The sequence below is a fragment of the Stenotrophomonas sp. 10N36 genome, from assembly GCF_056395005.1.
On sequence record NZ_JBFTIS010000023.1, the window covers coordinates 57,672 to 113,404 of the forward strand.

Genomic DNA, 55,733 nt, shown 5'->3' on the forward strand with positions numbered 1-55,733 from the left:
GCGTAGCTGAGGTTGCGGTTGGCCAGCAGCTGCAGCTTGAAGAACGGCAGCGGGTGCGACCATTCGTTGTAGAAAAACAGCACGAGCAGGCCACTGCCGCCGCCGAGCAGCGTGCAGATCAACGGCGAGGCGAACCAGTCCAGCCGTGGCCCCTGCACCAGGCCCAGCACCAGCATCACCAGCGCCGGCAGGCCCAACGCCAGGCCCAACCCGTTGAACTGTGCAAAGCGCTCCAGCCGCAGCGGATCCTGCGGCAGGCCCCAGCCGACCATGGCGATGGCCGCGATGCACCACGGCACGATCTGCCAGAAGGCCCAGTGCCAGCCCACGTATTCCACCCACAGCGCCGCCATCGGCGTGCCCAGGCTGGGCCCGAAGGTGGCGGTGAGGGCGTAGCCGGCCAGCCCGTACAACTTGATGCCCGGCGGCAGGAAGCGCAGCGCCACGCTCATCAGCAGCGGCGGCAACGCGCCACCGGCCAGGCCCTGCAGCGCGCGCAGGATCAGGAAAGAAGGCAGGTCCGGGGCCAGCGGGCAGAGCACGCCCAGCAGCATGAACGCACCGATCATGCACATCGCAAAGCGCCGCAGCGAGAACGTCACCGCGCACCACGGCGCGAACGCCATCGCACTGACCGACATCGCCGTGTACACCGCCACGATCCAGCTGCCCGCATCGACGCTGAAGCCCATCGCACCGCGAATGTCGGCCAGCGCGACCTTGGTGACGTTTTCGTTGATGCCCGAGATCAGCACCGCCAGCAGCACGCCGCACAGGCCGACCGCCAGGCGTGGGCTAAGCACGGCCTGCGGCGGCGACGTCGGTGCGGCAGGTGCGGCGGCGGCCGGCACCGGTGCGCTCAGCGCATTCATCGCGCACCACCGCTAACGGCACGGTGCACGGCATACAGCAGGAACATGGCAACCACTCCACGACGGGGAGCGGCAGTCTAGGCAGTGCGCATGCTGCGAAAAATGCTGTGCCGGCCAATCCTGGAATGCATCAGGCGCACGCCTCGCGCGTCACCCTGCACGCCCCGCCCGCGTCCCCAACTCAGGCCAGGCCTGACTGTGCGTCACACAGGGCTTTGATGCTGCGGCGCAGCCAACGATGCGCCAGATCGCTGTCCAGGCGTGGGTGCCATGCCTGCACCACAACGGCGGTGCTGACCGGGATCGGCAGTTCGAACAGGCGCAGCGGCACGCCCAGGCGTTCCAGCCGCCCCAGCATCACGCTCGGCATCTGCGGCAGGATCAGGTCCGAATCGGCCGCGGCGAAGATCGCCGAATGGAAGGTGGGCATGATCTGCGCCACCCGCCGCTGCAGGCCCTGCGTGGTCAGGTAATCGTCGATCGGCCCATGCGCGCGCCCGCGCCGCGACACCGCGATGTGGTCGTAGGCAACGAACCGCTGCACGGTGATCTCCTCGGCGAACAGCGGGTGGTCCTCGCGCGCGGCCCCGAAGAAGGAGGTACTGAACAGGTTCTGCACCTTGGTATCGGCGCCGTGCTTGCCGGCGGTGCTGATGTGCAGGTCGATGCGGCCCTGCTGCATGGCATCGTCATCGCCATCGCCTTCGGGCACGAAGCGCAGCACTGCGCGCGGTGCCTGGAACTGGAACAACTCGCGCATGCGGCCGCCATAGGTACCCACGAACACATCGTTGGCGCGGATGCTGAAGGTGCGCTCCAGGGTCAGCATGTCGACCTCGCGGCCGGCGTTGAACACCAGGTGCGCCTGTTCGATCACCTCCCGCACCTGCTCGCGCAGTTGCAGCGCGCGCGGGGTGGGCGCCAGCCCCCGGCCCGAGCGCACCAGCACCGGGTCGCCCACCGCCTCGCGGATGCGCCCCAGGGTGCGGCTCATCGCCGGCGCGCTCAGGTTCATTCGCCGCGCAGCACCGACCACGCTGCCCTCCTCGATCAGCACGTCCAGGGCAAGCAGCAGGTTCAGGTCAGGCATGGCGGTGGCGCACAGGGAGGATGGCAGTCACTTTACGGCATGCCAATTCGACGATTCATGCGTTTGGCGCAATCCATGCCTGCGGCGCACGGCATGGGTGCGCGGGGTGCTTTGCGCGACCATCCCCGTCCCCCCTGCGAGATGCCGCATGTTCACCTCCATCCTGGTCGCCATCGACGGCGGCCCCCAGCACGCCCAGGTGCTGGCACTGGCCGGGTCGCTGGCCACCCCGCACACCCGCCTGCACCTGCTGTGCGTACTGGACCCGGCCTTTGCGCTGGCCGACAATGCCCCGCGCGCCGATCGCACCGAGTACGCGGCCGCCGACGCCCAGCGCCAGCAGGCCGTGCACCTGCTGACCACCGCGCTGGACCAGCTGCGCGAGCGCGGCATCGATGGCGTGGCCAGCCACCCGGCCGGGGAACCGGCGCAGGTCCTGTGCGATTACGCCCGCCAGCACGACTGCGACCTGATTGTCATCGGCCACCGGCATCTTTCCCGGATGGAGCGCTTGTTTGAACGCTCCGTCGGCCAATGGACCATCGACCACGCCCCGTGCCCGGTGCTGGTCGAGGTCCGCGACGCCGGTCCCTGACCCCCTCGCAGGCCGCCCATGCCCTATCGCACCCCCATGTCCCCCACCCGCGTCAGCTACCAGTCGATCGGCAGGCGATGCAATGCCGTCGAGCAGCGCCTGCTGTGCGCGCTGCGCCGGGTGGCCGACCCCGCGACCCGCGATGACGCCGTCGCATTGCTGGGCGGCCTTGGCCTGGATGCCGACGGCGTCGGCGCCTTCACTGCGTTGGTGCCACTGCTGCGCACCGGCCACGCGCCGATCGAACTGCTGCAACCCGGCTCGCCGTTCATTGGCGCCACCGAACTGGACCTGCTGGCCTGCGTGCGCCGGCTGTCGCAATGGCGCCATCCGCGCCCGCGTGCACACCACGACGGCGATGCCATGGTGGCGCTGCGCGACCAGCTGGCCCAGTGCGCCCACGCCGCACGCCAGGCCGACCTTGGCCTGCGCCTGACCACGCTGTCACCGGTGGGCCTGCGCCTGCTCGATCCGGCTGCCTGGGTACGCAGCTGACTGCCGCGCGGGCTATGGATCTACGCTTGTGCGTGCGCCTCGGGCAGCCGGCCTTCCACCACGCGGTTGCGGCCGGCGCGCTTGGCCTCGTACAACGCGGCATCGGTCGCGGCCAGCAACGCGACGGGGTCGGACGAGGCGACCTGCGCCACGTGCGCCACCCCGATGCTGATGGTGACACCCACGCTGCCGATCAGATCGGCGGTGGCCAGCCGCAACCGCTCCACCGCCAGGCGCATGGTCTCGGCCAGGACCAGCGCGCCGTCGCGGGTGGTGCCTGACACCACCACCGCAAACTCCTCGCCGCCATAGCGGGCCACCACGTCGGTGCCACGGGTAGCGCATCCGGACAGCGCGGTGGCCACGGCACGCAGGCAGGCGTCGCCCAGTGGGTGGCCGAAGCGGTCGTTGAATTCCTTGAAATGATCGATGTCCACCATCAGCAACGCCATGCCCTGGCCGCTGCGTCGCGCGCGGCTCCACTCCGCCTGCAGCACCTGATCGAACTGGCGGCGGTTGGCCACACCGGTCAGTGCATCCACCCGCGCCAGCACGTTCAACTGATCCTGGCGTTCCATCGCGCGCACCTGCATCACCACCCCGCGCAGGCCCGATCCCAGCGTGGCCAGCGCGAAGCCGACCACGGCCAGGTGCGGGTGTGCCTCCACCATCAAGGCCGACACCACCAGCAAGGCCGCCGGCAGGATCAACGGGCTGCCGGCACGCACCGCCAGGGCCAGGCGGCGCCGCGCGTCCATGGCCACCGCGTCGCCACGGCGCAGCGCCAGGCAGGCCAGCAGCAGGAACGGAATGTCGATGATCAGATCGGCCAGGCCGCCGTAGCTGGCCTCGGTGGCGACATGGTTGATGTAGGCCGCCACGCCCATGTACACCCAGGCGAAGGCGGCCAGGGCGCGGAAGAAGATGCGCCGCGACGCGTCCTCGCTGGCCAGGTAGCGCACCAGCGCGAAGGCGGCGATGAACAGGTTTTCGATGTCGAACATCAGGCGCAGGCTGTTGATGCCCTGCTCGGGGGCATCGCTCATCGTGGCGAACGAGAAGGTATGCACGAAGAACAGGTAGCCCAGCAGCAGGGCCAGCGCGCCGTCGATGACCACCAGGTACCACGGCTCGTAACGCGGATGGGCCATCGCAAACGTCAACGGCACCCCGTACAGCACGTACAACAGCATGCTCACCCCGGGGGTTGCATCGGGCGTGCCCAGGCCGATTTCCTGGTACATGTTGAGCGCCATGCCACCGGCCCACAGCAGCATGCCGGCGCTCAAGGCCAGCCACCCCACCCGCGCCTCGCTGTGCAGCATCCGCCACAGGCAGGCCAGCGCCGCCAACAGCGGCGCACCGATCAGGAACGAGAACGACACCGCCTGCGCATGGCCCGGCAACAGCACCAGGGCCAATCCGTGGCACACGATGTACAACGCCGCCAACACAGCTGCCATGCCATCCCCGCCCGGATGCGATGTGGACCCACGATACCGCCTTTGCTGCGCACCCGGTGCAGCGGAGCGCGTCACTTCACAACCCCTGCACGCGCCCGCCGCTGCGCTCAGCTGCGCGTCAGCGTTTTCACGACAGCCGTGCACACCGCTCCGGCATGGTGCAGGTGAGCCCGCCCTGGAGTAGTCAATGCCGTTGCGCCCCACTGCCACCGTTTCGCTGCTGGTGCTGGCCCTTGCCAGCGCCACGCCCGCATTTGCCCAGCAACCGGCTGCCCTGCCGGCACCGGTTGCCGAGAGCAGCACACCCGCCACCGGTCCGCGTTCGGACCTGCACGCGCAGGTGCTGCTGGATCGCGCGCATTTCTCGCCCGGCCAGATCGATGGCCTGACCGGCTCCAACCAGAAGCGCGCGGTGGCCGGTTTCCAGGCGGCGCGCGGCCTCAAGGTCACCGGCGAGCTGGATGACGCCACCTGGCAGGCACTGCAGCCCGACGCAACCCCGGTGCTGGCGCGCTACACGCTCACCGCCGAGGACGTGGCCGGCCCGTTCGCGCCGATTCCGAAGAAACCGGCCGAGCAGGCCAAACTGAAGGCGCTTGGCTACGCATCGGTGGACGAGGCGCTGGGCGAACGCTTCCACGCATCGCCCGAGCTGCTGCGCGCGCTCAACCCGGGCGTGGACCTGGCCAAGGCCGGCAGCGAAATCCAGGTGCCCAACATCGCACCGGCGGCGTTGCCCAAGGCAGCCAAGCTGGTGATCGACAAGTCCGATTCCACGCTGCGCCTGTACGACGCGCAGGGCAAGGTGTACGCACAGTTCCCGGTGTCGTCGGGCAGCAAGCACGACCCGCTGCCGATCGGTAAGTGGAAAATCCTGGGCATCTCGCGCGACCCGACCTTCCACTACAACCCCAAGCTGTTCTGGGATGCCAGCAAGAAGGAAAGCAAGGCGCTGTTGCCGCCGGGCCCGAACAACCCGGTGGGCCGGGTCTGGATCGACATTTCCAAGCCGCACTACGGCCTGCACGGTACGCCCGAACCGGGCCACGTGGGCAAGACCGAATCGCACGGCTGCGTGCGCATGACGAATTGGGACGCGCTGCAGGTGGCCGACGCGGTGGATGCGTCCGTGCCGGTAGTGATGCAGGAGTGACCGGATGAAACTGACCAAGCTGCTGGCGCTGGGATTGGTGGTCGGGATCGCCGGCTGGTGGTGGCTGGGCCCGGTGGTGAACGGCCCGGGTGCGGATCCGGACACTACGCCCGCGGTGCCGGTGCCGGTGCCTGCCCCGTCTGATCCGGCGGCGCTCGTCGCGCCAACCCGGGCGGCGCCGGCGGCCATGGCCAGCAGTGCGGCCCCGGCAGCACCGCTGACGCTTGCTCCGGCCGCGGCACCGGCCCGCCCGGCAGACGGCAACGGGCTGTTGCTGCCGGTGCAGGGCATCACCGCAGCCCAGCTGCAGGACACCTTCACCGATGCCCGCAGCGAAGGCCGCGTGCACGATGCCATCGACATTCTGGCGCCGGCCGGCACCCCCGTGCTGGCGGTGGCCGATGGCACCATCGAGAAGCTGTTCAACAGCGATCGCGGCGGGCTGACGGTGTACCAGTTCGAACCCGGTGGGCGGTATTGCTACTACTACGCCCACCTTGAGCGCTATGCCGATGGCCTGGCCGAGAAACAGACCGTCACCCGCGGCCAGGTCATCGGCTACGTCGGCAGCACCGGCAATGCCAGTCCTGAGGCCCCGCACCTGCATTTCGAGATCCATACCCTGGGCCCGGAAAAGCACTGGTGGGAGGGCGCCTCGCTGAATCCCTACCCGGTGCTGCGCGGCGAGCAGCGGCTGCCCTGAGCCCGCCCCGGGGGTGCGGCGGCCCGCTTGAACAGCCGCCGATGGCCGGCCCGCCCCGAAGATGCGAAAATCCCTCCCCCTTTCAGGCCGGCGCATTGGCGCCGGCCGCATACCCGAGATTCCGTGAAGACCCCCCAAGGCTTGCAGGCGCTGATCGACGACGGCGTGATCGATGAAGTGTTGCGCCCGCTCAAGAGCGGCAAGGAAGCGGCCGTGTACGTGGTCCGCAGCGGTGACGATGTGCGCTGTGCCAAGGTCTACAAGGACATGGCCCAACGCAGCTTCCAGCAGCGCGTGCAGTACCAGGAAGGCCGCAAGGTGCGCGGCAGCCGTGAAGCGCGTGCCGTGGGCAAGGCCAGCAAGTACGGTCGCAAGCAGCAGGAAACGGCCTGGAAGAACACCGAGGTGGACGCGCTGTACCAGCTGCGCGACGCCGGTGTGCGCGTGCCCGAACCGCATGGTTACTACCACGGCGTGCTGGTGATGGAGCTGGTGACCGACGCCGACGGATTTTCCGCCGCGCGCCTGGGCGAAGTGGAGCTGGAGGCCGACCAGGCCCGCGACTTCCACCAGACCCTGGTCCGGCAGGTGGTGCGCATGCTGTGCTGCGGGCTGATCCATGGCGATCTGTCGCCGTACAACGTGCTGGTGGGGCCGGACGGCCCGGTGGTGATCGACTTCCCGCAGGTGGTCAGCGCCGGCGGCAACAATGCCGCGCGCAGCATGCTGCTGCGTGACGTCAACAACCTCACCGCCTACCTGGGGCGTTTTGCGCCGGAGCTGCTGGACAGCTGGTATGGCGAGGAAATGTGGGCGTTGTTCGAGGCCGGCGACCTGCTGCCCGACAGCCCGCTCACCGGTACGTTCGTGCACGACGAAACCACCATCGACCTGGACAGCGTGCGCCACGCCATCAACGATGCGCGCGAAGAAGCGTTGATCCGCCAGCAGGGTCGCGAGGCTGCGGAAGAAGACGAGGATTGAGGCGGCGGTAGAGCCACCCCATGGGTGGCTGTTCTTCGTTCCTGTACCGCGTGCAGCCGACCAACGGTCGGCTCTACCCCTTCGGTACTGCGTGCAGCCGACCAACGGTCGGCTCTACCTCTTCGGTACCGTGTGCAGCCGACCAACGGTCGGCTCTACCTCTTCGGCACCGCGTGCAGCCGACCAACGGTCGGCTCTACCTCTGCGGTACTGCGTGCAGCCGACCAACGGTCGGCTCTACGATCAGGCGTGCAGCGCGTTGGCGTGGTGCGCGATGTGGTCGCCGATGAACGTGCTGATGAAGTAGTAGCTGTGGTCGTACCCCGGCTGCAGGCGCAGCTGCAGCGGGTGGCCGGCGGCAGTGCAGGCCGCCTGCAGCCACTGCGGCTGCAACTGGGTGTCCAGGAATTCATCGCCACCGCCCTGGTCCACCAGCAGCGGCAGCTTTTCTTCGGCGGTGGCCACCAGTTCGGTGGCGTCCCACGCCGCCCAGGCGCTGCGGTCTTCGCCCAGGTACGCAGTGAACGCCTTCTGGCCCCACGGCACGCGGGTGGGTGCCACGATCGGCGAGAACGCCGACACGCTGCGGTAGCGGCCGGGGTTCTTCAGCGCGATCACCAGCGCACCGTGGCCGCCCATCGAATGCCCGCTGATGCTGCGCGCACCGCTTGCCGGCAGATGCGCCTCCACCAGCGCCGGCAGTTCGTCCACGATGTAGTCGTACATGCGGTAGTGCGCCGCCCACGGCTGCTCGGTGGCATTGAGGTAGAAGCCCGCGCCCTTGCCCAGGTCGTAGCCCTCGGCGTCGGCCACGTCGTCACCGCGCGGGCTGGTGTCCGGCGCCACCAGGATCACCCCGTGCTCGGCCGCGTAGCGTTGCGCGCCCGCCTTGGTGATGAAGTTCTGCTCGGTGCAGGTCAGCCCGCTCAACCAATACAGCACCGGCAGTTTGTGCGTAGCCGCCTGCGGTGGCAGGTACACGGCCACCTTCATCTCGCAACCCAGCACCTGCGAGCGGTGCTGGTACACGTCCTGCCAACCGCCGAAGGCGGCGCGATGTTCGATGCGTTCCATGGAAGTTCCTTCAGAGGCGGTCGCGCACAGGCGCGCCGCCGGTGTTGATGTCATGGTCCAGCTGCGCAAGCAGCTGCAGCAAGGGCTCGCATTCGTCCTGACCATCCAGGTTGCGCCGCGCCGCCACCGCGACCTGGCTCTGCGGCGGCCATTGCCCGTCGCGGCGCGCTTCCTGCAGCCGCGGCAGGAACACCTGCACCAGCCACTGTTCGAACGGCATCTCGTCGATGCCGAACGGTGAATCGACGTGACGCGGCGCGCCGACCGGCCCCTGCAACCAGCCGAGCGCGCGCAACGCCTGCTCGATCTGGTCGACCAGCGCATCACGCAGCGGCACGGCCGGACGCTTCCAGAAGTCGGTCAGTCCCATGGGCCGCTCAGTAATGCACCACCGAGCGGATCGACTTGCCTTCGTGCATCAGCTCGAAGGCCTCGTTGATCTGCTCCAGGTCCATGGTGTGGGTGACGAACGGCGCCAGTTCGATGTCGCCCTTCATGGCGTCTTCGACCATGCCCGGCAGCTGGCTGCGGCCCTTCACGCCGCCGAAGGCGGTGCCCTTCCACGAGCGGCCGGTGACCAGCTGGAACGGACGGGTCGAGATTTCCTGACCCGAGCCGGCCACGCCGATGATCACCGACTGGCCCCAGCCACGGTGCGCGCATTCCAGTGCCGCGCGCATCACGTTGACGTTGCCGATGCACTCGAAGGTGTGGTCCACGCCCCAGGTGGTCATCTCCACGATCACCTGCTGGATCGGCTTGTCGAAGTCCTTCGGGTTGACGCAGTCGGTGGCACCGAACTGCTTGGCCAGGTCGAACTTGGACGGGTTGGTGTCGATGGCGAAGATGCGGCCGGCTTTGGCCTGGCGCGCGCCCTGGATCACCGCCAGGCCGATGCCGCCCAGCCCGAACACCGCCACCGAATCGCCTTCCTGCACCTTGGCGGTGTTGTGCACCGCGCCGATGCCGGTGGTGACGCCGCAGCCCAGCAGGCACACGTGTTCCGGGTTCGCCTCGGGGTTGATCTTGGCCAGCGAGACCTCGGCCACCACGGTGTACTCGCTGAAGGTCGAGCAGCCCATGTAGTGGTAGATCGGCTCGCCGTTGTAGCTGAAGCGGGTGGTGCCATCGGGCATCACGCCCTTGCCCTGGGTGGCGCGCACGGCCACGCACAGGTTGGTCTTGCCCGAGGTACAGAACAGGCACTCACCGCATTCGGCGGTATACAGCGGAATGACGTGGTCGCCCGGCGCGACGCTGGTGACGCCCTCGCCCACTTCCACCACGATGCCCGCGCCCTCATGGCCCAGCACGGCCGGGAACAGGCCTTCGGGATCATCGCCGGACAGGGTGAACGCATCGGTATGGCAGACACCGGTATGGGTGATCTTGACCAGCACTTCGCCCTTCTTCGGCGGGGCGACGTCGATCTCGACGATCTTCAACGGCTGGCCGGGACCAAACGCTACAGCGGCACGGGATTTCATCGGGAACTCTCCAAGGCAAGGAACAAGACAGGTGCGCGCGGGTGTCCGCGCGCTTATTTCAGGTAGGAACGGATCAGCGCGCTCATGTCGCGCACACGCTCGGCGCGCTGCGCATCGGACTGCGCCGGCTGGCCGAATTCTTCACGCAGGTGGGCTTCCATCACTTCGGACATCAGCCCGTTGACCGCACCGCGGATCGCCGCGATCTGCTGCAGCACCGGCCCGCACTCGGCCCCGGCGTCCAGCGCCCGGTCCAGCGCATCGCATTGGCCGCGGATGCGGCGCACGCGGGCCAGGACCTTCTTCTTTTCTTCCGGGGAGTGCGGCACGGGCAAATGACCAGAGAACTATACTGGGGGATAGTATACACAACCGCTCGCGCGGGTCACTGCGCGGTTGCTTCGGCGCAGGCCATGGGCTAGAACGGGGCCCCCCCTCGTGAACCGCCCGCATGGACCGCCACGCATTCTGGACCCTCATCGAGCAGGCCCGGCAGGACGCCCCGTCGCCGGACGCCGTGCCCGCGCTGCTGACCCAGCGCCTGGCCGCACAGGACGCCGAGGCCATCCTGCGCTGGTGCGGGTATTTCCAGATTTACCATGCCCTGTCATGCAAGAGCCGGTTGTGGGCGGCGGCCTACATCATCACCGACGGCTGCAGCGACGATGGCTTCGATTACTTCCGCGGCTGGCTGATCGGGCAAGGCCAGGCGTGCTTCCTGGCCGCACTGCGCGACCCCGATTCGCTGGCCAGCCATGCGCTCGGCGCCACGCCGGCCGAGGGTGAAGACATGCTCGTGGTGGGCGCCAATGCCTGGTTCCAGCGCAGGGGCATGGCGCCGGACTACGCGGCCCTCGCCGAGGCGATGCGCGCGCACGCGCCGAGTGCAGCCGACCACGCCGCGCTCATGGCCACGATCCACTACGCCGCCGATATCGATGCGCCGTGGGACGACGTCGATGGCGACGTGGAGGCGCTGGTGCCGCGGTTGGCGGCGCGGTTCGGCTGAGGCAGAAACCTCCTACCCTTCGCTGTCGCCCTCGCCAGACGCCTTGCTACGCAACCAGTCCAGCACGTCCCGGTGCAACTCAAGCGCCTGTGCCTCAGTGGGCGTACTCCACAGGCTGTGCCGCATGCCGGGCACCTCCACGTAGCGGAAGGTAACGCCCGCCCCCTGCATCGCCGTGGCCAGCTTACGTGCCGACGCCACCGGCACCGATCCGTCGCGCTCACCGTGCACCACCAGCAATGGGGCACGCAGATCCCGCAGCACGTTGGCCTCCACCGCATCCAGGCGACCGGCCCAGACCGCGAAGGTGTTGGCCTCGCCCATCCAGTCCTTGCCGGGCACCGGCTCGGCGCGAATGGTGTCCATCCTGGCGCGCAGTTCCTGGCGGCAGGTGGTTGGCGTGCCGTTGGCTCCACACACCATGTCCTGCATCGATTCGGCCATCGGTGTCCCGCCGCCGAAGCCGATCAGCGCCACCGCCGTAGTCTGCGGCGCGTACGCGGCCAGCTGCGCGCCGATGCGCCCCCCATCGGAGAATCCCCAGATCCACAGCGCGCCGTTCCACCACGGTGCGTGGCGGTGCAGATGCTGCAACGCACGCAGGTGGTCGATAACGCGTTGATCCAGGGTGTAGTGCTGGCGGAACGCGTCGCTGCAGCGGAACTCCGGGCCGATGTCGATGCCACCGTCGGCAGTGCGCGGCGGGACGACGGTGCCGGGCTTTTCGATCACGGCCAAGGCGAAAGGATGCGGGCCGTCCACCTGCTGCTGAAGCCACGCCACGCTGTCGTTGAGCGTGGACGGAATGCACAGCGAGCCATCGATGAAGACCAGCAACGGCACCTTTCCCGCCGACGCAGGCCGGTGCACCTGTACATCCAGAAGGGTTCCGTCCACGCGGGGTACGCTCAGCTGCTCATGCAGCGGCGACGCGCTTGCCGCGCCCAGGCACAGCACGCCGACAATTGCCCAGGTGACACGATGAATCGCGTTGATCATGGTGCATCCATTGGCGGTGTCATTCCGCTGCGAACGTCAGCGCGCGCCGCGCACGGAGCGGCGTTTGCGTGCGCGCGGCGTCGGGCGGAAACAGGCTGATGTAACCGGCAGCGATCGCCCGGTCACGCAGGCGCGTGCCCACGCCCTCGGCCGCGACGATGGCCACATGGGTGACGCGCCCCTGCGGGTCCACGTCCATCTGCCATTCCACCCGTCCCACCCAATCCGCGGGCGAAATGTCCGCGTCGTAGTTGGGGCGGCCGTACACATAGGCGATGGCGGGGTCGCGCATGTACGGTGAATCATCCAGCGTGCGATCCACCCGCACGGTAGCGCTGGCATGGCGTCCATCGCCCAGCCACGTGTCCACCGTCCACTGCCCGGGCGCGCCGTCGTGGCCCAGCTCTGCGGGGAAACACTGCTTGCGGCCGCGATAGTCGGCATGGGTGCTGCGGGACACCTCCATGCCAGCCCCGTCGCGGATCGCCAGGGTCAGGCCCTGCACATCGGTATCGTGCGCATTCGCCGCGACGCACACCTGGTGCACCGGACCACCTTCCAGAACGAACTGCCGCGTCTGTTGCCGTGCCAACGCCCCCACCGGTGTCCTGGCCCACAGAAATTCGATGTAGATGGCCTCGGTACTTGCGGCCTGGCTGGCCTGCGCCGCCGGGCTTGCCAGCAGCAGTATCGGCAGCCCGCACCGGATCGTGCTCATCACTGCGTGTGCGCCGCGCATCTCCACTCCCGTCCGTGGTTGGTGGCCCCGATGATGGCCTGCGTGGCACGGCACTGACAACCGATGCCTGCCCGCCCGGCTCAGTCGAACGCACCGGCATCGGCCAGCGTCGCCAGCGCATCCACCACGTAACGCACCTTCGGGCGCAGGTGCCGGGTCTGCGGCCATAGCGCGTGGATCTCCACATGGTGCTGCATGCACTGGCCGAGCACCTGCTGCAGCGCGCCCGTCTGCAGGTGCTGTTTCACCAGGAAGTGCGGCATCTGGCAGATGCCCAGGCCGGCGATCGCCGCTTCGATCACGGCATCGCCATCGTTGAGCTGGTGGGTGCCGCTGGGAATGAAGGGCGCTTGCCCCGCGTCTTCTCCGATCCGCCACGCCACCGGCTGGCCGTACCGATAGCCGACGATGCTGCGATGCGCATGCAGGTCGTCCACGGTGGTGGGCGTGCCGTGCCTGTCCAGGTAGGCCGGCGACGCGCAGGTGATCAACTGCTGGGTGCCCAGCCGTCGCGCAACCAGGTGCTGGGCCTGGTCCAGCCCACCGAAGCGGATCAACAGGTCGATGCCTTCTTCGACCGGGTCCACGAAGTGGTCGGTGAAGGTCATGGTGAGCTGCAGTTCGGGGTGTTCGGCACAGATGCGCAGCAGCACCGGCAGGATCATCAGCCGCCCGAACGAGGACGGCATGTCGATGCGCAGGCGGCCTGCCGGCAGGTGCGAGGCCGAGCCCAGGCATGCCTCGGCCGAGGCGATCTCTTCCAGCGCGGTGGCGCAGGAGGCGAAGTAGGCCTGGCCATCGGCGGTGAGCGAAATGCGCCGCGTGGTGCGATGGAACAGCCGCACGCCCAGGCGCTCCTCCAGCCGCGCGATCGCCTTGCCCACCGCCGAGCGCGAGATGCCCAGGGTCTCGGCCGCTTCGGTGAACGTGGCCGAGCGCGCCGTGGTGACGAAGGTGACCAGCCCGTTCAACGATTCCACTGGCAGCATCACCGCGCTCCATTGGGGACACAATGTCCCACTCGCTGGGAAATTGAAGTCCTTTATGCACCTCCAGGTCAACCCTATCTTGAAGGGGTCGCGCCGGTGGCGCCCCCTTCCCCACGAGTTCCGCCTTATGACCGCCCTGCTCTTCCAGCCCTACGACCTCGCCGGCACCCCCCTGCGCAACCGCATCGCGATGGCGCCGATGACCCGCGCACGCAACCCCGGCACCGTGGCCAACGCCCTCACCGCGCAGTACTACCGGCAGCGCGCCAGTGCCGGGCTGATCATCAGCGAAGGCACCCCGGTGTCGCCGCAGGGCCAGGGCTACATCGACGTGCCGGGCATGTGGTCGGCCGAACAGGTGGACGGCTGGAAGCCGGTCACCGCTGCCGTGCATGCCGAAGGGGGCGTCATCTTCGCCCAGCTCTGGCACGTCGGCCGCATGTCGCACGCCTCGCTGCAGCCCGACGGCGGCCAGCCGGTCAGCGCGGGCACCCGCCCGGTGGCGAGCGACCCGAAGAGCAGCGCATTCGTGTACCGCGAGGACGGCAGCCGTGGGCAGGCCGATCCGACCCCGCCGCGTGCCCTGCGCACCGACGAGCTGCCCGGCATCGTCGACGACTTCGCGCGCGCGGCCGACAACGCGATCGCCGCCGGTTTCGACGGCATCGAACTGCATGCCGCCAACGGCTATCTGTTCGAACAGTTCCTCAACCCGGTCACCAATGACCGCACCGACGGCTACGGCGGCACGCTGCAGAACCGCGCGCGCCTGATCCTGGAGACCGTCGACGCGATGGTCGCGCGGATCGGGGCGCACCGCGTGGGCGTGCGGCTGGCACCGAACAACCTGCAGTTCGACATGCCCGAGTATGTCGGCAACGAAGCGGCGTACCTGTACCTGGCGCAGGAACTGGGCAAGCGCGGCCTGGCCTACGTGCACCTCAACGACAACCATGCCCGGGGCGTGTCGGTCCTGAGCGAGGCGTTCCTGCGCACATTCAAGCAGAGCTACGGCGGCACCCTGATCCTGGCCGGCAGCCTCACCCGCGAGCGCGCGCTGCGACTGGTGGACGAGGGCATCATCGATCTGGCGGCGTTCGGCCAGCCGTTCATCGCCAACCCGGACCTGGTGGCGCGGCTGGAGCGCGATGTGGCGCTGGCGGTGCCGGATCGGGCCACGTATTACGGCGGTGGGGCGGAGGGGTATACCGACTATCCGGTTGCCGGCTGATCATGGGGCCGGCGCGGGCGTGGTGATTCCGTGCGTGCGTGCAGCCACCCATGGGTGGCTGTACCGTCCGCCCGCGCGGGGTCATCGCAACATCAGGCCCCGCCAGGGGTTGGGTACGTCGCCCATCAGGGCCACCACCGCCTGGTCCAGTTGCCCGGCGTCGGCCAGGGTCGCCACCGGGTGCGCGCGCAGGTGCGGCGGCAACAGCGCCGGCAACCGTCCGGCATCCAACGCCAGTAGATGGTCGGCCAGCTGGCGGAAGTCCGTGTCGCTGAGTGCAGCAGGCCCGGGCATGGCCGCCGTCATGCCTGCACGTAGAGAATGCGCTCGTTGATGCGCTCAAACCCGATTACCTCGCGGATCAGCGCATCGGCCTGATCTTCGTGCAGTTCGCCGTTGGCGATGGCCTCGGTTTGCCCGAACCACGTTTCCAATGCCTGCACCTGGTCGGCACGCAGCCACGCGCGGTGCGTGCCCAGCCAACGCTGCAGGTTGTCGGCCAGCGCGCCGTCGTCCAGCAGCGAATCCTCCAGGTCCAGCACCGACTCCACCATCTTGCGGAACAGGAAGTCCTGGTAGTTCGCGGCCAGCAGGTCGGCGCGGTCGTCGTCGTGCCAGACCAGCAGCACCGGCGGTTCGGCAAAGCCCGGTGCGTTGGTCCAGAAACAGTACACATCGCCGGCACCGGTCTCGGCAAACGGCAGCAGCTGCATGTCCGCGCGCAACGGGTTGTAGTGGTCGGCCGCAGTCAGGTCCGCCCACGCCTCGTGCAGCCGCTCGCGCGCGATCGGCTCGTAGTCGTAGGCATACAGCAGCACCGGCGGTGCGGCCTGCAGGGCCGGAAACACGACCTTGAACCACTCCGGGTGCGGGCCACCAAAGCCCAGCCGATCCTCGGCGTCCAGCTGCCGGTAGAGCGGCGGGAAGACTTGGCCGGTGGCCTGTTCGATATCGGAAAGCGTGTGCATGCAGGATCCATGAAGCCGAAGAGAGGCGCGCTCAGCGCGCGGTGTAACGATAGACCACGCTGGACGAAGAAGGGCGTGCAATCGACTGCCCGGACACGGCGACCACCGGCACCCCATGGCCGCCGTCGCGCTTCACACCGGCATGCTCGAAGCGCGCATCGCCTGCCCGCCGCGACGCCAGCATGGCGTGTGGGCGTGGCTCAATGCGTGCGCGTGCGCGACTAGGCGGTGGTGTCGCGCACCATGTCCACGAACGCGCGCAGCGCCGAACTCATCTGCCGTTGCCGCGGGTAATACAGCACGAAGCCGGGGAACGGTTCACTCCAGTCTTCCAGCACTGCCACCAGGCGGCCATCGTCCAGGTACGGGCGCGCGGAGTCTTCCAGCACGTAGGCCAGGCCAAGGCCGTCGAGTACGGCCTGCAGGATGGTGTGCTGATCGCCCAGGGTGAGCCGGCCGGGCACGTCCACTTCCAGCTCCTGGCCGTCGCGTTCGAACTGCCACTTGTACAGATGGCCGCTGGCGAAACGGAAGCGCACGCACTCATGCTGCGCCAGTTCGTGCGGATGCGCTGGAACGCCGCGGCGCTGCAGGTAGGACGGCGCGCCCACGATCAGGCCGCGCAGCGGCGGGCCCAGCGGCACCGCCACCATGTCTTCGGGCACCGACTCGTGCAGGCGCACGCCGGCATCGAATCCCTTGGCGACGATATCCACCAGGCCATCGTCCTGCGCCAGTTCAATACGCACGTCGGGGTGGGCCTGCAGGAACCGCGCCAGGCGCGGGCCGAGCTGGGTCTGCACGGCGGCACGGGTGGCGTTGATACGCAGCAGGCCGGCCGGGGCGGCGCGGAAGTGATTCATTTCCTCCAGCGCGTCATGCACCTGATCCAATGCCGGCTGCAGCCGCTCGAGCAGGCGCTGGCCGGCCTCGGTGAGGGCCACGCTGCGGGTGGTGCGATGGAACAGGCCCACCCCCAGCCGTTCTTCCAGCGCGCGGATCGCGTAGCTCACCGCCGAGGTGGACAGGGCCAGCTCGGCGCCCGCCTTGCGGAAGCTGCGGTGGCGGGCCACGGCCGCGAAGGCGGCCAGATGGGTCAGATTGTCAGTGGCCATGATTATCCCGTTTCACTTGATGAATCATGCCGATATCCTGACTGTTTGTGCACGGGATCGGGGCGTATTGTAAAGCGCCTTTCTACAAACCTGCCAAGGATTCCCCATGTCCCTCGCCCATGGTTATGCGGTGCACGACCAGACCGCCCCGCTGGTGCCGTTCTCCTTCGAACGTCGCCCGGCCGGTCCCGATGACGTCCGCATCGAGATTCTCTTCAGCGGCATCTGCCACTCCGACCTGCACCAGGCCCGCGACGACTGGGGCGGCGCGATGTTCCCGATGGTGCCCGGCCACGAGATCATCGGCCGCGTGACCGAGGTCGGCGCCAATGTCACCCGCTTCAAGGTCGGCGACTTCGCCGGCGTCGGCTGCATGATCGATTCGTGCCGCCACTGCGCGGCCTGCGATGAAGATCTGGAGCAGTACTGCGAGAAGGGTGCCACCTACACCTACAACAGCACCGAGCGTGATGGCGGCCAGCCGACTTTCGGCGGTTACTCCGACCACATCGTGGTCGAGCAGCGCTTCGTGGTGAAGGTGTCCGAGAAGCTCGACCTGAAGGCCGCTGCGCCGCTGCTGTGCGCCGGCATCACCACCTATTCGCCGCTGCGCCATTGGAAGGTCGGCCCCGGCCAGAAGGTCGGCGTGATCGGCCTGGGTGGCCTGGGCCACATGGGCGTGAAGTTCGCCAAGGCGATGGGCGCCACGGTGGTGATGATCACCACCACCCCCGAAAAGGGCGCCGATGCCAAGCGCCTGGGTGCCGATGAAGTACTGGTCTCGCGTGATCCGGCGCAGATGAAGGCGCATGCCGGCAGCTTCGATTTCCTGCTCAACACGATCCCGGTGGGTCACGACACCAACCCGTACATGGCGTTGCTCAAGCGTGATGCCACCATGTGTCTGGTCGGCGTGCTGACCGAGCTGGATCCGCCGCCGACCGGCGTCAGCGTGATCTTCGGCCGCAAGCACATCACCGGTTCGGCGATTGGCGGCATGGCCGAAACGCAGGAAATGATGGACTTCTGTGCCGAGCACAACATCGTCAGCGACGTGGAAGTGATCGACATCAAGACCGTCAACGAAGCCTGGGAACGCATGGCGAAGAATGACGTGCGCTACCGCTTCGTGATCGACATGGCCACGCTGGAAAAGGCGGCCTGATCCTTCCGCACCGGCATGAAAAAACCCCGGCAATGCCGGGGTTTTTTTTCAGCTGTACGCGTGTGGTCGGGCAGTCCAGGCGCCGCATGGATCCTGTTGTGTCTTCGCCCGGGTCTGTCGCGAGCGTGAGGGCCCCGTAGCAGCCGGTAGGCCCCTGGCGCAAATGTCCCCCGGCCGCGGGCGGCCTCCTCCTTTATTTTGCCCAGTAGCCTACCGGCTGCTACGGGGCTCGGCTTGCGGTAAGGAGGGGAAGCCAGGCTTTTCTGGCGCTGTCGGTGGGTCGGGCGCGGGGGGGCCAATCGACGATCTCCTGCAGCACCTCCAGGAACTTGCTTTCGTCCTGGCCATCGGCGTTGCGCGCCGCGCGGCGCTTGAGGCCGGCCACGGCGATCTTCAGGGCTTCGCGCGAGAGGTCCAGCACGGTGCCGTTGCGGAACGGCAGCTTCAGCCCATGCCGCGGCACGCCATCGCGCAGGACATTGCGCTCGACCAGGCTGAAATCACGCACCAGGTCCCAGGCCGCATCCAGTGCGGCATCGTCGTACAGCAGGCCTACCCAGAACGCCGGCAATGCACACAGGCGGCTCCACGGGCCGGCATCGGCACCGCGCATTTCCAGGTACTTCTTCAAGCGCACTTCGGGGAAGGCGGTGGTCATGTGGTCGGACCAGTCGCGCAGCGTGGGCAGCTGGCCCGGCAGCACCGGCAGCTTGCCGACCATGAAATCGCGGAAGCTCTGGCCGCTGGCATCGTGGTACTTGCCGTCGCGGTAAGAGAAGTACATCGGCACATCGAGCAGGTAATCCACGTACCGCTCGTAACCGAAGCCGTCCTCGAACACGAAGTCGAGCATGCCGGTGCGGTCGTTGTCGGTGTCGGTCCAGATGTGCGAGCGGTAGCTCTGGTAGCCGTTCGGCGCGCCTTCGGTGAAGGGCGAATCGGCGAACAGCGCGGTGGCGATCGGCTGCAGCGCCAGCGACACGCGGAACTTCTTCACCATGTCCGCTTCGGTGGCGTAGTCCAGGTTGACCTGCACCGTGCAGGTGCGGGTCATCATGTCCAGGCCGAGCGTGCCGACCTTGGGCATGTACTCGCGCATGATCTTGTAGCGGCCCTTGGGCATCCACGGCATTTCATCGCGGGGCCACTTGGGCTGGAAGCCCATGCCCAGGAAGCCCAGCTGCAGTTCGCCGGCCACCTGCGCCACTTCATTGAGGTGGGTGCCGGTTTCCACGCAGGTCTGGTGGATGGTCTCCACCGCCGCGCCGGACAGTTCCAGCTGGCCGGCCGGTTCCAGTGTCACCGAGGCGTTGTCGCGCAGCAGCGCGATGGTGCGGCCGTCTTCCTGCACCGGATCCCAGCCGAAGCGGGTCAGGCCGTTGAGCAGGGCTTCGATGCCGCGGTCGCCGTCGAAGGTGGGCGGGCGCAGGTCGTCCAGGCGGAAGCCGAACTTCTCGTGCTCGGTGCCGATGCGCCACTGCGCCTGGGGCTTTTCGCCGGAGGCCAACGTGGCGACCAGTTCATTTCGGTCGGTGATCGGCGTCTCGGCGACGTGGCTGGGGCTCGACAAGGGGAGGCTCGCAGTATTCTGGTCAGGGCGGGGATGTGGGGTTGCAGCCCCCGCATCGCAAGGGCGCACTATATCGTGGCGTCCCCCACCGTCGTGTCACCGTGACGGTTTTCAGCATCCTATAGAAAAGGGCTTGACCGGGCCGCAGCGCCGTTGCGACGCATTTCGCCCCGCGCGGCGGGCGCGCCCTACACTGCCCCCATGAGCCGATCCAGACATCCGGAAGTACATCGCTCCGACCGCGCGGGCTGGCTGCGGGCCGCCGTGCTGGGCGCCAATGACGGCATTGTATCGGTGGCCGGGCTGCTGGTCGGCATTGCCGCCAGCGGGGCCAGTGCCACCACGATCCTGGCCACCGGCATCGCCGGCACCGTGGCCGGGGCCATGTCGATGGCGGCCGGCGAGTATGTGTCGGTGCAGTCGCAGGTCGATACCGAGCATGCCGACCTGGCGGTGGAGAAACGCGAGCTGCACGAAGACCCGCACAGCGAGCTGGAAGAACTGGCGGCCATCTACCGGCATCGCGGCCTGACCCCCGATCTGGCCCAGCAGGTGGCGGTGCAGTTGACCGCCCACGATGCCCTGGCCGCACATGCGCGCGACGAGCTGGGCATCACCGACGAACTGCGCGCCCGCCCACTGCAGGCCGCGATGGCCTCGGCCGGTGCCTTCATCTGCGGCGCGGCGCTGCCGGTGCTGACCGCACTGCTGGCCCCGCATGCCTACGTTGCACAGGTCACCACCGCCGCCACCCTGGTCGGGCCGGGCCTGACCGGCGCGATGGCCGCGCGTGCCGGTGGCGCACCGCCCCTGCGCGGCGCGGTGCGGGTGATGTTCTGGGGCGCGCTGGCGATGGCGGCGGCGGCGCTGATCGGCCAGTTGTTCGATACTGCGCGGTAATGAACGCCCTCCTGCATCCCGCCTCGCTGCTGGACGACATGGCCAGCCTGGCCACCTGCGCGCGCGCCGACGGCTACGCCTGCGTCACCGCGCGTCGGGAGCACGGCGCCTCCTCGGTGGACATCCCGCAGCCGCAGTTCGCGATCCTGCTGCAGGGGCGCAAGCAGGTGGCCTGCGGCACGCAGTCGCTCACGTTCGTGCCCGGCGACCTGTTCCTGATCACCCGCCGCTGCCGCATCGACGTGGTCAACATTCCCGATCCGCACAGCGGCGTGTACCTCAGCGCGATCGCGCCCCTGTGCAGCGAGGCGCTGGCCGCCGCGCGCGTGCTCTGGAACGAACCCCTGCCCGAGGCCGGTGACGCGCTGGCGCGGTTGTCGCTGGACGACCACGGCGACACGCTGCGGCAATGGCGCCATGCGCTGGAACACGCGCGCTACACCGAGGCCCGGCTCGCTCTGGCCGCGCTGGTGCTGGCATTCTGCCGGCGCGGCCACGGCAGCCTGCTGGTGCCGCCCGAGCCCAGCCTGGGCGAACGCATCCGCGATCTGATCGCCGCCCAGCCGGAACGCGACTGGCAATCGCGCGACTTCGAAGCGCAGCTGGGCCTGAGCGGTGCGACCCTGCGGCGGCGACTGGCCAACGAGCAGGCCAGCGTGCGCGAGCTGATCGCCGATGCACGCCTGGCGCACGCGATGAACCTGCTGTACACCACCCGGCTGCCACTGAAGACCGTGGCCGCGCGCGTGGGCTACCGCTCGCTGGGCAGCTTCAACAAGCGCTTCGCCGCGCGCTACGGGCTGGACCCGGCGGCAATCGGCAACAGCTGAAACGGCGAGCGGATCACGGCGCATTCTGAGCGGTACGCGGCGTTGCCCACGTGCAGCATGGGGGCACCGCGGCACCGCCGCCTTGTGTAGACCCGCTGCCATGCCCCTTCCCCGTATCCGCTCACTCGCTGCTGCCCTGTTGCTGGCGGCCGCCGCCGGCCCGGCGCTGGCCACCACCGCGCACACGCCCTCGGCGCAGGTGCCCGGCGTCTACCACCAGCAGATCGGCACGCTGCAGGTCACCGCGCTGTTCGACGGCACCGTGGCACTGGGCCGCCAGGAACTGACCGGGATCGATGCCGGCGCCGTAACCCGCCTGCTCGACCACCGTTATGTGCCCGAAGACGGCAAGGGCCTGCAGACCGCGGTCAACGCCTATCTGGTGCAGCGGGGCAACCACCTGACGCTGGTGGATACCGGCACGGCCACCTGCTTCGGGCCCGGCCTGGGCCAGGTGCTGGGCAACCTGCGCGCGGCCGGCTACGACCCGGCCGAAGTGGACGACGTGCTGCTCACCCATGCCCACCCGGACCACTTGTGCGGGCTGCTGGATGCGCAGGACACGATGGCCTACCCCAATGCCACGGTGTGGTTGTCGGCCGCCGACGCGGCCTATTGGCTGGACCCGGCCAGCGAAGCCACCGCGCCGCAGGGCGTGCGCTTTGCCTTTGCGTTGGCGCGCAAGGCGGTGGCCCCCTACGCGGCGGCGGGCAAGCTGCGCCGTTTCAGTCCCGGGCAGGCCTTGCCGGCCGGGGTGGCGGCACTGGACAGCCATGGGCATACGCCGGGCCATGTGTCCTGGAAGCTGGACGCCGGCAAGGGCCAGGCGGTGCTGGTCTGGGGCGACATCGTGCATTTCCACGCGGTGCAGTTCGCCCAGCCCCAGGCGGCCTACGAGGCCGACAGCGACCGCACGGCCGCCGTCGCCAGCCGTCGCGCGATGATGGCGCAGGCGGCGGATGGGGGCTGGTGGGTGGCCGGTGCACACCTGCCGTTCCCGGGATTGGGCCACGTGCGGCGCGAGGGTGAGGCGTTTGCGTGGGTGCCGGGGGAGTTCGCGCCGTTGCCGGGGCGTTGAGCTTGGGAGGCAGCACCGACCAACGGTCGGTGCCTACCGGGATGCGCGCGCCGTTACCGGGGTCCGGCCCACGGTTACGGGGCCGCGCGGTGTTATGCGGTTTCGGGGGCCGGCTTGTTCAGGCCGAGCCAGCCGCCGATGATGCCGCGGGCTTCGTCCACGCCCTGGCGGGCGGGACCGGAGAAGGTCTGCACGCTGACGGTGTCGCCGAACGAGGACTGCAGTTCCTTGCGCACCTTCTGCAGGGCAATGCCCTGCTGGCCACGACCCAGTTTGTCGGCCTTGGTCAGCAGCGCGTGCGCGGGCAGGCCGCGCTGCACCGCATAGGCCAGCATCTGGCGGTCGTAGTCCTTCAGCGGGTGACGGATGTCCATCACCACCACCAGGCCACGCAGCGCCTCGCGGGTACGGAAGTACTGGTCGATGAAGGCCTGCCAGTGGGCCTGCAGGTCCAGCGGCACCTTGGCGTAGCCGTACCCGGGCAGGTCGACCAGCTTGGCCTCCGGGGTGACTTCGAAGAACACCAGCTGCTGGGTGCGGCCGGGGGTCTTGGAGACCCGGGCCAGGCTGTTCTGGCGGGTCAGGGCGTTGAGGGCGCTGGATTTGCCGGCGTTGGAGCGCCCGGCAAAGGCAACTTCGGCCCCGACATCCTCCGGCAATTGCCGGGTGTTGTGGGCCGAAAGCAGGTAATGGGCACGTTCGAGGAGCAATGACATGCCCATAGGATCGCATGTCCGGGCCAGATCCGCGCTGCCGCGGCCGGTTTTGCTGCACCCTGCGTTGACCGTGGCGTGAAAGCGCATGGATAATCGGGCGATCCCCGCGGGTGCACCCTGCACCTGCCAGGCCGGTCCACACGGAGCTTCCGCATGCGCCACGCTCGCGTTCTTGCCGTTTCCGCTGTTGCTGTATCGCTGCTGGCCGCTGTTGCGGTCGCCCAGACTTCGATCACGCCCCTGCCTGACAACGGGCCGATCAAGACCGCGTCGCTGGAGGTCGATTTCAGCAAGACCACCTGGGGGGATGCCAAGGCCGGCCAGACCAAGGCGGCCGCCTGCGCGGCCTGCCACTCGGCCGACGGCAACTCCACCGTGGAGATGTATCCGAGCATCGCCGGGCAGAGCGAACGCTATACCGCCCAGCAGATGGCGTTGATCGCCAACGGCCAGCGCACCTCCGGGGCCTCGGCGGCGATGGTGCCGTTCGTGCAGGACCTCACCCCGCAGGACATGCGCGACATCGGTGCGTATTTCGCAACGCAGAAGGCCAGCGCCGGGCTTGCCGACGATGGCCTGGTGGGCGAAGGTCCGTACGCCGGCAAGAAGTTCTACGAGATCGGGCAGCAGCTGTACCGCGGGGGTGATGCCGAACGCGGCATCCCGGCGTGCATGGCCTGCCACGGTCCCACCGGTGCCGGCAACCCGGGCCCGGCCTACCCGCATATCGGCGGGCAGCATGCGGCCTACGTGGCGCGCCGGCTGCAGGAGTATCAGGCCGGCACCACCCAGGAAACCGACAAGGCACACTTCCAGATCATGGCCACCATTGCAAAGCAGCTGACCGAACAGGAGATCCAGGCCCTGGGCAGCTACCTGCAGGGCCTGCACAACCGGGCCGACGATGTGGCCTCGGCCTCGGCCACGCCCGCGCAACCGGCGAAGGCCCCGTAAAGACCGCTCGGCGGCACAATGGCCGCCCCGCCCCCGTGGCGGGTTATGTTCACCGCCACGCCGGCACTGGGCCGGCGTTGTTTTTTCCGATGGAGATGGATGTAGATGACGTTGATGCCCCGCCTGATGCTGTTGCTGCTGGCCCTGAGCCCCCTGTCCACGCTGGCGGCCGCGCCGGTCGCCCTGGTCGAAGGCACCGACTACGAACTGATCGAACAGCCCGGCCCGTATGCGCCGCTGGCCGGCAAGATCGAAGTGGTGGAAATGTTCGGCTACACCTGCCCGCATTGCGCGCGCTTCGAGCCGCAGCTGGAAGCCTGGGCCGCCAAGCTGCCCAAGGATGTGCGTTTCACCCCCGTGCCGGCCGCGTTCGGCGGTGTCTGGGATTCGTTCGCACGCGCCTACTTCAGCGCCGACCAGCTGGGCGTGGCCAAGCGCAGCCATCGGGCCATGTTCGAGGCGCTGCATGAAAAGAACAGCCTGCCCATGCAGAACGTCTCGCCGGACGAACTGGCCGTCTTCTATAAAGACTACGGTGTGGCACCGGAGCGCTTCCTGGCCACCATCAAGGGCGATGCGGTCGAGCAGAAACTGAAGGCCGCCCGCGCCTTCGCCCAGCGCACCAAGGTGCCGGGCACCCCGGCACTGGTGGTCAATGGCAGCTACCTGGTCAAGGGCGACTCGTTCGAGGCGCTGCTGCGCAACGCCGATGCCCTCATCGCCAAGGCCCGCAGCGAACGCACGCGCTGAGTGCAGGCTCGCTGAACCGTCACACACCGTCCACGCCGGACGCGCGTTGGCGCATGCCATCATTCCCCTCTGGCCGGCACCCCGGGTGCCGGCCCCACCATGTTCATCCGCTGGAGATGCCTAGATGAAGACCCGTTTCGCGATTTCGCTGCTGGCCCTGCTGCCGATCCTGGCAGCCTGCAAGGCCCAGGACGGCACCGCCAACACCACCGCTCCGACCGAACCGGCCACCCCGAGCAGCACCCCGGCCGCCGAGCCGGCAGCGCCGGCCACCGAGGCACCGGCTGCCAGCGGTGACACCGCCGCCGCCGAAACCGCCGCTGCCGCCGCGACCACCCCGGCCCCGGCCGCGGCGTCCTCGCGCCCGACCGGCCCGGAGCCGGTGGCAGGCACCGATTACGTGCTGATCGAAAACGGCCAGCCGTTCCAGCCGGCCGCCGGCAAGATCGAAGTAGCGGAGATCTTCGGTTACGTGTGCCCGGCCTGCGCCGCGTTCCAGCCGCTGATCGGGCCGTGGAAGGCGGGTCTGCCGAGCGACGTCAACTTCGTCTACGTGCCGGCCATGTTCGGCGGTACCTGGGACAACTACGCGCGTGCCTTCTATGCGGCACAGAGCATGGGCCTGCAGGAAAAGACCCATGAAGCGCTGTATTCGGCCATCCATGCCGAGCAGACCCTGAAGGGCGAGCGCGGCCGTGATTCGGTCGAAGACATCGCCGCCTTCTACGGCAAGCACGGTGCCGACGCCAAGCAGTTCGCCAGCACCATGAGCAGCTTCGCGGTGAATGCCAAGACCAACGCCGCCAAGCAGTTCGCCCAGCGCAGCCAGATCACCGGCACGCCGTCGGTGATCGTCAACGGCAAGTACCTGGTCAAGGGCAAGAGCTTCCCCGACATGCTGCGCATCGCCGATCACCTGATCGCCCGCGAACGCGCCGCCAAGGGCAACTGATTCCTACCGAGCCTGCCACCGTCGTGAATTCCCCCACCACGCGGACCCTGCGCCTGCTGACGGCCAACATCCAGGCCGGCAGCAGCACCCGCCGCTACAGCGACTATGTGACCCGCAGCTGGTCGCATGCGCTGCCGGCGGGGCGCAAGCGCACCAGCCTGGACGCCATTGCCCAGCTGGCGCGCGGTCATGACATCGTCGGCCTGCAGGAGGCCGATCCGGGCAGCCTGCGCTCGGGCTTCACCAACCAGACCCACTACCTGGCCGAGCGCGCCGGCTTCAATTACTGGAGCCACCAGCCCAACCGCCGCATGGGCGGGGTGGCGTCCAGCGCCAATGGCCTGCTGAGCAAACTGGAACCGGTGGAAGTACAGGACCACGCCCTGCCCGGCCGCATCGGCGGGCGCGGTGTGCTGCTGGCCAAGTTCGGCGAAGGCAGCGAAGGCCTGGCGGTTGCCGTGGCGCACCTGTCGCTGGGGACCAACTCGCGGATGTCGCAGTTGGCCTTCATCGCCGACCTGCTCACCGACCATCCCAACGCGGTGCTGATGGGCGATTTCAACTGCCTGGCCGACCGTCCGGAGATGCAGGCGCTGTACCAGAAGACCAACCTGCAACCGCCGGGCTGCGCGGTGCCCACGTTCCCGAGCTGGCGCCCGGACCGGGCCATCGACCACATCCTGCTCAGCACCGGCCTGCAGCAACGCAGCGCCGAAGCGGTCCCGGCCGCATTTTCGGACCACCTGGCGCTGGCCATGGAAATCGACGTCCCCAGCCACGCGCTGCGCTGACGTCCCGTAGAGCGGGGCTCTGCCCCGCTGCACCAGAATTCGTAGAGCGGGGCTCTGCCCCGCTGCATTTCGCATGCACCCCGACAGCCGGGCAGAGCCCGGCTCTACGGGCCTGTCAGTCGCGTAAACAGCCCGTCCACAGCCGCTATGCGCTAATGCTCCGGGTCTGCCGTGTTCGGCATCGAGAGTATTGCTCCCCATGAGCGCTGTGGAGTCGCCTCCCTACGAGGTACGCACGCTTCGACCGGTCTTCCTGCTTGCCGCCACGATCGTGGCGGCATTTGCCATTCTGGTCGCCGTGTTTCCCATCCAGTCCGGCAGCCTGCTGCTGGACGCGCAGACCTGGGCGTCGCGCAATGTCGGCTGGTACTACCTGCTGGCCATGACCGTGTACCTGGTCTTCGTGGTCGGCGTGGCCCTGTCCGGCTACGGCAACGTCAAGCTGGGCGCGGACCACGACGAGCCGGAGTTCAGCTATCTGTCCTGGGCCGGCATGCTGTTTGCCGCCGGTATCAGCATCACGCTGTTCTTCTTCTGCGTGTCCGAACCCCTCACCCATTACCTGCTGCCCCCACAGGGCGGCGTGGGCGAAGGCGAAGCCAGCGCGCGCCAGGCGATGCAGCTGCTGTTCCTGCATTGGGGCCTGCACGGCTGGGGTGTGTTCGCGCTGGCCGCCATGGCGCTGGCCTATTTCGCCTACCGCCACAACCTGCCGCTGGCGCTGCGCTCGGCGCTGTATCCGCTGATCGGCAAGCGCATCAACGGGCCGATCGGCTACACCGTGGACGCGCTGGGCATCGTGGCCACCGTGTTCGGGCTGGGCGCGGACATGGGCTTTGGCGTGCTGCACCTCAACGCCGGGCTCAACACCTTGTTTCCCGTGCCGCATGCGGCCTGGGTGCAGGTGGGGCTGATCGTGCTGATGATGGGCGCGGCGATCACCGTGGCCGTCTCCGGCGTGGAAAAAGGCGTGCGCTGGATGTCCAACATCAACATGCTGCTGGCGATCGGCCTGCTGCTGTTCATGCTGTTCGCCGGCCCCACCCAGTACCTGCTCAACGCGCTCATGCAGAACATGGGCGACTACCTGGGCAACGTGGTCGGCAAGAGTTTCGACGTGTACGCCTACGGCGGGCGCCCGGACTGGCTGGGCAACTGGACGGTGTTCTACTGGGCCTGGTGGATCGGCTGGGCGCCCTTCGTGGGGCTGTTCATCGCGCGCATCTCGCGCGGCCGCACCATCCGCGAATTCGTGCTGGGCGTGCTGCTGATCCCGCTGGGCTTCACCCTGGCGTGGCTGTCGATCTTCGGCAACAGCGCGCTGGACCAGATCCTGCACCACGACCAGGTGCACCTGGCGCAGATGGCGGTGGATAACCCGCCCACCGTGCTGTACGCGCTGCTGGAAAGCTACCCGTGGAGCCGCGCGGTCATCGCGGTCACGGTGATCGTCAGCTTCGTGTTCTTCGTCACCTCGGCCGACTCGGGCACGGTGGTGCTGTCCACGCTGTCCTCGCACGGCGGCGCACCGGAAGACGACGGCCCGCGCTGGCTGCGCGTGTTCTGGGGCGTGATGACCGGGCTGGTCACCGCCGGGTTGCTGCTGGCCGGCAGCATGGACGCGCTCAAGTCGGCGGTGGTGCTGGCCTCGTTGCCGTTCTCGGTGGTGTTGCTGCTGATGATCTGGGGACTGACCCGCGCCCTGGGCGAGGAATCGCAGCGCAAGAAGGCCTCGCAGTACTCGCCGATTCCGCTGATCGGGCAGTCGCGGCACCAGCGTGGCTGGCGCCAGCGCATCACCCAGGCCGTGCATTTCCCGGTGCGCGACGAGGTGTACCGGTTCATGGACACCGACGTGAAGCCGGCCATCGAAGCGGTGGCCGCGCAACTGGGCGAACAGGGCCTGGACGTGCAGACCAAATTCGAACCCGGCCAGATGGAACTGACCGTGGACCATGGCGAGCAGCAGGTGTTCACCTACCAGGTGATCATGCGCGGCTACCTCACCCCGTCGTTCGCCGCGCAGCGCTTCCGCAACCTGCGCTACTACCGCGCCGAAGTGCACCTCTATGAAGGTGGACAGGACTACGAGCTGTTCGGCTACAGCCGGCAGCAGATCATCAACGACATCATCGACCAGTACGAGCGCCACCTGCAGTTCCTGCATCTGACCCGTTGAACCGCTGGTCTCCCGCTGCAAAGGAGTCATCGACATGCCTACATTCCCCGACCAACAGCTGTACATCGGCGGCCGCTACGTTCCCTCGCAGGGCGGGCGCACCTTCGAGGTGGTCAACCCGGCCACCGGCGCGGTGCTGGCCAAGGTGCACAGCGCCAACAGCGACGACCTGGATGCAGCCGTGGAAAGCGCACAGGCCGGCCAGAAGGTGTGGGCCGCGCTGACCACGGTGGAGCGCTCGCGCATCCTGTTGCGCGCCGTTGCCCTGCTGCGCGAGCGCAACGACGCGCTGGCCGAGCTGGAAACGCTCAACACCGGCAAGCCGCTCAGCGAAACGCGCAGCGTGGACATCGTCACCGGCGCCGACGTGCTGGAGTACTACGCCGGGGTGATGCACGGACTGGAAGGCAGCCAGGTGCCGCTGCGCGAAGGCAGCTTCTTCTACACCCGGCAGGAACCGCTGGGCGTGGTCGGTGCCATCGGCGCATGGAACTACCCGATCCAGATCGCGCTGTGGAAGGCCGCCCCGGCGCTGGCCGCCGGCAACGCGATGATCTTCAAGCCCAGCGAAGTGACGCCGTTGACCGCGCTGAAGCTGGCCGAGATCTTCACCGAAGCCGGCCTGCCCGATGGCGTGTTCAACGTGCTGCCCGGCGACGGTGCCGGCGTGGGCACGGCGCTGACCGAGCACCCCGGCATCGAGAAAATCTCGTTCACCGGTGGCACCAGCACCGGGCGCAAGGTGATGGCCAGCGCCTCCAGCTCCACCCTCAAGGAGGTGACCATGGAGCTGGGCGGCAAGTCGCCGCTGATCATCTGCGCCGACGCCGACATCGAGCTGGCCGCCGACGTGGCGATGATGGCCAACTACTACAGCGCCGGCCAGGTCTGCACCAATGGCACCCGGGTGTTCGTGCCGCAGGCGCTGCTCACCGACTTCGAGCAGGCGCTGAGCGAGCGCATCGCGCGCATCCGCATTGGCGATCCGTTGAACGAGGACACCAACTTCGGCCCGCTGGTCAGCGCCGCGCACATGCAGCGCGTGCTGGACCACATTGCCAGCGGCAAGGCCGAGGGCGCGCGCCTGGTCTGCGGTGGCGAGCGGCTCACCGACGGTGCATTCGGCAAGGGCTGCTATGTGGCCCCCACGCTGTTCAGCGACTGCCGCGATGACATGCGCATCGTGCGCGAGGAGATCTTCGGGCCGGTCCTGAGCCTGCTGGCCTACCAGACCGAAGAGGAAGCCGTGCGCCGCGCCAACGCCACCGAGTACGGCCTGGCCGCGGGCGTGGTCAGCAGCGACCTGAGCCGCGCGCACCGCCTGATCCACCAGCTGGAGGCCGGCATCTGCTGGGTGAACTGCTGGGGCGAATCGCCGGCGCAGATGCCGGTGGGCGGCTACAAGCAGTCCGGCGTGGGCCGCGAGAACGGCTTGGCCACGCTGCGCGCCTACACCCGCACCAAGTCCATCCAGATCGAACTGGACCGCTACGCGTCGGTGTTCTGAACCGGCCTGACAGGAGAACACCGCGATGAAGCGCGAATACGACTACATCATCATCGGCGCCGGCTCGGCCGGCAACACGCTCGCAGCGCGCCTCACCGAGGACGACGGCGTGAGCGTGCTGCTGCTGGAAGCCGGCGGCCCCGACTACCGGCTGGATTTCCGTACCCAGATGCCGGCCGCGCTGGCCTACCCGCTGCAGGGCCGCCGCTACAACTGGGCCTATGAAACCGAGCCGGAGCCGCACATGGACAACCGGCGCATGGAGTGCGGGCGCGGCAAGGGCCTGGGCGGCTCGTCGCTGATCAACGGCATGTGCTACATCCGCGGCAACGCGCTGGACTTCGACAACTGGGCGCGGTTCGACGGCCTGGAGGACTGGAGCTACCTCGATGTGCTGCCGTATTTCCGCAAGGCCGAAACGCGCGACATCGGCCCCAACGATTACCACGGCGGCGAAGGCCCGGTCAGTGTGGCCACCCCGAAGAACGGCAACAACGTGCTGTTCCACGCCATGGTGGAGGCCGGCGTGCAGGCTGGCTACCCGCGCACCGACGACCTCAACGGCTACCAGCAGGAAGGCTTCGGTCCGATGGACCGCACGGTGACCCCGCGCGGTCGTCGCTCCAGCACCGCACGTGGTTACCTGGACATGGCCAAGGACCGCGCCGGGCTGGAAATCGTGGTGCATGCCACCACCGACCGCATCCTGTTCGCCGGCAAGCGCGCGGTGGGCGTGCGCTACCTGGCCGGCAACAGCGCCGAGCCGATCGATGCCACCGCGCGCCGCGAGGTGCTGCTGTGCGCCGGTGCCATCGCCTCGCCGCAGATCCTGCAGCGCTCCGGCGTGGGCGCCCCGGCGCTGCTGGCCGCGCTCGGCGTGCCGCTGGTGCACGACCTGCCCGGCGTGGGCGAGAACCTGCAGGACCACCTGGAGGTGTACATGCAGTACGCCTGCAAGAAGCCGGTGTCGCTGTACCCGGCGCTGCAGTGGTGGAACCAGCCGGCGATCGGTGCGGAGTGGCTGTTCGCCGGCACCGGCATCGGCGCCAGCAACCAGTTCGAGGCCGGCGGCTTCATCCGCACCCGCGACGAATTCGAGTGGCCCAACATCCAGTACCACTTCCTGCCGGTGGCGATCAATTACAACGGCACCAATGCAGTCAAGGAACACGGGTTCCAGGCGCATGTGGGCTCGATGCGCACGCCCAGCCGCGGCCGCGTGCATGCCAAATCGCTGGACCCGCGTGAGCATCCGTCGATCCTGTTCAACTACCAGTCCACCGACCAGGACTGGCAGGAATTCCGCGACGCCATCCGGATCACCCGCGAGATCATCGCCCAGCCTGCGCTGGACGAATACCGGGGCCGCGAGATCAGCCCGAGTGCGGACTGCAAGACCGATGCGGAGCTGGATGCATTCGTGCGGGCGCGGGCCGAGACCGCCTACCACCCGTCGTGTTCCTGCGCGATGGGCACCGATGCGATGAGCGTGGTGGACGGCCAGGGCCGCGTGCACGGCATGGAAAGCCTGCGCGTGGTGGATGCCTCGATCATGCCGCGCATCATCACCGGCAACCTCAACGCCACCACCATCATGATCGCCGAGAAAATCGCCGACCGCATCCGAGGCCGCGCCCCGCTGCCGCGCAGCACGGCGGATTATTACGTGGCCGGGGATGCGCCGGTAAGGCGCTGAAACCGCGGCGAAAACGGCAGGCGCCCACCGTTGGTGGGTCCCGATACCGTTGGATCCTGAGCAGCCGGCCAGCGGCCGGCACTACCGGGTCATGCGACCGGTACGGCCGGCGCCACCCGCCGTGCGGTCACCGTGCTTCCCACCGACGCCACCACCGTGCAGCCAATGGCCGCCCACTGCAGCGGGGTGAGGTGCTCGGCCAGCAGGCCCATCGCCAGCAACGCGGCCACCGCCGGTTCCATGCTGATCAGGATGCCGAACGTCTCCTTCGGCAGCCGCTTCAGCGCCATCATCTCCAGCGACATCGGAATCGCGCTGGAGACGATCGCCACGCCCAGCCCGAACAGCAGGATCTTCGGGTCCAGCAAGGCCATGCCGGCGTGCGCGATGCCCACCGGCACCACCACCAGCGCCGCCGCGCACAACCCCAGCGACACCGTGTGCCCGGCATGCAGATGCCCTGCCCGCTTGCCGAAGATGATGTACATCGCCCAACAGGCGGCCGCGCCCAGCGCGAACATCACCCCCACCGGATCCAGCGGCGCGCCATGGCCCAGCGGCAACAACAGCAGCAGCCCGACCACCGCGCAGCCCACCCAGACAAAATCGATCGGCCGGCGCGAGGACCACATCGCCACCGCCAGCGGCCCGCAGAACTCGATGGCCACCGCGATGCCGAACGGGATCGTGCGCAACGCCATGTAGAACAGCAGGTTCATCACCCCCAGCGTGATCCCGTAACGCAGGATCGCCCCGGCGTCGGCGCGCGTGGTGGTCCAGCGCCACGGCCGGAACACCGCCAGCAGCACCAGCGCCGAGAACCCCACGCGCAACGCGCTGGTGCCCTGGGCGCCGATCAGCGGGAACAACTGCTTGGCAAACGAGGTGCCCACGGACAGGGCGGTGACCGAGCCGAGCACGGCCAGGACGGGAATGAGCGAAGCGTAGCGGGAGGTCGACATCCGGCCAGCATATTGCGTAGCGGCCGAAGGAGATGCTCAATTGCAGGCGCCTTCCTGCATGTTTCACTCACCCATGACCGCCGCGTACGCCCCCGACGAATTCGACCGCGCCATCCTGGCCATCCTGCAGCGCGACAACACCACCGCCCAGCGTGAGATCGCCGAGACCGTGCACCTGTCCGCGCCGGCCGTGCAGCGCCGGATCAAGCGCCTGCAGGAAGCCGGCTTCATTCGCGCCAACGTCGCCGTGCTCGACCAGAACCGGCTGGGCCGCCCGCTGACCATCATGGTCGAGGTGCGCGTAAGCAGCGAACAGCCGCATCGGGTGGCCCCGTTCCGCCGCCGCGTGCAGGACGACCCGGCCGTGCAGCAGTGTTATGCCATCACCGGCGACGCCGACTTCCTGCTGATCCTCACCGCCGCGTCCATGGAAGAGTACGAGGCCATCAGCGAACGCCTGTTCGGCAACGACGACAACATCGAGCGCTACCGCACGGCGGTGGCGCTGAGCACGTTGAAGCGCGGGCTGGACGTGCCGCTGTAGGACGGCCGGCGCGCCCGCGAGGGGTGCACCGGCCACCCGCGCGCTCAGGGCACGCGCGTGAAGTGGATCGTCATCAGGATCGGCTTGCCGTCCTTGCTGAAGAACGCCTTGGACTCGGTCATCCGGTTGCCGTCGCCGGCGACGGTATAGATGCGCGTGGAGGCTGGCGTGCCGTGGTCCACCAGCTGCATCACCAGCACGTTCGGCGCGGGCATGCTGAGCGAGGCCACGTCGGCGCCGTAGTTGCCCACGATCGGGCCGGGCGTGCCATCCAGCGGCAGGGTGCTGTCGGCGGTCATCTTTCCGCCCTTCGGATCCACGATCTCGGCCCGGGTGGTCCAGCGGCCGGCGCCTGCATCCTTGAATTCCAGCAGCACACTCTTGGGTCGGTCGGCCGCCGGCATCGGCAGCGTGGCGACATCGATGGCCCAGCGCCCGGCCAGTGGAGACGCGGAGGGCGTGGCGGCAAACAGCATCAGCGGCGCGGCCTGCAGTACGGCCGTGGTCAGGCAGACGGCGAACATCCTCTTCATGGAAGCTCCTTCCTGGGTGAGTGCACGGCGCGCGCCGTGCGAGGGGCAACGTGGCAGGTTCAGCCCCGCACCGCCGCCTCGATGGCGGCCACGTCGATCTTGCGCATGGTCATCATCGCCTCGAACGCGCGTCTGGCCACTGCCGGATCCTTGCTGGTGACCGCCTCGGTCAACACGCGCGGGCTGATCTGCCAGGACAGGCCCCATTTGTCGCGGCACCAGCCGCAGGCGCTTTCCTGGCCGCCGTTGCCGACGATGGCGTTCCACAGCCGGTCGGTCTCGGCCTGGTCTTCCGTGGCGATCTGGAAGGAAAACGCCTCGCTGTGCTTGAACGCCGGCCCGCCATTGAGACCGATGCACGGGATGCCGGCCACGGTGAAGTCCACGGTCAGCACGTCCCCCTGCTTGCCGGACGGGAAGTCACTGGGCGCATGGTGCACGGCGTTGACCGCGCTGTCGGGGAAGGTCTGGGCGTAGAACGTGGCCGCGTCCAGCGCGGTGCCGTCGTACCAGAGGCAGATCGTGTTCCTGGCCACCATGGCGGTCTCCTGCAGCGATCGAGTGGGGCCAGCCTACGTCCGGGGATGTTAAGCCGCTGCCCAGCAGCGCCAGACCCAAGCGCGCCAAGGGAGCCGGCGGTATCCAGGCAAGGGCCGGTGGCGCCGTCCGAATTGCTGATAAGACTGATTCGCATTAACATGGCGTTATCCCGTCCGCGCCAGGGAGGCGCTGCGGCGATCAGTGCCTGCGCCCGCGCCTTGTCCTGCAAGGCCTCCGCCAGCCGCGTACTGACCCCCACCCACTGCAGCGCGCCGGGCCACCGAGGATGTCGGCCATGGGCGTGCTGCCGCCCTGGAACCGCCGATGACCCGTTCTTCCGTTGTGCTGCCCCGCCTGCTGCCGCAGGCCCGCCTGACCCAGGCCCTGCTCGCTGCGCTGTGCGCGCTGGCTGCTGCCCCCGCGTTCGCGCAGGACGCCCCTGTCGATGCCACCACCCTGGACAAGGTGGTCGTCAAAGGCGAGCGCGCCGAAGGCTACTCCGTGCGCAAGACCTCGGCCGGCACCCGCTTCAACCTGGCGCCGCGCGAGATCCCGCAGTCGGTGAGCATCATCAGCCACCAGCGCATCGAGGACCAGAACCTCGACGACATCATCGACGTGCTGGCCAACACCACCGGCGTCAGCAGCACCCAGTCCGATACCGAACGCACCGAGTTCTACGCGCGTGGCTTCTACATCGACAGCTACCAGTTCGATGGCCTGCCCACGCAGATGGTGCAGAACTGGAGCTACGGCGATTCCGGCCTGGACCTGGCCCTGTATGACCGCGTGGAAGTGGTGCGTGGCGCCACCGGCCTGCTCAGCGGCGCGGGCAACCCGTCCGCGTCGGTGAACCTGATCCGCAAGCATGCCGACAGCGCCGAACTCACCGGCACCGTGTCGGTCAACGTGGGCAGCTGGGGCCGCACACGCAGCACCGTGGACGTGACTACCCCGCTGAACGCCAGCGGCTCGGTGCGCGCGCGCGTGATCGGCAGCTACCTGGATACCGACGCGCAGATGGACCGCTACAACCAGCACAAGACGCTGGGCTATGCGGTGATCGACGCCGACCTGACCCCGGACACGCAGTTGAGCGTGGGCTACGACTACCAGCAGAAGCGGGCCAACGGCGCCACCTGGGGTGGCTTCCCGATGCTGTACTCCGATGGCACCTCCACCGGCTACGACGCATCGTTCAACGCCAGCCCGAACTGGACCTACTGGGACACCACCAGCAAGCGCGCCTTCGCCAAGCTGGAACATGGCTTCGCCAACGGCTGGACGTTCAAGATCGGCGCGACGCACGACGAGAGCAAGGCCGACGACAAGCTGTTCTACCCGGCTTACAACGACTGGACCTCGGGCGCGTCGAACTTCGACAAGACCACCGGTGTCGGCATCTCGCCGTCGGCCGGCTTCTACAACACCGAGCGCAAGGTCAACGCGGTCGATGGTTTCGTGGACGGTCCGTTCCAGCTGTTCGGCCGCGAGCACCAGTTCATGGCCGGCCTCAGTTACAACAAGCGCGAGTACGCCAACTACGGCGACTACCAGGTAGGTGGCCCAAACCTGCCGTGGGATCCCTTCACCAGCTACCTGAACTGGAATGGTGACATCGCCGAGCCGAACTGGAATGCGCTTGCACTGGCCAGCCGCGGCACCATCACCCAGAAGGCCGGCTACGCCGCCACCCGCCTGTCGCTGGCTGACCCGCTGAAGCTGATCATCGGCGCGCGCTACACCGACTGGAAGAGCGAAGGCGAAGACGCCGACCGCTCGCACAAGGTGACCACGCCGTATGCCGGGCTGGTGTTCGACATCAATGACACCTACTCCACCTATGCGTCCTATACCGAGATTTTCCAGCCGCAGATGCTGAAGAACCGCACCGGCAGCTACCTGGACCCGGTGGACGGCAAGAGCTACGAAGTGGGCGTCAAGGGTGCATGGTTCGACGACCGCTTGAATGCCTCGCTTGCCGTGTTCCGTATCGAGCAGGACAACGTGGGCCAGTCCACCGGCGAACCGGTGGTGGGCGGAACGGGCGGCGAAACTGCCTACATCGCCGCACGCGGCACGGTCAGCCGGGGTTTCGAGTTTGAAGTGAACGGCGAACTGGCCCCGGGCTGGAATGCCACCTTCGGTGCCTCGCGCTACGTGGCCAAGGACATCAACGACGCGGACATCAACACCAACCTGCCGCAGACGACGATCAAGCTGTTCACCAGCTACACCCCGCAGTCGCTGACGGCGCTGACCGTGGGCGGCGGTGCCAACTGGCAGAACCGCATCTACTACCCGGTGCCCGCGTACGGCCGCATCGAGCAGGGGGGCTACGCACTGGTCAGCGCCTTCGTGCGCTACCGCATCTCGCCCGAGTTCAGCGTGCAGGCCAACCTCAACAACCTGCTGGACAAGACGTACTTCTCGCAGATCAACGGCTACGGTGCCTACGGCGACGGCCGCAACGGCTCGATCACGTTCAACTGGTCGTTCTGACCGGTCATTGACCGCAATCGGACACCAGAGCGCCGGGCACTGCCCGGCGTTCTGCGTTCTGCACGACGCGCGGGGGATGCGCAGCCACGCATGGCGTGGCTCTACCGGCTGCGGCGCGGTGCGTCGCGCGGCCACGCCTGGCCGGGCGCCGGTAGTGCCGGCCGCTGGCCGGCAACCTCATGAACGATGACGGTCTTGCCTGGTTGCCGGCCAGCGGCCGGCACTACGGTCGGGCGCGCAGCAGCGCCAGCCCGAAGCCGATGAAGATGGTGCCCACCACGCGATCAAACACCTTGCGCAGGCCCGGGCGCGCCAGATAACTGGCCAGGCCGCGCCCACCGGCGGCGTACACCGCGTACCAGAACATCTCCATCAGCGCGAAGGTTCCCACCAGCACCACGAACTGCGGCAGCTGCGGCTGGCCGAGGTCGACGAACTGCGGCAGGAACGCCGACGCGAACAACAGCAGCTTGGGGTTGCTGATGCCGATGATGAAGCCATCGCGGAACAGGATGCGCCGCGAGCTGGGCGCGATCGTTGCCGCGCTGCCCACGTCCAGCGGCGCGTCGCCGCCACGCCAGGCCTTGATGCCCAGGTAGACCAGGTAGGCCACGCCGGCGTAGCGCAGCACGTCGAACACCAGCGGCGAGGCTTTCAGCACGGCGCCCAGGCCGGCCGCGGAGATCGACAGGGCCAGCACCAGCGCCGTGAGGCAGCCGGCCATGGCCGCGACGCTGCGGCGGAAGCCGACCCGCACGCTGCGGGTCATCACGTGCAGCATGTTGGGCCCCGGGGTGCCGCACAGGACGAACACGGTGACGGCGAAGATCCACCAGGTATGCAGGTTCATGGCAACAACGTTCTGAAGGGAGTAAAGCCGGGCGCTGCCCGGCTGCACATGATGCCTGACGCGGCCGCCGCCGTAGAGCCGGGCTCTGCCCGGCTGCGATAGGCCAATCACGTAGAGACGGGCTCTGCCCGGCTGCGATGGGCACGGCCAACCCACGTAGAGCCGGGCTCTGCCCGGCTTGCATCGGCTACGCGATCGGTATGGCCAGCCGGGCAGAGCCCGGCGCTACGTGGCTGCGACCGGCAGCACCAGCCGGGCAGAGCCCGGCGCTACGTGGCTGTGATCGGCAGCGACAGCCGGGCAGAGCCCGGCTCTACGCCGTGCCACCGGCCACGGCCCGGGTGCCGACCGTGGCCGGTGGGTCAGCGCCGGATCAGAACCGCAGGTCCGCGCGCATGTACCAGTAACGGCCACGCGGGATGTCGTAGGTGGACGCGTCGTAGCCGTTGAGCGAGCACGACAGGCAGATCGGCGGATCCTTGTCGAACACGTTGTTCAAGCCGGCGCTGAGCTGCAGGCCCTTCATCCAGTCCACCTTGTAGCCCACCTGCAGGTCATGGAAGGTGGTGGCATCAAGCGTGTTGGTGCCCTCCTGCTGGTTGCTGCACACCGGGAAGGCCACCGCGTCGCCGCAGTCCTCGGTCAGCTCGGAGATGTGCCGCACGGTCCAGGACGCGCTCCAGTTGGCCAGGGCCCAGCTCAGCGTCGCGTTGCTGGTCCACTCCGGGATCGAACTGTCGGCCACTTCCACGCCCGGCTTCTGCGGCTGCCGCTGGCCCGCCGCGCCCAGTGCTTCATAGCGCCCCACGAAGGTGTTCTGCCAGCCCAGCTTGAACTGGCCGATGTCGCTCTGCGGGAACGTCCAGAACAGGTCCACGTCCCAGCCGTCGGTCTTGATCGAGCCCAGGTTGGTGAGCCGGTTGTTGAAGCTGCTCACCGCACCGGTGGACGCGCGGCTGATGCCCTCGCAGTAGACCGGGTCCAGCGTTTCAACGCACAGGTCCAGCTGGGTCTGCGCGTTGATGGCCTGGATGGCGCCTTCGATGGTGTGGCGGTAGAACGTCACTTCCACGTCGAAGCGCTCCGACCACGACGCATCGTTGCCGAACCACGGGCTCCACACGAACCCGGCGCTGAAGCTGCGCGAACGTTCCGGATCCAGTTCGGCGTTGCCGCCGGTGGTGACCGAGATCTGCGAGTTGGCCTGTTGGAAGCCGGTCGGTACGCCGAGCGCGGCGCAGTTGGCCGGGTTGCCACGCGGTGCGGTGCCGCCCAGGCCGATCGAGCACGGGTCGAACAGCTGCAGGTCGGCACGCGCCGCCGAGCCATACAGCTCACCGATGGACGGTGCGCGGAAGCCTTCGGCGTAGCTGGTACGCAGCACGAAGTCATTGGTCACCTGCCAGCGCAGGCCGTACTTGGGGGTGAACTCGCCGCCGAAGGTGGAGTAGTCCGAGTAGCGTCCGGCCAGGCTCAGGTCGAGCTTCTCGCCGATCGCGCTCTTGGCGAAGATCGGCACGCTCAGCTCCAGGTACGCTTCATTGACGTCGTAGGAACCGGACGTGGGCAGCGATGGCACGCCGTTGTAATGGCCGATCACGGTGAGCGGATCGGGATCGTAGCGGCCCTCGTACTTGCGGTACTCGTAGCCGGTGGCGAACGACACCGGGCCGGCCGGCAGGTTGAACAGGTCACTGCTCAGGTTGGCGGTGAACAGGCTCAACTCGTTCTGGCTGCGGTCGCGCACCACCGGCTGGATCCAGTCCAGCATCGCCGGGGTGATCGACCCGGCGCCCCCGAAGATGTTCAGCGGCACGCAGCCGGGCGTGGCCGCGCAAACGGCCGGGTCGCCCAGGGCCATGTTCACTTTGAAGATGTCATAGCTGCCGTAGTTGGTCTGCTCGGCCTTGTTCTTGCTGTACATGCCGTTGACGTCCCAGAACCAGCTGCGGCTGCCGGCCTCGAACTGGCCCACCAGGCCGGTGGCGAAGTACTGGGTGTTGACCTCCTGCTCGAAAATGCGCGCGCCGCCTTCCACCGGGCGCCGGCCGATCAGGCTCATGTTGCCCGAGGACACCAGGTCGAACCCGAACGGGTTGTACGGGTTGAGCGCGGACACCACGATGTTGTCGGCCAGCGGGTTGCCGGTGGCGCCATCGGGGCCGAAGAACAGCGGCTCCGGGCCGGCCTGGTTGGTCGATTCGCGGCGGTTGCCCAGCGCCTTGATGTACCACTGGATGTTGTCGGTGATGTCGAAACGGAACTGGCCGAAGATGCCCTTACGTTCCGACGGCGTCAGCACCATGTTGTATTCGGCGAAGTTGAAGCGGTCGGCCGAGGTGAAGCAGTGGTAGTCGTCGGTGCGGCTGCAACCGGCACTGCCGTCGTATCGCGGGTTGCTCACCCCGGTGTTGGGCACGATGTCCTGCTCGGCGCCGGTGTTGGGGTCGACGAAGGCGAAGCGGCCCTGCGGAATGCCACCGCTGCCGAAGGCCAGCCCGGTACCCGGGATCGGGAAGCGCGACTGCTCGCGATCGCGTGCATACACCGGGTCCTGCTTGGTCCAGCTGGCGCCCAGGAACAGGGTGTAGCGGTCGCCGCTGGTACCCCAGGCCAGGTCCACGCCCTTCTGGGTGCCATCGCCCTTGCTGTACTCGCCGTAGTTCAGCGTGACCTGGCCGCCATCGAATTCGCGCCGGGTGATGATGTTGACCACGCCGGCGATGGCGTCGGAGCCGTACAACGACGACGCGCCGTCTTCGAGCACTTCGATGCGCTCGACGATCGCCAGCGGAATGGTATTGAGATCGGTCGCCGCGCCCACGCCGGAGGCCGAGGATTCGTTGACCCAGCGGATGCCGTCCACCAGCACCAGCACGCGCTTGGCCCCCAGGTGGCGCAGATCGACCTGGGCCGAACCGGCGCCCACGCCGCTGCCGTCAGGCGGGAAGCCGAAGTTGCCGGAGGAATTGAATTTGGCGTTCAGCGCCGACCCGGACCCGGTGAGCTGCTGCAGCACTTCGCCAATGGAGTTCATGCCGGTGCGTTCGATCTCGGCCCGGGTCAGGGTCTGGATCGGCACCTGGCCTTCCACTTCGGCGCGCTTGATGCGGCTGCCGGTCACCTCGACGCGGTCCAGCTCGGTGGTGGTACGGGGCGCTTCCTGCGCGCCGGCCAGCGCGGGCACTGCCAACAACAGACACAGCGATACAGCGACCGCCAAGGGGCGGTAGTGCAGGTCGTTCATTCGCTCTCTCCACAAAGGAATGTTGGTCTGGGCTGCCGCACCCCCCTGCATGGCGGCAACGTCTCCTTTGTAAACAAACGGTAAACGGACCGACGTGATGGTCGACACTCTTTCACGCCGATGCGACAAATCCGAACAGGCAACATGCCCGCCCTGCAAGGCTTTCGGGAGGCCGTCGTCGCTACGTACCGCGCAACGAGGCGTGGTCTGGAACTGACGCAACACGCATCAACGCGCGTGCGCGCCGCTCAGTCGTCCGAGTCGATCCCCAGGCCCGACATCAGCCCGGCGTTGTCCACGGCAACCATCACCTCGGCCAGGGCTTGGTAATCGGTGTCCCCGGTGGTGCGCAGCCGCACGGTCGGGCGCTGCTGAGCCGGCAGGGTGGAAAAGGCCTGCAGTTGCGCGGCCACTGTGCCCAACGGCAGCGGGACGCCGTTCCAGCGCAGGTGATTGGCCGCGTCCAGCGACAGTTCGATCGGGGGCGGATGCGGCGCATAGGCCTCCGGACCGCACCATGTGCCCTGCGGCAATGGCAGGGCCAACGGTCGCTGCAGCATCGGGAACGTGGCCACGACCACCACCAGCACCACCAACATCACATCCACCAACGGCGTGAGGTTGGGCATGGCGATGGGGCCGCCGGGCCTGTTACCTGGAAAAACCATCCGCTGCGTCCTGCACCAAGGTGGATGGCCCATCGTGCCATGAAAGCATGGCCCGTCCGCACGGACAGGCCACGACCGTGGTCAGGGACGCACGAAGGCGATGCGCTCCAGGTGCGCGTTGCTGGCAGCCGCCAGCACCTTGGCCATCACCGCATACTCGGCGTCGGGGTCGGTGGCGATGCGCAACTCCGGCAGGTTGCCGGCGTGCGCCTGTGCCTGGTCCTGCATGCGTGCCTGCAGGGAGGCCACCGGCACCACCTGCCCGTTCCAGGTGACCTGGTTGGACGCATCCACGCGCAGCTCGATCGGCGGCGGTGGCTCGATGGGCGGCACCACGGAGGTGGTGCGTTGCGGCAGGTTGACCGGGATGGGCAAGGACACCATCGGGGCGGTCACGATGAAGATGATCAACAACACCAGCATCACATCGACCAACGGGGTGACGTTGATCTCGGCCAGTGGTCCAGACGTAGCGGCTGCGCGGAATGCCATGCTCTGTCTCTCCCTGGAGCGGGCTGCCCCATGGCCGACACTACGCCGGGCGCGGCCGGTCTTCACGGCACTGTGCGGCGCTCGTTCATGATCGAGTCGGCTTGCCCTCACCGCCCTTCACCGCACGCCGTTATGCTTTCGGCCATGACTCGACTTCCCCTGTATTTCCTCAGCGCCTCCGTCCTGCTGGCCTGCACCGGGGTCAGCCCGGTGGCCGATGCACAGAACCTGGATGCGCAGCGCGCGCAGCTCAAGGCAGCCATCGACAACGCCGAGCGCGGCCAGTACGACCCGGCCCAAGCCGCAGCGCTGGCCAGGCATCCGCTGTACGGCTGGCTGGAATACGCCAACCTGCGCCGGAACATCGACACGGTCAGCGCCACGCAGGCGCAGGACTTCCTCAAGCGTTACAACGGCCAGGCCGTGGCCAGCAGTTTCCGCAGCGTCTGGCTGCCGGCCCTGGCACGCCGCCAGGACTGGCCCACGCTGCTGGCCAACTGGGTGCCCACCGACAATGTCGGGTTGCGCTGTGCCCAGCTCAACGCACGCCAGGCCACCGGCAAGGCCGACGCACAGTGGACCAGCGAGGCCCAGGCGATCTGGCGCAGCACTGGCAAGTCGCTGCCCGATGCGTGCGATGCGGTGTTCGCCGTGCTCGATGCCAAGGGCGGCCTGAGTGCCGACCTGCGCTGGGCACGCATCGATGCGGCCGCCGACGAACAGCAGCCGGCGGTGATGCGCAGCGCCGCGCGCGGCCTGCCCGCCGCCGACCTGGCCCTGGCCAACACTTATGCCGCCTTCGTCGACAAACCCAATGCCAGCGCCTTGAACTGGCCACGCAATGAACGCAGCAGGCGCATCGCCACCGACGGCCTGGCCAAGCTGGCCAAGGCCGACCCGGCCGCCACCGAGCAGCAGCTGCCGCAGTACGCCAACGCGCTGCAGCTGAGCGCGGCCCAGCAGGCGCAGGTGCTGTACCAGGTGGCGCTGTGGACGGTGGCCTCGTACGGCCCCGAATCGGCGCGCCGCCTCAACGCGGTGCCCGATGCGGCCTACGACGAGCGCCTGCACGAATGGCGCGCGCGCGAAGCGATGTCGCGCGGCGACTGGCCGCAGGCGCTGGCCGCGATCCGCAAGATGGGCCCGACCCAGCGCAGCGACTCGCGCTGGCGCTACTTCGAGGCCCGCATGCTGGAGAAAACCGGCAAACGCAGCGAGGCGCAGCCGCTGTACCGCGAGGCGGCACGTGCGGCCACCTTCCATGGCTTCCTCGCCGCCGACCAGCTCGGCCAGTCCACCTACACGCTGTGCCCGTGGGAACCCAACGACAGCGCGCAGGCGCAGGCGGCGGTCGCCCGCGACCCGGCCATCGTGCGGGCCATGGAGCTGTTCAAGATCGAACGCGCCGGCTGGGCCGTCGCCGAGTGGAATGACGCCCTGAGCCGCTACGACACCACCCAGCGCCGCATCGCAGTGGAAGTGGCGCGCGACAACGGCTGGTTCGACCGTGCGGTGTTCTCGCTGGGCAAGACCCCGGACGAGCAGCGCCTGTATTCGCTGCGCTTCCCGCTGCACCACGACGACGCCATCCGCCGCGAATCGGCCCGCAACGCGATCGACCCGGCCTGGGTGGCCGCCGAGATCCGCGCCGAGAGCATCTTCAACCCGAAGGCGCGCTCGCCGGCCAACGCCATGGGCCTGATGCAGGTGCTGCCGGCCACCGGTGCCAGCGTGGCCAAGTCGATCGGCCTGACCAACTACGGCGGTGCCGCCAGCCTGTACGACCCGGACACCAACATCGCCCTGGGCACGGCCTACCTGCGCCAGCTGATGAACAAGTACGAGGGCCTGCCGTACATCACCATCGCCGCCTACAACGCCGGCCCCACGCCGACCGCGCGCTGGCAGACCCAACGCCCCGGCTTCGACCCGGACATCTGGATCGAGACCATCAGCTACAAGGAAACCCGCGAGTACGTCGCCCGCATCCTGGCCTTCAGCGTGATCTACGACTGGCGCTTGAACGGCAACGCCCTGCCGGTGACCGACCGCATGAACGGCCGCCTGCAGGCCAAGCGCAAGAACTTCGCGTGCGCGGCCAACGCAGACAAGGGCGGCGACTGACCGGCCCGGGTATGCCGGCCGCTGGCCGGTGTCCCGACGATCCCGCTGATGCCGGCCGCTGGCCGGCTTCTCGCAATGCCCGAAGATTCCCAGGAGCCGGCCAGCGGCCGGCACTACGTCATTGTCCGGGTTCATGGCGAGCCGGCCAGCGGCCGGCACTACCGGTTGGCGTCGCCTTGGCCCACTGCGGCATCATGGGCGCATGAAGATCTATCTTGTTGGCGGCGCCGTACGCGACCGCCTGTTGCAGCAGACCCCCGGTGACCGCGACTGGGTAGTAGTGGGCGCCACGCAGGCGGACATGGAAGCGCAGGGCTACAAGGCCGTGGGCCGCGATTTCCCCGTGTTCCTGCACCCCCACACCGGCGAGGAATACGCCCTCGCACGCACCGAGCGCAAATCCGGGCGCGGCTATCGCGGCTTCGTGGTCGATGCCGACCCGTCGGTGACGCTGGAAGACGACCTGCTGCGCCGCGACTTCACCATCAACGCAATCGCCTGCGACGAGGCCACCGGTACGCTGGTGGACCCGTATGGCGGTGCGCGCGACATCGAGCAGCGCATCCTGCGCCATGTGGGCCCCGCATTCGTGGAAGACCCGCTGCGGGTACTGCGTGCGGCGCGCTTCATGGCGCGCTTTGCGCCGCTCGGTTTCACTGTGGCCCCGGAAACCCTGGACCTGATGCGCCAGATCGCCGACAGCGGCGAACTGGATACGCTGGTGCCCGAACGCGTCTGGCAGGAACTGCGGCGCGTGCTGCGCAGCGCCCGGCCGTCGGCCTTCCTGCGCACGTTGCACGAGACCGGCGCCCTGCGCGCGATCCTGCCCGAGCTGGAGGCGCTGTATGGCGTGCCGCAACGGGCCGAATTCCATCCCGAGGTGGATACCGGCGTGCACCAGGAAATGGTCAGCGACATGGCCGCGCGATTGGCGCCGGGCGACGACCTGATCGGCTTCGCCGCGCTCACCCACGACCTGGGCAAGGGCCTGACGCCGCCATCGGAATGGCCGCGCCACATCATGCACGAGCAGCGCGGCGTCGCCCCGCTGCATGCCCTGTGCGACCGCCTGAAGGTGCCGCTGGACCACCGCCAGCTGGCCGAAGCGGTGTGCCGCGACCACCTCAACGTGCACCGCATCGATGAACTGCGCGATGCCACCGTCCTGGACTTGCTGGGCCGGTGCGACGGCTTCCGCCGCCCGGAGCGCATCGCGCAGATCGCGCTGTGCTGCGAGGCCGACAAGCGCGGCCGGCTGGGTTTCGAGGACGGTGATTACCCGCAGGGCGCCACGCTCACCCGCCTGCACCAGGCGGCGCTGGCGATCCAGGCGCGGGACCTGGACCTCACCCACCTGAAGGGACCGGCGGTGGGTGAAGCGCTGGCCAAAGCGCGTACACGGGCGATTGCGGCGGTGCGTTGAACGTCTGCGCCCCTACGGCCCGTGTATCAACGGGCCCGCGCGGCGCATCCGGTTTCAGCGTGCATCCACCACCGCAGCGGCCTGTTTGCAGGCCGGCTGCGCAAGCAGCCATTCGCGCGCCAGCGCGGCCGCGTCCTGCCCTGCGCCCACCGTGACGTCAGGCTGCAGGCGGTTGCCATCGCCTACGCCGTTGCGGTCGGCCATCACGCTGCCGGTCAGCAGCAGCATGCTGCCATCGGGCAGACGCTGCGGGGTATTGGAGGTGGAATAGCCGGCACTGGGCTGGCCGAAGCTGCGCGAGGCTGCCCGGCCGCGGAAGGCCAGCACCGATGCCTCGCCGTAACTGGCAGTGCGCGGCCCGAACAGGACGGCCACCGGCGCGCCCGGGTGGTGCAGCGTGTACCGCGTGTTGCGCGATCCCAACATCCCGTTCCCGTCCGACCAGATCGCGCCATCGCGATACGCCCACGGCTGGCGTTTGTCGGCCATCAGGGACATCCCCACCGGATCAGCGCCCTTGGCATCGCCCAGCAACGGGCCCAGGCCCAGCAACATGGGCCACATATTGCCGCCACTGTTGCCGCGCAGGTCGACCACCCAGCCACAGCGGTTGCCATCGTCCTGCGCCTGGATGCGCGCCTGCAGCGCAATGGCCGCCTGCTTGCGGGCCTGGTACTGCACTTCCTGGGGCTGGGTCTGGTCGTCCATGTAGGCGCCCACCTTGATCCACCCCAGCCGCGCTGTCGGTCCCGTGCTGGCGTCCTCTGTCTGAAGGGGCGCAGCGCCCATCGCTGCCTGCGTGGCCGGTGCGCGTTTCGACTCCGTGCGCAACTGGCTGGGCGATATCCAACGCCCGTGCCCGCCACTGCTGCGCTGGATCACATCGTCCAGCAGCCGCCGCGTCTGCGCCGGGTCACGCGCAGCCGCCAACTCCGCGCGGGCCTTGGACCAGTCCACGCGGTCGCGATACAGCGACTGCTGCTGCAGCAGATCCAGAATCCGCGCCTGTGCCTCGGCACTGGGCACGTCCTGTGCGTGTGCAGCGCCACTTGCCGTTGCAAGCGCCACCATCAACAGCCAACCACGTCCTGCGATCATCGTGCTACATCCCTGTAGTGAAGAGGCCGCAGCTTAACGCTGCACGCGGTCCTTGGCACAGTGCACCGTTCACATGACCAGCGATGCATGCCACCGCAACGCAGCCGGCATCGCCGGTTCCGTCCGGCGTGCCGCTGCGGATTTCTGCCTGCCCTCGACCTACCACTCCAGCGGCAGCCCGATACTGCCCTCGATCAGCTTGCGCTCCTCCTGCGCGTTCCTTTCCAGGTAGCGCGTGCAACCGGCCGCTGCAAACGCACTGACGGTGCTGTTGAAGCGCATCACCACGCATTCCAGCCGCACCGCAGCAGCGGCGAGAACACGCCCCGTCGAGCGGCCGGTTTCCAGCGGCCATGCCCATCCCTGCTGCGTGGGATTACATGGGATCACGGCCCCGCACCGCTGCCGGATCACGCTCGGCCGCCAGCGCGGGGCGGTCTGTCGGGCGGAGGTCAGGCACATTGAAACGCACCGCGGTTACTGGGTAAGCTTGCGACGGGGCGGCTATGAGGGTGCTTCCTTCTACACTTCGAACTAGTGCCTTCGCTTTCCGCCCCACCTCTTTTCCTGCCGCCACGCATCCCACGGTAAGCCATGAACCCGATGCTGTTGCGGCGCAGATCCAAGGTCATCCTAAGCGCGGGACGCGAGCGCCAGCCGCTTGAGGTGGTCGCCACGCTGCAGAAAAACCTGGACGCCCTCGGCTTCCAGATGTCGCCTTCGCTGTGCGAGCGGGTGGCCACGTTGTCGCTGACCCAGGTGGAAGCGTTCTACAAGCGCCTGATCCGCGCCTTGCGCGAGATGCTGGGCGCGCATCGGAATTACGCGCCGCTGTACCCGGACTTCCCGGCACAGATGATGCGCGCCAGCGATGCCGAACGGTACTGGAACGCGTATCTGCACTATCGCGGCCAGCTCGATCGCGTGGGCGAGGCCACGCCGCGACCGCCCCGGCAGGACCTGCCCAACTGGCGCGTGCTCGAGCTGGGCACGCAGGACGAGGTGGATGCGCTGTTCGTGGCGCTTGCCGCCGCGCGTACCCCGTACTCGCCGGAAGACAGCGCCGATGTGCGCTGGTACGTGGCGCAGCATCGCGAGCGCGCGTTGTCGCTGCTTCCCGAGACACTTCCCTGCAAGGAGAACCTGGCCGTGGTCGTAGCCGCGCTGCTTGCCGATGAAGGCACGGCCGATCCGCGCGTCCTCGCCCTGGGCCGTCATGTGCGCACCGCCACCGATGTGCTGCGCATCGCCGTAGCGCTGGACGACGGCGACGTATCGCTGGCCACGCCCACCCGCTTCGGGCGCTACCGGCGTCCTATGCGCCGTGCGCTGCTCAACTGGTTGGAGAAAATGCCCAACCGCCTGGAAGACCTGCAGCGCTGGACGCCGCGCTGGGTGCGCCTGGCCGAGCGCCTGCACCCTGGCGAACATGCCGCGCGGTTCCCGGGCACCGCCGCCGACTTCGCCCGGCTGCGCGCTGGGCAGCGCCTGCGTGGTTTCAACGCGCAGGTGGAATGCGCCCTGGCCGATGACGATGTCGGCACCGCGCTGGCGGTACTGCGCGCACGGCCGGGTGAACTGGCACGGCGACTGGACGCGCTCGCCCGGCGCAGCCACAACGTACAGGACGTGGTGGACACGTTCGCACAGGTGGCGGCCTCGGTGTCCACCCCGGTGCTACTGCAGGTGATGACCCACTTCCAGCACCGCGCGGCACCCCGCGGTCTGCGCGTCTTCCTGCCCAAGGGCCAGGTCGGCAAGCTGTACGCGATCCCCGATCGCCTTGTCCCACTCGATGCCGATCTCTGCGCGGCGCTGGCCCTGTGCTGCGAACAAGCGTTGCTCGCCCGCTTCGCCGCGTTGCCGCCCCTGGGCGCCAGTTACATCGACCCGGCCTTGTCGCGCTACCTGGTGCCGTTCTCGCAACGCTCGGCATCCAAGGCATTGCGTACGCTGGTGCGCGGTAGCCGCGTGCCCCTGTCGGACGCCAACACCCTGCGCATGTTCTGCTGGTGGCGCAATGGGAAATCCCGCGTGGATATCGATCTGTCGGCCGCCATCTACGGCGAGGACGTTCAGTACATCGATACGGTGGCCTATTACAACCTGGCCACCTTCGGCGCCCATCACAGCGGCGACATCGTCGATGCGCCGCAGGGTGCGAGCGAGTTCATCGATATCGATATCGATCACTGCCGGGAGCGCGGCATCCGCTGGATCGTGATGTGCCTGAGCAGCTTCAGCGGCCAGGCGTACTGCGATCTGCCCGAGTGCTTCGCCGGCTGGATGGCGCGCACCGCGCCGGATTCAGGCGAGATCTACGAGCCCGGCACCGTGGTGGATCGGTTCGACCTGGCCTCGGACACTACCTTCTGCCTGCCGATCGCCTTCGACCTGGTGGAACGCCAGGCGCTGTGGCTGGACATCGGACTCACCAGCACGCCGCGATTTGCCGTCAACGTGGCCAACAACCTTGCCGGCGTGTCGCTGATGCTGCGTGCGATGTCGTCACTGCCCAAGACCACCCTGCACACGTTGTTCGACCTGCATGTGCGCGCACGCGGACACAGGGTAAGCGCACCGGATCAGGCAGCAACCGTCTTCGCGGTCGATCGGGGCATTACCCCGACCGACCTGCCAAGAATCAGCGCCGAGTTCCTGTAACACTGCCCACTGCTGTCACCAGTCCAGCCGCAGCCCGATATTGCCTTCGATCACCTTGCGTTCCTTGCGTGCGCTGCTTTCCAGGTCACGTGTGTAATCGGCCACCGCAAACGCACTGACGTTGCTGTTGAAACGCGCCACCACGCCCACGCCCACTTCCAGCGCGCGCGCATCCTGCTGGTTGAGGATGCGGTTGCTGTCGAAATCGATGCGGTCTTCGCCGTCCAGGGTCTGCCAGTAATTGAGCTTGATGTACGGCTGCCAGCCGTTGCCGGCGATGTCGTAGTCGGCAGCCAGGCGCAGGCCGACGCGCCCGGTCCAGGCGTTGTCGTTGTCAAAGCGCAGCGCGGACACCGCGTCGCCGGCATCGTCCACCGACGTGCGCTGCCAGATCACCTGCAGCTGCGGTTCCAGCCACCACGCACTCTGCCCGAAGCGCAGCAGCGGCTTGCCCACTTCCAGCGAGGCGGTGGTGCCATCGCCGCGCACGTCGATGCCCAGCCCGCGCGAGGACGTTGCGTCGCCGTCGTAGCGGCTCTGCATCACCACCGCGTCCAGGTAGCCACCGGCACTGCCGGCGCGGGTCCAGTACACGCCCACGTGTTTGTCATCCAGCCGCGTGCGGCCCACCGCGACGTTTTCCCAGCCGATCGCAAAACCGGTCACGTTGCCCTGCGCACGGGTGCGCCCGACAAACACGCCGAACTGGTCGCGGTGGGTATCGGTCGCGTTGGCGTACAGGTCCAGGCCGGCCTGGATGCCCTGGATGTCGCCGTCGAAGCCGGGCTGCGCGTCGCCGTCCCACTGCTGTTCGTGGCTCTGCCCCACCAGCCGCGCCCAGGCCGCACGCACGCCGCCCTGCCCGGCCAGCAGACGCTGCTCGCCCTGGCGTTCGTGGAAGGTGCCCAGGCTGGCCAGGCTGGTTTCGCGCAGCAGCGGCGGCACCACCGAGTACAGGCCGGTCTCGACGCGGTACAGCGGAATGATGTCGCCCTGCGCGGGGCGCGCACCGGGCGTGGGAGGCACCGCCAGCGGCCCGGGCACCCCCGCCACGTCGGTGGGCACCGGCGGCGGCGTATCGATGCTGGGCGGCGCGACGTCGGCGGGATCGGCCGGCTCGGGCGGCGGGGCCGGCTCGGGTGCGGCCGGGTTCGGATCATCCGGCGGATTGACGTCCGGCGGCGGCGGCGGTGCCGGCGGCAGGTCGACCGGCGGCGTGCCGGTGCTGTCCGGCGGCGGCGGTGGCAACGTGGTGCCCCCGCCCGGAGGCGGCGCGGGCGCGGGGGTGACGCTGGCCACCAGGGTCGAGCGCAGGTACCAGTTCTCGGCCGTGCCGCCGCTGACCCCGCCCTTGAACAGGAAGTACTCGTACGCACCGGCCGCGACCGGGTTGTACAGCGCAAACGCGGTGGGCGCGGTGGTGGCGCCGTTGATCGCCTGCACCACCAGGATGCCGTCGGCCACGGTGGACGCACCGGCACCGCCAGCGTTGAGGATGCCCACGCCGGTGGTGCCGCTGGCGCTGCCGGTGGAGATCACCAGCTTGTCCGACGCCGAGCTGTCGTCGCCCAGCACCGTGTTGAGATACAGCGCGCCACCGTTGCCGACGTAATTGCCGACCACGGTGAAGGTGTCGCCCGCGCCGCCGCCGTTGCTCAGGTCGATACGACCGGCATTGGTGAGCGTGGCCAGCTGCCCGGCCGTGAACGGGGCGACGCCGCCGTTGCTGCCACCGCCGAACACCGCGCTGGTGGCATCGATGTCCAGGCGGCCGGTGCCGCTGGCGCTGTCGCCCAGCATCAGGGTGCCGTCGAAGGCCAGCTGGGTGTCGTCGCGCAGCGCCACCTGTTCCCAGTTGGCAAAGCGCGCCACGCCGCCGGTCTTGACGTTGTCGAAGCCGAGCACGTCGTTGCCCAGCCCACCGTCGAACACCGGCAGCGCGCCCAGGTGGGCGGTATTGAGATTGGTCAGCTGCGCGACGTCATCGCCTTCGCCGAAATCGATGGCGCCGTGCACCACGCCACCGCCGTTCCAGGTCAGGCTGTCGTTGCCGAAGCTCAGCCGGATCTCGCCGCGCACGGTGCCACCGGTGATGGTCACCGCATCATCGCCGCCACTGACGCTGATGTTGCCCCCGATGTACCCGTCGGACAGCACGATGGTGTCGCGGCCGAAGCCGGTGACCAGGTTGCCGTCGATGGTGCCGCCGGACATCAGGAAGGTGTTGTCGTCCAGCTTCATGTTGACCCGGCCGATGCGGCCGCCGGTCATTTCGGCGTAGTCGCCATCGTCGAACGCGCCGACGATGCGCCCGCCGGTCATGCGGAAGCGGTCCAGCGCGTCGCCCTGCAGCAGGGCACCGATGCTGCCGCCGGTCATCAGGAAGGTGTCGATGCCCGACCCCTGCTGCACCGTGCCGGTCACGCTGCCGCCGCTGATCTCCAGGCTGTCCTCGCCATCGCCCTGGTCGACGCTGTCGATCACGCCGTCGCGGATCACCAGAGTGTCGTTGCCCGCGCCCTGCAGCACGCCGCCCTGGATGCTGCCGCCGAGCATGTCGATGCGGTCGGCGCCGGCACCGGATACGACCCCGCCCGTGCTGCCGGCAATGGTGCCGCGGTTGGTCAGGTAGGTGGCCCCGTTGAGCTGCAGCGCGCGGCCGGCGTTGGCGATGATGCTGCCACTGTTGTTGATGACATGCCCGGTGCCGGCCTGCACGGTGATGGCATTGCCGCTGGCGATACCGAGCTGCGCGTTGGCCAGTACGTTGATGGTGGTGTTGGACGCGCCACCGGCGGTGACGATCGCCACCGGATCCGGATTGGGCGCTGCGGTCGAGCAGGTCACCGTCTGGTCCTGCCCGGGCGCGGGGTTATCGCAGCCGGCCCAGGCGGGCGCGGTACCGGCCAGCAGGACCGTGCCCAGCGCGCCCCCACAGCCCCGACGCAGCCAATGTGAAATACGGTCTGCCAGCACGGTGCGTGCCGGCGAAGCGGGCATCGAGCGCATACGCCTTTCCTGTTCTACAAGAGGGGGGTACGGCAACGGCCCAGTGCTTCTACGCAGACCGGCGTCAGTACTTTTACCGCCGCGCCGTGATGGGGGGGTAAAAAAATGTGATGCCAATTTTAGATTTTGAGGTAGATGCGCCGCGCGTCCAGCGCCCACACCACGCCCCACCACACCGCCACGAAGCCCAGCGCACACAGCAGCGAGGCCAGTGCGGGGGCCGTCGGCAGCAGCGTCGATAGGGCTTGATACAGCCATCCCCACGCGCCGCTGGCCATCAGCAGCAGCGCCATCGCTGACGAGCCGAGGTAGGCGGCAATGGCGTTGACGCCGAAGCGTTGGCCCAGCGCCGGCGCACCCCAGCGATCCACCAGCAGGTGGGCCAGCAGCAAGGCCGCCACCGACAGCCCACCCGTCCACAGCACGAAACTGGGGGTCCAAAGCTGCTTGTTGAGGGGCAGCCACAACGCGGCCACGCCGCCCAGGAGCAGGCATGCCGTGGCCAGCACCGCCAGCCCACCCACCTGCCCCGCCCGCAGCCACGCGCCCGCACGCAGCCCCAGCAGCGTGCTGGCGAGCGCGCCCAGGCTGCTCAGCAGCCCTTCGGGGTCGTGGCCGAGCCCGGTCAGCGGGTCGTACTTGTAGAGCAGCGGCGCGAACAACGCGGTATCCAGGCGGCTGGCCGGGTTGACCCACGGTGCCAGCGAACCGGCCCCCAGCAGGATCGCCGTGTACACCAGCAGCAGCCCGACCAGCACCGCCCATTGCGTGCGCGCACGCGTCTGGATCGCCAGCAGCCCGACCACCGCCACGCACAGCGCAATCCGCTGCAGCACGCCCCACAGCCGGTAGGCCGGCAGGTCCATCAGCCACCACGCCAGCAGGTGCAGCACCGCGCCGGCCACCGCGATGCGCAGCGCACGCTGCAGCAGGCCACTGCGCAGGGCCGGGCGCAACGCAGGCTCGCCCGCGCGCGGCGACAGGCTGAAGGCCATCGACACGCCGGCAATGAACAGGAACAGCGGGAAGATCAGGTCGGTGGGCGTGAAGCCGTGCCAGTCCGCATGCAGCAGCGGTGCATACACATGGCCCCAGTCGCCGGGGTTGTTGACCAGCAGCATCGCCGCCACGGTCAGCCCGCGCAGGGCATCGATCGAGCCCATGCGCGGCGATGGGGAGGCGGTCATGCGTCCTCGCGCTCGCCGGCAATCCAGGTGGCGCGCACCTGCAGTGCGTCGTCGAGCAGCACCAGGTCGGCCTGGTAGCCCTCGGCGATCTCACCCAGGCGGTCGTCCAGGTTGAGGAACTGCGCCGGGTAACGCGAGGCCATGCGTGCAGCCTCGTCCAGCGGCAGGCCGAGCAGGTGCACCGCGTTGCGTACCGCCGTGGCCATGTCCAGCGCCGAGCCCGCCAGCGAACCGGCGGCATTGCGCACCACGCCGTCCACGGCCGTGATCACTTCGCCATACAGTTCATAGCTGGGGCTGTCGGCGCCCACCGGCGGCATCGCGTCGGTGACCAGCATCACCTTGCCGCGCGGCTTGGCCGCCAGCGCCACGCGCAGGCTGGCCGGGTGCACGTGCACGCCGTCGGCGATAATGCCGATCCAGCTGTCGCGGTCTTCCAGCGCCGCGCCCACCGCACCCGGCTCGCGCCCGGTCAACGGCGACATCGCGTTGTACAGATGGGTGAAGCCGCGGATGCCGGCATCCAGCCCGGCGCGCGCTTCTTCGTAACTGGCGGCGGTATGCCCGGCGGCCACGATCACGCCGCGTTCGACCAGCGCGCGGATGCTCTCCAGCGGCACCCGTTCGGGGGCCAGGGTCAACAGGGTCACGCCGTTGTCGAGCGAGGCCGCCATCGCGATCTCGTCGGCGTCGGGCACGCGGAATTTGTTGGCGTCATGGGTGCCCTTGCGCGCCGGCGCGATGTACGGGCCTTCCAGGTGGATGCCGAGCACGCCGGGCACGCCCTGCGCGATGGCCGCGCGGGTGGCGTCGATCGCGCGGCGCATCACCTGCACATCGTCGCTGATCAGCGTGGGCAGCAGCCCGGTGGTGCCGAAGCGGCGGTGCGCGGCAGCCAGCGTGCGCAGGCTGTCCACGTCGGGCGTGTTGTTGAACAGCACGCCACCGCCGCCGTTGACCTGCGCGTCGATGAAGCCCGGCAGCAGCCAGCCACCGCCCAGGTCCACCTGTTCGTCGGCGCTGCCCAGTTGCGGGGCCGCGTCGGAGACCAGCGCGGTGATGCGGCCGTCTTCGATCACCACCGCCAGGTCATCGCGGAACTCATCGCCGGCCAGGATCCGGGCATTGCGCAGGACGGTTTTCATCAGACGGTTTCCGTCACCTTGTTCAGATGCGGCGGCAGGTCCGGGTTGTGCCCGCGGCGCAGCGCCAGTGCGTTGATGGCGCGATAGAAGGCCTGCACGGTGAGCAGCGGTGCGCAGGCCGGGTGCGGCGCAACCGGCAGCGCCAGGTCGCCATCAACGTCGGCCAGCCACACCTGCGCGTCGCGCGCGCCGAACTCCTGCAGCACCGCGCGGGTGCCCGCGCCGGTTTCATCGGGCTGGGCGAACGCCAGCACCGGGAAACCCGGGCCCACCAGCGCCATCGGGCCATGCTTCACTTCGGCCGAGCTGTAGGCCTCGGCATGCAGGCCGCAGGTTTCCTTGAACTTCAGCGCGGCTTCCTGGGCCGCGCCCAGGCCCAGTCCGCGGCCAAGCACGAACAGGTTGTGCGCTGGCACCAGGCCCTCGGTCAGCGCCGACCAGTCGCTGTTCCAGGCCTGGCGCAGCGCATCGGGCAGCGCCCGCAGTGCGGCGATCAGTGCCGCGTCCTGGCTCCAGTAGGCCACCAGCTGCAGGATCGCCGACAACGAGGCCAGGTAGCTCTTAGTCGCCGCCACGCTGCGCTCGGCACCGGCCCCCAGCGGGATCACCGTTTCGGCCAGCTGCGCCAGCGGCGAATCCTCCACGTTCACCAACGCCACCACGCGCGCACCGGCCGCACGCGCGGCCTCGG

Annotated in this window: 51 protein-coding genes and 1 pseudogene (2 of these 52 cut by a window edge); 23 read left to right on the plus strand and 29 right to left on the minus strand. The window is 68.4% G+C overall.

Going from position 1 to position 55,733, the window contains the following annotated elements:
- A protein-coding gene (locus AC1DCJ_RS17960) for an MFS transporter (RefSeq protein WP_478071579.1) crosses the window boundary here: on the minus strand, positions 1 to 872 show its 5' portion. 673 nt of this gene lie to the left of the window's left edge; only the first 872 of its 1,545 coding nucleotides appear in the window; its start codon is at positions 870 to 872; its stop codon lies beyond the left edge, outside the window.
- Positions 873 to 1,053: 181 nt separating this feature from the next.
- Complete coding sequence (locus AC1DCJ_RS17965) at positions 1,054 to 1,962, minus strand: LysR family transcriptional regulator (RefSeq protein WP_478071580.1); 909 nt, start codon at positions 1,960 to 1,962, stop codon at positions 1,054 to 1,056.
- Positions 1,963 to 2,110: 148 nt separating this feature from the next.
- Between AC1DCJ_RS17965 and AC1DCJ_RS17970 the strand changes: the two genes are divergently transcribed.
- Positions 2,111 to 2,557: a universal stress protein gene (locus tag AC1DCJ_RS17970; protein WP_478071581.1), complete on the plus strand. Its 447-nt coding sequence runs from the start codon at positions 2,111 to 2,113 to the stop codon at positions 2,555 to 2,557.
- A gap of 36 nt (positions 2,558 to 2,593) precedes the next feature.
- Complete coding sequence (locus AC1DCJ_RS17975) at positions 2,594 to 3,052, plus strand: hypothetical protein (RefSeq protein ID WP_244880175.1); 459 nt, start codon at positions 2,594 to 2,596, stop codon at positions 3,050 to 3,052.
- A gap of 20 nt (positions 3,053 to 3,072) precedes the next feature.
- Here the strand turns inward: AC1DCJ_RS17975 and AC1DCJ_RS17980 are convergent, their stop codons facing one another.
- The gene (locus AC1DCJ_RS17980) at positions 3,073 to 4,515 is read right to left on the minus strand and encodes a GGDEF domain-containing protein (RefSeq protein ID WP_478071582.1); all 1,443 of its coding nucleotides are present in this window, start codon (positions 4,513 to 4,515) and stop codon (positions 3,073 to 3,075) included.
- A gap of 187 nt (positions 4,516 to 4,702) precedes the next feature.
- On the opposite strand from AC1DCJ_RS17980, the gene AC1DCJ_RS17985 reads away from it, so the two are divergent.
- From AC1DCJ_RS17985 to AC1DCJ_RS17995, 3 genes are all read left to right on the plus strand, one after another.
- On the plus strand, positions 4,703 to 5,668 hold the full coding sequence (locus tag AC1DCJ_RS17985) for a L,D-transpeptidase family protein (RefSeq protein ID WP_313246785.1): 966 nt from the start codon (positions 4,703 to 4,705) through the stop codon (positions 5,666 to 5,668).
- Positions 5,669 to 5,672: 4 nt separating this feature from the next.
- A complete protein-coding gene (locus AC1DCJ_RS17990) occupies positions 5,673 to 6,371 on the plus strand; it encodes a M23 family metallopeptidase (RefSeq protein ID WP_428712261.1) in 699 nt (232 codons plus the stop codon).
- A gap of 123 nt (positions 6,372 to 6,494) precedes the next feature.
- Entirely contained in the window at positions 6,495 to 7,355 is an 861-nt protein-coding gene (locus AC1DCJ_RS17995; protein ID WP_038686301.1) for a PA4780 family RIO1-like protein kinase, read from the plus strand.
- A gap of 243 nt (positions 7,356 to 7,598) precedes the next feature.
- Here AC1DCJ_RS17995 and fghA read toward each other — a convergent pair whose 3' ends face one another.
- From fghA to AC1DCJ_RS18015, 4 genes are read right to left on the minus strand one after another with little or no spacing between them, the layout of a single operon-like run.
- A complete protein-coding gene (fghA, locus tag AC1DCJ_RS18000) occupies positions 7,599 to 8,429 on the minus strand; it encodes an S-formylglutathione hydrolase (RefSeq protein ID WP_478071583.1) in 831 nt (276 codons plus the stop codon).
- A 10-nt stretch (positions 8,430 to 8,439) separates the two neighbouring features.
- Entirely contained in the window at positions 8,440 to 8,799 is a 360-nt protein-coding gene (locus AC1DCJ_RS18005) for a YqcC family protein (protein ID WP_369967936.1), read from the minus strand.
- A 7-nt stretch (positions 8,800 to 8,806) separates the two neighbouring features.
- Positions 8,807 to 9,916, minus strand: coding sequence for an S-(hydroxymethyl)glutathione dehydrogenase/class III alcohol dehydrogenase (locus AC1DCJ_RS18010; protein WP_137190334.1), 1,110 nt, complete (start codon positions 9,914 to 9,916; stop codon positions 8,807 to 8,809).
- A gap of 53 nt (positions 9,917 to 9,969) precedes the next feature.
- Positions 9,970 to 10,245, minus strand: coding sequence for a metal/formaldehyde-sensitive transcriptional repressor (locus AC1DCJ_RS18015; RefSeq protein ID WP_038691827.1), 276 nt, complete (start codon positions 10,243 to 10,245; stop codon positions 9,970 to 9,972).
- Between the two features lie 122 nt (positions 10,246 to 10,367).
- Between AC1DCJ_RS18015 and AC1DCJ_RS18020 the strand changes: the two genes are divergently transcribed.
- On the plus strand, positions 10,368 to 10,925 hold the full coding sequence (locus tag AC1DCJ_RS18020; protein ID WP_478071584.1) for a DUF4240 domain-containing protein: 558 nt from the start codon (positions 10,368 to 10,370) through the stop codon (positions 10,923 to 10,925).
- A 12-nt stretch (positions 10,926 to 10,937) separates the two neighbouring features.
- Here AC1DCJ_RS18020 and AC1DCJ_RS18025 read toward each other — a convergent pair whose 3' ends face one another.
- The 3 genes from AC1DCJ_RS18025 to AC1DCJ_RS18035 form a co-directional block, all read right to left on the minus strand.
- Entirely contained in the window at positions 10,938 to 11,924 is a 987-nt protein-coding gene (locus tag AC1DCJ_RS18025) for an alpha/beta hydrolase family protein (protein WP_478071585.1), read from the minus strand.
- A gap of 19 nt (positions 11,925 to 11,943) precedes the next feature.
- Positions 11,944 to 12,663, minus strand: coding sequence for a hypothetical protein (locus AC1DCJ_RS18030; protein WP_244880174.1), 720 nt, complete (start codon positions 12,661 to 12,663; stop codon positions 11,944 to 11,946).
- An 80-nt stretch (positions 12,664 to 12,743) separates the two neighbouring features.
- A complete protein-coding gene (locus AC1DCJ_RS18035) occupies positions 12,744 to 13,652 on the minus strand; it encodes a LysR family transcriptional regulator (RefSeq protein ID WP_478071586.1) in 909 nt (302 codons plus the stop codon).
- A 127-nt stretch (positions 13,653 to 13,779) separates the two neighbouring features.
- On the opposite strand from AC1DCJ_RS18035, the gene AC1DCJ_RS18040 reads away from it, so the two are divergent.
- Complete coding sequence (locus AC1DCJ_RS18040) at positions 13,780 to 14,883, plus strand: alkene reductase (RefSeq protein ID WP_478071587.1); 1,104 nt, start codon at positions 13,780 to 13,782, stop codon at positions 14,881 to 14,883.
- An 81-nt stretch (positions 14,884 to 14,964) separates the two neighbouring features.
- On the opposite strand, the gene AC1DCJ_RS18045 is transcribed toward AC1DCJ_RS18040, so the two are convergent.
- The 4 genes from AC1DCJ_RS18045 to AC1DCJ_RS18060 are packed head-to-tail and all read right to left on the minus strand — an operon-like array spanning position 14,965 to position 16,966.
- Positions 14,965 to 15,177, minus strand: a complete 213-nt coding sequence (locus AC1DCJ_RS18045; protein ID WP_478071588.1) for a hypothetical protein — start codon at positions 15,175 to 15,177, stop codon at positions 14,965 to 14,967.
- An 8-nt stretch (positions 15,178 to 15,185) separates the two neighbouring features.
- The gene (locus AC1DCJ_RS18050) at positions 15,186 to 15,851 is read right to left on the minus strand and encodes an SMI1/KNR4 family protein (RefSeq protein WP_478071589.1); all 666 of its coding nucleotides are present in this window, start codon (positions 15,849 to 15,851) and stop codon (positions 15,186 to 15,188) included.
- A gap of 31 nt (positions 15,852 to 15,882) precedes the next feature.
- Positions 15,883 to 16,035 (minus strand): hypothetical protein, encoded by a 153-nt coding sequence (locus tag AC1DCJ_RS18055; protein ID WP_161578737.1) that lies wholly within the window; start codon positions 16,033 to 16,035, stop codon positions 15,883 to 15,885.
- A 37-nt stretch (positions 16,036 to 16,072) separates the two neighbouring features.
- Complete coding sequence (locus tag AC1DCJ_RS18060; protein ID WP_478071590.1) at positions 16,073 to 16,966, minus strand: LysR family transcriptional regulator; 894 nt, start codon at positions 16,964 to 16,966, stop codon at positions 16,073 to 16,075.
- Between the two features lie 106 nt (positions 16,967 to 17,072).
- Between AC1DCJ_RS18060 and AC1DCJ_RS18065 the strand changes: the two genes are divergently transcribed.
- Positions 17,073 to 18,131: an NAD(P)-dependent alcohol dehydrogenase gene (locus tag AC1DCJ_RS18065; RefSeq protein ID WP_478071591.1), complete on the plus strand. Its 1,059-nt coding sequence runs from the start codon at positions 17,073 to 17,075 to the stop codon at positions 18,129 to 18,131.
- A gap of 298 nt (positions 18,132 to 18,429) precedes the next feature.
- Here the strand turns inward: AC1DCJ_RS18065 and AC1DCJ_RS18070 are convergent.
- Positions 18,430 to 19,701, minus strand: a pseudogene (locus AC1DCJ_RS18070) (glutamate--cysteine ligase); the annotation flags it as partial.
- A gap of 201 nt (positions 19,702 to 19,902) precedes the next feature.
- Here AC1DCJ_RS18070 and AC1DCJ_RS18075 point away from each other — a divergent pair.
- The 3 genes from AC1DCJ_RS18075 (at position 19,903) to AC1DCJ_RS18085 (ending at position 22,509) form a co-directional block, all read left to right on the plus strand.
- Positions 19,903 to 20,601, plus strand: coding sequence for a VIT1/CCC1 transporter family protein (locus AC1DCJ_RS18075; RefSeq protein WP_478071592.1), 699 nt, complete (start codon positions 19,903 to 19,905; stop codon positions 20,599 to 20,601).
- Positions 20,601 to 21,431, plus strand: a complete 831-nt coding sequence (locus AC1DCJ_RS18080) for a helix-turn-helix transcriptional regulator (RefSeq protein WP_478071593.1) — start codon at positions 20,601 to 20,603, stop codon at positions 21,429 to 21,431. The genes AC1DCJ_RS18075 and AC1DCJ_RS18080 overlap by 1 nt, the downstream gene beginning before the upstream one ends.
- Before the next feature lie 100 nt (positions 21,432 to 21,531).
- Positions 21,532 to 22,509 carry an MBL fold metallo-hydrolase gene (locus AC1DCJ_RS18085; protein WP_478071594.1) on the plus strand — a complete coding sequence of 326 codons (978 nt, stop codon included), beginning with the start codon at positions 21,532 to 21,534 and terminating at the stop codon, positions 22,507 to 22,509.
- A 92-nt stretch (positions 22,510 to 22,601) separates the two neighbouring features.
- Here the strand turns inward: AC1DCJ_RS18085 and yihA are convergent, their stop codons facing one another.
- On the minus strand, positions 22,602 to 23,225 hold the full coding sequence (gene yihA / locus AC1DCJ_RS18090) for a ribosome biogenesis GTP-binding protein YihA/YsxC (RefSeq protein ID WP_038686269.1): 624 nt from the start codon (positions 23,223 to 23,225) through the stop codon (positions 22,602 to 22,604).
- A 153-nt stretch (positions 23,226 to 23,378) separates the two neighbouring features.
- Between yihA and AC1DCJ_RS18095 the strand changes: the two genes are divergently transcribed.
- From AC1DCJ_RS18095 to betA, 7 genes are all read left to right on the plus strand, one after another.
- Positions 23,379 to 24,179, plus strand: a complete 801-nt coding sequence (locus tag AC1DCJ_RS18095; protein WP_478071595.1) for a c-type cytochrome — start codon at positions 23,379 to 23,381, stop codon at positions 24,177 to 24,179.
- A 105-nt stretch (positions 24,180 to 24,284) separates the two neighbouring features.
- Complete coding sequence (locus AC1DCJ_RS18100; RefSeq protein ID WP_478071596.1) at positions 24,285 to 24,929, plus strand: thiol:disulfide interchange protein DsbA/DsbL; 645 nt, start codon at positions 24,285 to 24,287, stop codon at positions 24,927 to 24,929.
- A 124-nt stretch (positions 24,930 to 25,053) separates the two neighbouring features.
- A complete protein-coding gene (locus tag AC1DCJ_RS18105) occupies positions 25,054 to 25,881 on the plus strand; it encodes a thiol:disulfide interchange protein DsbA/DsbL (RefSeq protein ID WP_137190346.1) in 828 nt (275 codons plus the stop codon).
- A gap of 53 nt (positions 25,882 to 25,934) precedes the next feature.
- Entirely contained in the window at positions 25,935 to 26,672 is a 738-nt protein-coding gene (locus AC1DCJ_RS18110) for an endonuclease/exonuclease/phosphatase family protein (protein WP_181406277.1), read from the plus strand.
- A gap of 199 nt (positions 26,673 to 26,871) precedes the next feature.
- Entirely contained in the window at positions 26,872 to 28,851 is a 1,980-nt protein-coding gene (betT, locus tag AC1DCJ_RS18115) for a choline BCCT transporter BetT (protein WP_038686262.1), read from the plus strand.
- Between the two features lie 34 nt (positions 28,852 to 28,885).
- Positions 28,886 to 30,358, plus strand: a complete 1,473-nt coding sequence (gene betB, locus AC1DCJ_RS18120; RefSeq protein WP_313246763.1) for a betaine-aldehyde dehydrogenase — start codon at positions 28,886 to 28,888, stop codon at positions 30,356 to 30,358.
- 25 nt (positions 30,359 to 30,383) lie between these two features.
- Positions 30,384 to 32,054 carry a choline dehydrogenase gene (gene betA, locus AC1DCJ_RS18125; protein WP_137190348.1) on the plus strand — a complete coding sequence of 557 codons (1,671 nt, stop codon included), beginning with the start codon at positions 30,384 to 30,386 and terminating at the stop codon, positions 32,052 to 32,054.
- Between the two features lie 89 nt (positions 32,055 to 32,143).
- Here betA and AC1DCJ_RS18130 read toward each other — a convergent pair whose 3' ends face one another.
- Entirely contained in the window at positions 32,144 to 33,016 is an 873-nt protein-coding gene (locus AC1DCJ_RS18130) for an EamA family transporter (protein ID WP_313246760.1), read from the minus strand.
- Between the two features lie 73 nt (positions 33,017 to 33,089).
- On the opposite strand from AC1DCJ_RS18130, the gene AC1DCJ_RS18135 reads away from it, so the two are divergent.
- Positions 33,090 to 33,560, plus strand: a complete 471-nt coding sequence (locus tag AC1DCJ_RS18135; protein ID WP_038686253.1) for an Lrp/AsnC family transcriptional regulator — start codon at positions 33,090 to 33,092, stop codon at positions 33,558 to 33,560.
- 44 nt (positions 33,561 to 33,604) lie between these two features.
- On the opposite strand, the gene AC1DCJ_RS18140 is transcribed toward AC1DCJ_RS18135, so the two are convergent.
- Positions 33,605 to 34,093, minus strand: a complete 489-nt coding sequence (locus tag AC1DCJ_RS18140) for a LuxR family transcriptional regulator (protein WP_313246757.1) — start codon at positions 34,091 to 34,093, stop codon at positions 33,605 to 33,607.
- Positions 34,094 to 34,152: 59 nt separating this feature from the next.
- Positions 34,153 to 34,632, minus strand: a complete 480-nt coding sequence (locus AC1DCJ_RS18145; protein WP_478071597.1) for a VOC family protein — start codon at positions 34,630 to 34,632, stop codon at positions 34,153 to 34,155.
- A gap of 325 nt (positions 34,633 to 34,957) precedes the next feature.
- Here AC1DCJ_RS18145 and fhuE point away from each other — a divergent pair, with 325 nt between their 5' ends.
- The gene (gene fhuE, locus AC1DCJ_RS18150) at positions 34,958 to 37,135 is read left to right on the plus strand and encodes a ferric-rhodotorulic acid/ferric-coprogen receptor FhuE (protein WP_478071598.1); all 2,178 of its coding nucleotides are present in this window, start codon (positions 34,958 to 34,960) and stop codon (positions 37,133 to 37,135) included.
- Positions 37,136 to 37,358: 223 nt separating this feature from the next.
- Here the strand turns inward: fhuE and AC1DCJ_RS18155 are convergent, their stop codons facing one another.
- The 4 genes from AC1DCJ_RS18155 to AC1DCJ_RS18170 form a co-directional block, all read right to left on the minus strand.
- Complete coding sequence (locus AC1DCJ_RS18155) at positions 37,359 to 37,985, minus strand: LysE family translocator (RefSeq protein ID WP_137190353.1); 627 nt, start codon at positions 37,983 to 37,985, stop codon at positions 37,359 to 37,361.
- A 373-nt stretch (positions 37,986 to 38,358) separates the two neighbouring features.
- Positions 38,359 to 41,232: a TonB-dependent receptor plug domain-containing protein gene (locus AC1DCJ_RS18160; protein WP_137190354.1), complete on the minus strand. Its 2,874-nt coding sequence runs from the start codon at positions 41,230 to 41,232 to the stop codon at positions 38,359 to 38,361.
- Positions 41,233 to 41,480: 248 nt separating this feature from the next.
- Positions 41,481 to 41,861: an ExbD/TolR family protein gene (locus AC1DCJ_RS18165; protein ID WP_314405397.1), complete on the minus strand. Its 381-nt coding sequence runs from the start codon at positions 41,859 to 41,861 to the stop codon at positions 41,481 to 41,483.
- Positions 41,862 to 41,981: 120 nt separating this feature from the next.
- Positions 41,982 to 42,392, minus strand: coding sequence for an ExbD/TolR family protein (locus AC1DCJ_RS18170; RefSeq protein WP_478071599.1), 411 nt, complete (start codon positions 42,390 to 42,392; stop codon positions 41,982 to 41,984).
- Positions 42,393 to 42,524: 132 nt separating this feature from the next.
- On the opposite strand from AC1DCJ_RS18170, the gene AC1DCJ_RS18175 reads away from it, so the two are divergent.
- Positions 42,525 to 44,516, plus strand: coding sequence for a transglycosylase SLT domain-containing protein (locus AC1DCJ_RS18175; protein ID WP_478071600.1), 1,992 nt, complete (start codon positions 42,525 to 42,527; stop codon positions 44,514 to 44,516).
- Positions 44,517 to 44,718: 202 nt separating this feature from the next.
- Complete coding sequence (locus AC1DCJ_RS18180) at positions 44,719 to 45,939, plus strand: multifunctional CCA addition/repair protein (protein ID WP_478071601.1); 1,221 nt, start codon at positions 44,719 to 44,721, stop codon at positions 45,937 to 45,939.
- 54 nt (positions 45,940 to 45,993) lie between these two features.
- On the opposite strand, the gene AC1DCJ_RS18185 is transcribed toward AC1DCJ_RS18180, so the two are convergent.
- On the minus strand, positions 45,994 to 47,037 hold the full coding sequence (locus AC1DCJ_RS18185) for a S41 family peptidase (protein WP_478071602.1): 1,044 nt from the start codon (positions 47,035 to 47,037) through the stop codon (positions 45,994 to 45,996).
- Between the two features lie 159 nt (positions 47,038 to 47,196).
- Positions 47,197 to 47,499 carry a hypothetical protein gene (locus AC1DCJ_RS18190; protein ID WP_478071603.1) on the minus strand — a complete coding sequence of 101 codons (303 nt, stop codon included), beginning with the start codon at positions 47,497 to 47,499 and terminating at the stop codon, positions 47,197 to 47,199.
- 132 nt (positions 47,500 to 47,631) lie between these two features.
- Here AC1DCJ_RS18190 and AC1DCJ_RS18195 point away from each other — a divergent pair, with 132 nt between their 5' ends.
- Positions 47,632 to 49,701, plus strand: coding sequence for a TerD family protein (locus tag AC1DCJ_RS18195; protein ID WP_478071604.1), 2,070 nt, complete (start codon positions 47,632 to 47,634; stop codon positions 49,699 to 49,701).
- A 15-nt stretch (positions 49,702 to 49,716) separates the two neighbouring features.
- On the opposite strand, the gene AC1DCJ_RS18200 is transcribed toward AC1DCJ_RS18195, so the two are convergent.
- The 4 genes from AC1DCJ_RS18200 to AC1DCJ_RS18215 form a co-directional block, all read right to left on the minus strand.
- Positions 49,717 to 52,710, minus strand: a complete 2,994-nt coding sequence (locus tag AC1DCJ_RS18200) for an autotransporter family protein (protein ID WP_478071605.1) — start codon at positions 52,708 to 52,710, stop codon at positions 49,717 to 49,719.
- Positions 52,711 to 52,829: 119 nt separating this feature from the next.
- Positions 52,830 to 53,897, minus strand: coding sequence for an acyltransferase family protein (locus AC1DCJ_RS18205; RefSeq protein WP_478071606.1), 1,068 nt, complete (start codon positions 53,895 to 53,897; stop codon positions 52,830 to 52,832).
- Positions 53,894 to 55,042 (minus strand): N-acetylglucosamine-6-phosphate deacetylase, encoded by a 1,149-nt coding sequence (nagA, locus tag AC1DCJ_RS18210; protein ID WP_038686238.1) that lies wholly within the window; start codon positions 55,040 to 55,042, stop codon positions 53,894 to 53,896. Before nagA ends, AC1DCJ_RS18205 begins: the two co-directional genes overlap by 4 nt.
- Positions 55,042 to 55,733, minus strand: partial view of an SIS domain-containing protein gene (locus tag AC1DCJ_RS18215; RefSeq protein WP_137190371.1) — the 3' portion only. It continues 337 nt past the right edge of the window; only the last 692 of its 1,029 coding nucleotides appear in the window; its start codon lies off the right edge, out of view — the gene reads right to left on this strand; it ends in the stop codon at positions 55,042 to 55,044. The genes nagA and AC1DCJ_RS18215 overlap by 1 nt, the downstream gene beginning before the upstream one ends.

Excerpts from the sequence above, each read along its gene's own strand:
- fghA (WP_478071583.1), bottom strand. The coding sequence starts at position 8,429 with ATGGAACGCATCGAACATCGCGCCGCCTTCGGCGGTTGGCAGGACGTG.
- AC1DCJ_RS18190 (WP_478071603.1), bottom strand. The coding sequence starts at position 47,499 with ATGTGCCTGACCTCCGCCCGACAGACCGCCCCGCGCTGGCGGCCGAGC.
- AC1DCJ_RS18040 (WP_478071587.1), top strand. The coding sequence starts at position 13,780 with ATGACCGCCCTGCTCTTCCAGCCCTACGACCTCGCCGGCACCCCCCTG.
- nagA (WP_038686238.1), bottom strand. The coding sequence starts at position 55,042 with ATGAAAACCGTCCTGCGCAATGCCCGGATCCTGGCCGGCGATGAGTTC.
- AC1DCJ_RS18140 (WP_313246757.1), bottom strand. The coding sequence starts at position 34,093 with ATGAAGAGGATGTTCGCCGTCTGCCTGACCACGGCCGTACTGCAGGCC.
- AC1DCJ_RS17980 (WP_478071582.1), bottom strand. The coding sequence starts at position 4,515 with ATGGCAGCTGTGTTGGCGGCGTTGTACATCGTGTGCCACGGATTGGCC.
- fhuE (WP_478071598.1), top strand. The coding sequence starts at position 34,958 with ATGACCCGTTCTTCCGTTGTGCTGCCCCGCCTGCTGCCGCAGGCCCGC.
- AC1DCJ_RS17970 (WP_478071581.1), top strand. The coding sequence starts at position 2,111 with ATGTTCACCTCCATCCTGGTCGCCATCGACGGCGGCCCCCAGCACGCC.
- AC1DCJ_RS18170 (WP_478071599.1), bottom strand. The coding sequence starts at position 42,392 with ATGGCATTCCGCGCAGCCGCTACGTCTGGACCACTGGCCGAGATCAAC.
- AC1DCJ_RS18045 (WP_478071588.1), bottom strand. The coding sequence starts at position 15,177 with ATGCCCGGGCCTGCTGCACTCAGCGACACGGACTTCCGCCAGCTGGCC.
- AC1DCJ_RS18005 (WP_369967936.1), bottom strand. The coding sequence starts at position 8,799 with ATGGGACTGACCGACTTCTGGAAGCGTCCGGCCGTGCCGCTGCGTGAT.
- yihA (WP_038686269.1), bottom strand. The coding sequence starts at position 23,225 with ATGTCATTGCTCCTCGAACGTGCCCATTACCTGCTTTCGGCCCACAAC.
- AC1DCJ_RS18030 (WP_244880174.1), bottom strand. The coding sequence starts at position 12,663 with ATGCGCGGCGCACACGCAGTGATGAGCACGATCCGGTGCGGGCTGCCG.
- AC1DCJ_RS18020 (WP_478071584.1), top strand. The coding sequence starts at position 10,368 with ATGGACCGCCACGCATTCTGGACCCTCATCGAGCAGGCCCGGCAGGAC.
- betB (WP_313246763.1), top strand. The coding sequence starts at position 28,886 with ATGCCTACATTCCCCGACCAACAGCTGTACATCGGCGGCCGCTACGTT.
- AC1DCJ_RS18130 (WP_313246760.1), bottom strand. The coding sequence starts at position 33,016 with ATGTCGACCTCCCGCTACGCTTCGCTCATTCCCGTCCTGGCCGTGCTC.
- AC1DCJ_RS18060 (WP_478071590.1), bottom strand. The coding sequence starts at position 16,966 with ATGGCCACTGACAATCTGACCCATCTGGCCGCCTTCGCGGCCGTGGCC.
- AC1DCJ_RS18105 (WP_137190346.1), top strand. The coding sequence starts at position 25,054 with ATGAAGACCCGTTTCGCGATTTCGCTGCTGGCCCTGCTGCCGATCCTG.
- AC1DCJ_RS18155 (WP_137190353.1), bottom strand. The coding sequence starts at position 37,985 with ATGAACCTGCATACCTGGTGGATCTTCGCCGTCACCGTGTTCGTCCTG.
- AC1DCJ_RS18175 (WP_478071600.1), top strand. The coding sequence starts at position 42,525 with ATGCTTTCGGCCATGACTCGACTTCCCCTGTATTTCCTCAGCGCCTCC.
- AC1DCJ_RS18075 (WP_478071592.1), top strand. The coding sequence starts at position 19,903 with ATGAGCCGATCCAGACATCCGGAAGTACATCGCTCCGACCGCGCGGGC.
- AC1DCJ_RS18135 (WP_038686253.1), top strand. The coding sequence starts at position 33,090 with ATGACCGCCGCGTACGCCCCCGACGAATTCGACCGCGCCATCCTGGCC.
- AC1DCJ_RS17965 (WP_478071580.1), bottom strand. The coding sequence starts at position 1,962 with ATGCCTGACCTGAACCTGCTGCTTGCCCTGGACGTGCTGATCGAGGAG.
- AC1DCJ_RS18180 (WP_478071601.1), top strand. The coding sequence starts at position 44,719 with ATGAAGATCTATCTTGTTGGCGGCGCCGTACGCGACCGCCTGTTGCAG.
- AC1DCJ_RS18080 (WP_478071593.1), top strand. The coding sequence starts at position 20,601 with ATGAACGCCCTCCTGCATCCCGCCTCGCTGCTGGACGACATGGCCAGC.
- AC1DCJ_RS17985 (WP_313246785.1), top strand. The coding sequence starts at position 4,703 with ATGCCGTTGCGCCCCACTGCCACCGTTTCGCTGCTGGTGCTGGCCCTT.
- AC1DCJ_RS18035 (WP_478071586.1), bottom strand. The coding sequence starts at position 13,652 with ATGCTGCCAGTGGAATCGTTGAACGGGCTGGTCACCTTCGTCACCACG.
- AC1DCJ_RS18195 (WP_478071604.1), top strand. The coding sequence starts at position 47,632 with ATGAACCCGATGCTGTTGCGGCGCAGATCCAAGGTCATCCTAAGCGCG.
- betT (WP_038686262.1), top strand. The coding sequence starts at position 26,872 with ATGAGCGCTGTGGAGTCGCCTCCCTACGAGGTACGCACGCTTCGACCG.
- AC1DCJ_RS18010 (WP_137190334.1), bottom strand. The coding sequence starts at position 9,916 with ATGAAATCCCGTGCCGCTGTAGCGTTTGGTCCCGGCCAGCCGTTGAAG.
- AC1DCJ_RS18205 (WP_478071606.1), bottom strand. The coding sequence starts at position 53,897 with ATGACCGCCTCCCCATCGCCGCGCATGGGCTCGATCGATGCCCTGCGC.
- betA (WP_137190348.1), top strand. The coding sequence starts at position 30,384 with ATGAAGCGCGAATACGACTACATCATCATCGGCGCCGGCTCGGCCGGC.
- AC1DCJ_RS18025 (WP_478071585.1), bottom strand. The coding sequence starts at position 11,924 with ATGATCAACGCGATTCATCGTGTCACCTGGGCAATTGTCGGCGTGCTG.
- AC1DCJ_RS18085 (WP_478071594.1), top strand. The coding sequence starts at position 21,532 with ATGCCCCTTCCCCGTATCCGCTCACTCGCTGCTGCCCTGTTGCTGGCG.
- AC1DCJ_RS18200 (WP_478071605.1), bottom strand. The coding sequence starts at position 52,710 with ATGCGCTCGATGCCCGCTTCGCCGGCACGCACCGTGCTGGCAGACCGT.
- AC1DCJ_RS18165 (WP_314405397.1), bottom strand. The coding sequence starts at position 41,861 with ATGCCCAACCTCACGCCGTTGGTGGATGTGATGTTGGTGGTGCTGGTG.
- AC1DCJ_RS18145 (WP_478071597.1), bottom strand. The coding sequence starts at position 34,632 with ATGGTGGCCAGGAACACGATCTGCCTCTGGTACGACGGCACCGCGCTG.
- AC1DCJ_RS18065 (WP_478071591.1), top strand. The coding sequence starts at position 17,073 with ATGTCCCTCGCCCATGGTTATGCGGTGCACGACCAGACCGCCCCGCTG.
- AC1DCJ_RS18100 (WP_478071596.1), top strand. The coding sequence starts at position 24,285 with ATGACGTTGATGCCCCGCCTGATGCTGTTGCTGCTGGCCCTGAGCCCC.
- AC1DCJ_RS18055 (WP_161578737.1), bottom strand. The coding sequence starts at position 16,035 with ATGCTGGCGTCGCGGCGGGCAGGCGATGCGCGCTTCGAGCATGCCGGT.
- AC1DCJ_RS17990 (WP_428712261.1), top strand. The coding sequence starts at position 5,673 with ATGAAACTGACCAAGCTGCTGGCGCTGGGATTGGTGGTCGGGATCGCC.
- AC1DCJ_RS18095 (WP_478071595.1), top strand. The coding sequence starts at position 23,379 with ATGCGCCACGCTCGCGTTCTTGCCGTTTCCGCTGTTGCTGTATCGCTG.
- AC1DCJ_RS18160 (WP_137190354.1), bottom strand. The coding sequence starts at position 41,232 with ATGAACGACCTGCACTACCGCCCCTTGGCGGTCGCTGTATCGCTGTGT.
- AC1DCJ_RS17975 (WP_244880175.1), top strand. The coding sequence starts at position 2,594 with ATGTCCCCCACCCGCGTCAGCTACCAGTCGATCGGCAGGCGATGCAAT.
- AC1DCJ_RS18185 (WP_478071602.1), bottom strand. The coding sequence starts at position 47,037 with ATGATCGCAGGACGTGGTTGGCTGTTGATGGTGGCGCTTGCAACGGCA.
- AC1DCJ_RS18050 (WP_478071589.1), bottom strand. The coding sequence starts at position 15,851 with ATGCACACGCTTTCCGATATCGAACAGGCCACCGGCCAAGTCTTCCCG.